This is a genomic window from Mycolicibacterium arcueilense, from assembly GCF_058536225.1.
Window position 1 is genome coordinate 1 of sequence record NZ_JBZTYL010000037.1, and the last position, 57,671, is coordinate 57,671.

49 protein-coding genes (1 of these 49 running past the window's edge) are annotated in these 57,671 nt (G+C 66.1%); 24 read left to right on the forward strand and 25 right to left on the reverse strand.

All coding sequences use genetic code 11. From position 1 onward, the window contains the following. Positions 1-94 precede the first annotated feature (94 nt). Positions 95-1,426: an acyltransferase family protein gene (locus tag AC4LGL_RS31630; RefSeq protein ID WP_491842211.1), complete on the reverse strand. Its 1,332-nt coding sequence runs from the start codon at positions 1,424-1,426 to the stop codon at positions 95-97. Between the two features lie 292 nt (positions 1,427-1,718). Between AC4LGL_RS31630 and AC4LGL_RS31635 the strand changes: the two genes are divergently transcribed. Beyond that, a complete protein-coding gene (locus AC4LGL_RS31635) occupies positions 1,719-3,149 on the forward strand; it encodes an RNA-guided endonuclease InsQ/TnpB family protein (RefSeq protein WP_491842212.1) in 1,431 nt (476 codons plus the stop codon). 57 nt (positions 3,150-3,206) lie between these two features. On the opposite strand, the gene AC4LGL_RS31640 is transcribed toward AC4LGL_RS31635, so the two are convergent. The 8 genes from AC4LGL_RS31640 to AC4LGL_RS31675 all read right to left on the reverse strand — a co-directional run bounded on the left by AC4LGL_RS31640 (position 3,207) and on the right by AC4LGL_RS31675 (position 11,123). Then, complete coding sequence (locus AC4LGL_RS31640) at positions 3,207-4,385, reverse strand: MFS transporter (protein WP_491842213.1); 1,179 nt, start codon at positions 4,383-4,385, stop codon at positions 3,207-3,209. A gap of 109 nt (positions 4,386-4,494) precedes the next feature. Next, entirely contained in the window at positions 4,495-6,126 is a 1,632-nt protein-coding gene (locus AC4LGL_RS31645) for a monocarboxylic acid transporter (RefSeq protein WP_491842214.1), read from the reverse strand. After that, complete coding sequence (locus tag AC4LGL_RS31650; RefSeq protein WP_491842215.1) at positions 6,123-6,467, reverse strand: DUF485 domain-containing protein; 345 nt, start codon at positions 6,465-6,467, stop codon at positions 6,123-6,125. The genes AC4LGL_RS31645 and AC4LGL_RS31650 overlap by 4 nt, the downstream gene beginning before the upstream one ends. A gap of 151 nt (positions 6,468-6,618) precedes the next feature. Further along, positions 6,619-8,349 carry a sodium/solute symporter gene (locus tag AC4LGL_RS31655; RefSeq protein WP_491842216.1) on the reverse strand — a complete coding sequence of 577 codons (1,731 nt, stop codon included), beginning with the start codon at positions 8,347-8,349 and terminating at the stop codon, positions 6,619-6,621. After that, complete coding sequence (locus AC4LGL_RS31660) at positions 8,346-8,657, reverse strand: hypothetical protein (RefSeq protein WP_491842473.1); 312 nt, start codon at positions 8,655-8,657, stop codon at positions 8,346-8,348. The genes AC4LGL_RS31655 and AC4LGL_RS31660 overlap by 4 nt, the downstream gene beginning before the upstream one ends. Before the next feature lie 97 nt (positions 8,658-8,754). Further along, a complete protein-coding gene (locus AC4LGL_RS31665; RefSeq protein WP_491842217.1) occupies positions 8,755-9,552 on the reverse strand; it encodes a LytR/AlgR family response regulator transcription factor in 798 nt (265 codons plus the stop codon). A gap of 19 nt (positions 9,553-9,571) precedes the next feature. Continuing rightward, positions 9,572-10,771 carry a sensor histidine kinase gene (locus tag AC4LGL_RS31670; RefSeq protein ID WP_491842218.1) on the reverse strand — a complete coding sequence of 400 codons (1,200 nt, stop codon included), beginning with the start codon at positions 10,769-10,771 and terminating at the stop codon, positions 9,572-9,574. 49 nt (positions 10,772-10,820) lie between these two features. After that, positions 10,821-11,123 carry a DUF732 domain-containing protein gene (locus AC4LGL_RS31675; protein WP_491842219.1) on the reverse strand — a complete coding sequence of 101 codons (303 nt, stop codon included), beginning with the start codon at positions 11,121-11,123 and terminating at the stop codon, positions 10,821-10,823. A gap of 91 nt (positions 11,124-11,214) precedes the next feature. Here AC4LGL_RS31675 and AC4LGL_RS31680 point away from each other — a divergent pair, with 91 nt between their 5' ends. After that, the gene (locus tag AC4LGL_RS31680; protein ID WP_491842220.1) at positions 11,215-11,799 is read left to right on the forward strand and encodes an HhH-GPD-type base excision DNA repair protein; all 585 of its coding nucleotides are present in this window, start codon (positions 11,215-11,217) and stop codon (positions 11,797-11,799) included. 102 nt (positions 11,800-11,901) lie between these two features. Further along, positions 11,902-12,051: a DUF1059 domain-containing protein gene (locus tag AC4LGL_RS31685; protein WP_003882209.1), complete on the forward strand. Its 150-nt coding sequence runs from the start codon at positions 11,902-11,904 to the stop codon at positions 12,049-12,051. A 100-nt stretch (positions 12,052-12,151) separates the two neighbouring features. Here the strand turns inward: AC4LGL_RS31685 and AC4LGL_RS31690 are convergent, their stop codons facing one another. Beyond that, complete coding sequence (locus tag AC4LGL_RS31690; protein WP_491842221.1) at positions 12,152-13,210, reverse strand: Rv1157c family protein; 1,059 nt, start codon at positions 13,208-13,210, stop codon at positions 12,152-12,154. Between the two features lie 54 nt (positions 13,211-13,264). Beyond that, positions 13,265-13,921 carry a hypothetical protein gene (locus AC4LGL_RS31695; RefSeq protein WP_491842222.1) on the reverse strand — a complete coding sequence of 219 codons (657 nt, stop codon included), beginning with the start codon at positions 13,919-13,921 and terminating at the stop codon, positions 13,265-13,267. Between the two features lie 328 nt (positions 13,922-14,249). On the opposite strand from AC4LGL_RS31695, the gene AC4LGL_RS31700 reads away from it, so the two are divergent. After that, entirely contained in the window at positions 14,250-15,479 is a 1,230-nt protein-coding gene (locus AC4LGL_RS31700; protein ID WP_491842223.1) for a mannosyltransferase, read from the forward strand. On the opposite strand, the gene AC4LGL_RS31705 is transcribed toward AC4LGL_RS31700, so the two are convergent. Next, a complete protein-coding gene (locus tag AC4LGL_RS31705; RefSeq protein WP_491842224.1) occupies positions 15,448-15,741 on the reverse strand; it encodes a 4a-hydroxytetrahydrobiopterin dehydratase in 294 nt (97 codons plus the stop codon). The genes AC4LGL_RS31700 and AC4LGL_RS31705 overlap by 32 nt on opposite strands. Before the next feature lie 25 nt (positions 15,742-15,766). Here AC4LGL_RS31705 and AC4LGL_RS31710 point away from each other — a divergent pair, with 25 nt between their 5' ends. The 6 genes from AC4LGL_RS31710 (at position 15,767) to narI (ending at position 24,274) form a co-directional block, all read left to right on the forward strand. Then, positions 15,767-16,165: a (deoxy)nucleoside triphosphate pyrophosphohydrolase gene (locus tag AC4LGL_RS31710; protein WP_491842225.1), complete on the forward strand. Its 399-nt coding sequence runs from the start codon at positions 15,767-15,769 to the stop codon at positions 16,163-16,165. A 178-nt stretch (positions 16,166-16,343) separates the two neighbouring features. Further along, positions 16,344-17,567, forward strand: a complete 1,224-nt coding sequence (locus AC4LGL_RS31715) for a nitrate/nitrite transporter (protein ID WP_491842226.1) — start codon at positions 16,344-16,346, stop codon at positions 17,565-17,567. Continuing rightward, entirely contained in the window at positions 17,564-21,250 is a 3,687-nt protein-coding gene (locus AC4LGL_RS31720) for a nitrate reductase subunit alpha (RefSeq protein WP_491842227.1), read from the forward strand. Before AC4LGL_RS31715 ends, AC4LGL_RS31720 begins: the two co-directional genes overlap by 4 nt. Next, positions 21,247-22,896 (forward strand): nitrate reductase subunit beta, encoded by a 1,650-nt coding sequence (gene narH, locus AC4LGL_RS31725; RefSeq protein ID WP_064882719.1) that lies wholly within the window; start codon positions 21,247-21,249, stop codon positions 22,894-22,896. The genes AC4LGL_RS31720 and narH overlap by 4 nt, the downstream gene beginning before the upstream one ends. Next, positions 22,896-23,546, forward strand: coding sequence for a nitrate reductase molybdenum cofactor assembly chaperone (gene narJ / locus AC4LGL_RS31730; RefSeq protein WP_491842228.1), 651 nt, complete (start codon positions 22,896-22,898; stop codon positions 23,544-23,546). Before narH ends, narJ begins: the two co-directional genes overlap by 1 nt. Then, the gene (gene narI, locus AC4LGL_RS31735) at positions 23,546-24,274 is read left to right on the forward strand and encodes a respiratory nitrate reductase subunit gamma (protein WP_491842229.1); all 729 of its coding nucleotides are present in this window, start codon (positions 23,546-23,548) and stop codon (positions 24,272-24,274) included. Before narJ ends, narI begins: the two co-directional genes overlap by 1 nt. Before the next feature lie 6 nt (positions 24,275-24,280). Here narI and AC4LGL_RS31740 read toward each other — a convergent pair whose 3' ends face one another. Together AC4LGL_RS31740 and AC4LGL_RS31745 are read right to left on the reverse strand one after the other, a co-directional pair. Continuing rightward, positions 24,281-24,757 (reverse strand): MarR family winged helix-turn-helix transcriptional regulator, encoded by a 477-nt coding sequence (locus AC4LGL_RS31740; RefSeq protein WP_491842230.1) that lies wholly within the window; start codon positions 24,755-24,757, stop codon positions 24,281-24,283. A gap of 35 nt (positions 24,758-24,792) precedes the next feature. Beyond that, the gene (locus tag AC4LGL_RS31745) at positions 24,793-25,836 is read right to left on the reverse strand and encodes a TIGR03617 family F420-dependent LLM class oxidoreductase (RefSeq protein ID WP_491842231.1); all 1,044 of its coding nucleotides are present in this window, start codon (positions 25,834-25,836) and stop codon (positions 24,793-24,795) included. Positions 25,837-25,949: 113 nt separating this feature from the next. Here AC4LGL_RS31745 and AC4LGL_RS31750 point away from each other — a divergent pair, with 113 nt between their 5' ends. From AC4LGL_RS31750 to AC4LGL_RS31765, 4 genes are all read left to right on the forward strand, one after another. Next, on the forward strand, positions 25,950-27,104 hold the full coding sequence (locus AC4LGL_RS31750) for a sulfotransferase (RefSeq protein WP_491842232.1): 1,155 nt from the start codon (positions 25,950-25,952) through the stop codon (positions 27,102-27,104). Beyond that, entirely contained in the window at positions 27,094-28,404 is a 1,311-nt protein-coding gene (locus tag AC4LGL_RS31755) for a hypothetical protein (RefSeq protein WP_491842233.1), read from the forward strand. Before AC4LGL_RS31750 ends, AC4LGL_RS31755 begins: the two co-directional genes overlap by 11 nt. Before the next feature lie 71 nt (positions 28,405-28,475). Further along, positions 28,476-29,861 carry a WS/DGAT/MGAT family O-acyltransferase gene (locus AC4LGL_RS31760; protein ID WP_491842234.1) on the forward strand — a complete coding sequence of 462 codons (1,386 nt, stop codon included), beginning with the start codon at positions 28,476-28,478 and terminating at the stop codon, positions 29,859-29,861. Positions 29,862-29,864: 3 nt separating this feature from the next. After that, the gene (locus AC4LGL_RS31765; RefSeq protein ID WP_064882726.1) at positions 29,865-30,302 is read left to right on the forward strand and encodes a pyridoxamine 5'-phosphate oxidase family protein; all 438 of its coding nucleotides are present in this window, start codon (positions 29,865-29,867) and stop codon (positions 30,300-30,302) included. Here the strand turns inward: AC4LGL_RS31765 and AC4LGL_RS31770 are convergent. Further along, positions 30,299-30,565 carry a hypothetical protein gene (locus AC4LGL_RS31770; RefSeq protein ID WP_055120552.1) on the reverse strand — a complete coding sequence of 89 codons (267 nt, stop codon included), beginning with the start codon at positions 30,563-30,565 and terminating at the stop codon, positions 30,299-30,301. The genes AC4LGL_RS31765 and AC4LGL_RS31770 overlap by 4 nt on opposite strands. 287 nt (positions 30,566-30,852) lie before the next feature. Between AC4LGL_RS31770 and typA the strand changes: the two genes are divergently transcribed. Further along, entirely contained in the window at positions 30,853-32,754 is a 1,902-nt protein-coding gene (gene typA, locus AC4LGL_RS31775) for a translational GTPase TypA (RefSeq protein ID WP_491842235.1), read from the forward strand. 159 nt (positions 32,755-32,913) lie between these two features. On the opposite strand, the gene AC4LGL_RS31780 is transcribed toward typA, so the two are convergent. Further along, positions 32,914-34,197 (reverse strand): hypothetical protein, encoded by a 1,284-nt coding sequence (locus AC4LGL_RS31780; RefSeq protein ID WP_491842236.1) that lies wholly within the window; start codon positions 34,195-34,197, stop codon positions 32,914-32,916. 612 nt (positions 34,198-34,809) lie between these two features. On the opposite strand from AC4LGL_RS31780, the gene AC4LGL_RS31785 reads away from it, so the two are divergent. Next, the gene (locus AC4LGL_RS31785) at positions 34,810-36,690 is read left to right on the forward strand and encodes an ABC transporter family substrate-binding protein (protein ID WP_491842474.1); all 1,881 of its coding nucleotides are present in this window, start codon (positions 34,810-34,812) and stop codon (positions 36,688-36,690) included. A 52-nt stretch (positions 36,691-36,742) separates the two neighbouring features. Here AC4LGL_RS31785 and AC4LGL_RS31790 read toward each other — a convergent pair whose 3' ends face one another. The 3 genes from AC4LGL_RS31790 to AC4LGL_RS31800 form a co-directional block, all read right to left on the reverse strand. After that, positions 36,743-37,987 (reverse strand): hypothetical protein, encoded by a 1,245-nt coding sequence (locus tag AC4LGL_RS31790; protein WP_135362034.1) that lies wholly within the window; start codon positions 37,985-37,987, stop codon positions 36,743-36,745. A 575-nt stretch (positions 37,988-38,562) separates the two neighbouring features. Next, a complete protein-coding gene (locus tag AC4LGL_RS31795) occupies positions 38,563-39,927 on the reverse strand; it encodes a hypothetical protein (RefSeq protein WP_135362035.1) in 1,365 nt (454 codons plus the stop codon). Between the two features lie 517 nt (positions 39,928-40,444). Continuing rightward, positions 40,445-41,680, reverse strand: a complete 1,236-nt coding sequence (locus AC4LGL_RS31800; RefSeq protein WP_055116525.1) for a chloride channel protein — start codon at positions 41,678-41,680, stop codon at positions 40,445-40,447. Between the two features lie 79 nt (positions 41,681-41,759). Here AC4LGL_RS31800 and mshB point away from each other — a divergent pair, with 79 nt between their 5' ends. Both mshB and AC4LGL_RS31810 read left to right on the forward strand, forming a co-directional pair. Then, positions 41,760-42,617: an N-acetyl-1-D-myo-inositol-2-amino-2-deoxy-alpha-D-glucopyranoside deacetylase gene (gene mshB, locus AC4LGL_RS31805; protein WP_491842237.1), complete on the forward strand. Its 858-nt coding sequence runs from the start codon at positions 41,760-41,762 to the stop codon at positions 42,615-42,617. A 110-nt stretch (positions 42,618-42,727) separates the two neighbouring features. After that, a complete protein-coding gene (locus AC4LGL_RS31810; protein ID WP_491842238.1) occupies positions 42,728-43,150 on the forward strand; it encodes a hypothetical protein in 423 nt (140 codons plus the stop codon). A gap of 1 nt (position 43,151) precedes the next feature. On the opposite strand, the gene AC4LGL_RS31815 is transcribed toward AC4LGL_RS31810, so the two are convergent. After that, entirely contained in the window at positions 43,152-44,501 is a 1,350-nt protein-coding gene (locus AC4LGL_RS31815) for a hypothetical protein (protein ID WP_135362037.1), read from the reverse strand. A 202-nt stretch (positions 44,502-44,703) separates the two neighbouring features. Here AC4LGL_RS31815 and AC4LGL_RS31820 point away from each other — a divergent pair, with 202 nt between their 5' ends. Next, positions 44,704-47,295, forward strand: coding sequence for a bifunctional FO biosynthesis protein CofGH (locus AC4LGL_RS31820; protein ID WP_418021812.1), 2,592 nt, complete (start codon positions 44,704-44,706; stop codon positions 47,293-47,295). Between the two features lie 324 nt (positions 47,296-47,619). Continuing rightward, the gene (locus AC4LGL_RS31825; protein ID WP_055120547.1) at positions 47,620-48,168 is read left to right on the forward strand and encodes a YceI family protein; all 549 of its coding nucleotides are present in this window, start codon (positions 47,620-47,622) and stop codon (positions 48,166-48,168) included. Positions 48,169-48,261: 93 nt separating this feature from the next. Here AC4LGL_RS31825 and ctaD read toward each other — a convergent pair whose 3' ends face one another. Next, the gene (gene ctaD, locus AC4LGL_RS31830) at positions 48,262-49,959 is read right to left on the reverse strand and encodes an aa3-type cytochrome oxidase subunit I (protein ID WP_491842239.1); all 1,698 of its coding nucleotides are present in this window, start codon (positions 49,957-49,959) and stop codon (positions 48,262-48,264) included. 47 nt (positions 49,960-50,006) lie between these two features. Here ctaD and fdxA (AC4LGL_RS31835) point away from each other — a divergent pair, with 47 nt between their 5' ends. Together fdxA (AC4LGL_RS31835) and AC4LGL_RS31840 are read left to right on the forward strand one after the other, a co-directional pair. Continuing rightward, the gene (gene fdxA / locus AC4LGL_RS31835) at positions 50,007-50,351 is read left to right on the forward strand and encodes a ferredoxin (protein ID WP_085105683.1); all 345 of its coding nucleotides are present in this window, start codon (positions 50,007-50,009) and stop codon (positions 50,349-50,351) included. Next, entirely contained in the window at positions 50,348-50,971 is a 624-nt protein-coding gene (locus tag AC4LGL_RS31840) for a helix-turn-helix transcriptional regulator (protein ID WP_491842240.1), read from the forward strand. Before fdxA (AC4LGL_RS31835) ends, AC4LGL_RS31840 begins: the two co-directional genes overlap by 4 nt. Positions 50,972-50,978: 7 nt before the next feature. Here AC4LGL_RS31840 and AC4LGL_RS31845 read toward each other — a convergent pair whose 3' ends face one another. The 4 genes from AC4LGL_RS31845 to AC4LGL_RS31860 form a co-directional block, all read right to left on the reverse strand. Next, positions 50,979-51,782 carry a slipin family protein gene (locus AC4LGL_RS31845; RefSeq protein WP_003882178.1) on the reverse strand — a complete coding sequence of 268 codons (804 nt, stop codon included), beginning with the start codon at positions 51,780-51,782 and terminating at the stop codon, positions 50,979-50,981. Beyond that, complete coding sequence (locus tag AC4LGL_RS31850) at positions 51,779-52,405, reverse strand: hypothetical protein (RefSeq protein WP_491842241.1); 627 nt, start codon at positions 52,403-52,405, stop codon at positions 51,779-51,781. The genes AC4LGL_RS31845 and AC4LGL_RS31850 overlap by 4 nt, the downstream gene beginning before the upstream one ends. Continuing rightward, positions 52,402-54,702, reverse strand: a complete 2,301-nt coding sequence (locus AC4LGL_RS31855) for a nitric-oxide reductase large subunit (RefSeq protein WP_491842242.1) — start codon at positions 54,700-54,702, stop codon at positions 52,402-52,404. Before AC4LGL_RS31855 ends, AC4LGL_RS31850 begins: the two co-directional genes overlap by 4 nt. 129 nt (positions 54,703-54,831) lie before the next feature. Then, positions 54,832-56,847: an FAD-dependent oxidoreductase gene (locus tag AC4LGL_RS31860; protein ID WP_491842243.1), complete on the reverse strand. Its 2,016-nt coding sequence runs from the start codon at positions 56,845-56,847 to the stop codon at positions 54,832-54,834. Positions 56,848-57,109: 262 nt separating this feature from the next. Here AC4LGL_RS31860 and fdxA (AC4LGL_RS31865) point away from each other — a divergent pair, with 262 nt between their 5' ends. After that, positions 57,110-57,433 carry a ferredoxin gene (gene fdxA, locus AC4LGL_RS31865; RefSeq protein WP_003882174.1) on the forward strand — a complete coding sequence of 108 codons (324 nt, stop codon included), beginning with the start codon at positions 57,110-57,112 and terminating at the stop codon, positions 57,431-57,433. Positions 57,434-57,462: 29 nt separating this feature from the next. Further along, positions 57,463-57,671: the beginning of a succinyldiaminopimelate transaminase gene (gene dapC / locus AC4LGL_RS31870; protein ID WP_491842244.1), read on the forward strand. Its footprint extends 892 nt past the window's final position; only the first 209 of its 1,101 coding nucleotides appear in the window; it begins with the start codon at positions 57,463-57,465; the stop codon falls past the right edge of the window.

Below are 57,671 nucleotides of genomic sequence, written 5' to 3' on the forward strand. Positions count from 1 at the left end.
AATCCCCTGCCACATCCAACGACATGCCAGGGGAATCATCAGCCGCACAGAAAATGCAACAGCCACTATCGAGCAGCAATCCGCCGCGTTGAAGTCAGTCGCGGGCCAGCGCCCGGGCCGCGACGAGGGCGGCCAGCATGACTGCCACGCAGTACACGCCCTGATCCTTCAGGCCCCAGGCGACCGAGGTCAGCGTCGCCGCACCGGCCAGGCACAGCAGCAGACCCACCGTGGCGCTGCGGATACCGGTGTCGGCCACCGCGCCACCGTCCCACAGTGGCAGCGGCGAGTTCTCCAGCGGTCGCAGCGCGACGAAGGCGACCGCCACCAGTCCGGCCATCACGGCCAACTGCAGCACCGACAGCGCGATGAAGCCGGGGGCGGACGGGTCGATGCGGTCGGCGCCGAGGTAGTCGAACACCAGGTGCAGGCCCAGCAGCAGCGGCATGTGCCACAGGTACAGCGTCATCGCGCCGGAGTTGCCGATCGCGGTCAGCCACCACACCCGCGGCCGCTGAGCCCACCGGTTGATGGCGGGGGCGGCGGCAATCGCGAACGCGCACATCATGATTGCGTGGCCGGCCAGCAGCAGCGACGGCGGCGTCATGTTCTTCAGGTGCTGGGTCTCGATGCCGACCAGGCTCAGCTCGTAGGGGCCGAAGTACAGCAGTGCCAGGTTCACACCGAGCATGCCGATCCCGATCTTCAGTGCGGCGCCGCTGGACAGCAGGTGGCGGCGGTAGGCCACACCGAACACGCCGGGGATCAACCACACCACGGTGTTGAGATAGCCCAGTGTGGCGTAGCCGGCTTGGTCCACGTTAATCCGGACAAAGTCGATGACGGCGATGAACGCGTACGTGCCGATCACCGCCGCCGCCATCTGTCCGGTGGTGTTGATACGGGCCAGCAGCGGTACGGCCGCCAACACCAGGACATAGGCGCCCAGGAACCACAGCAGCTGGATGGAGATCCCGGCGACGGGCTCGTAGACGTGCTCCGGAAGCACGAACCGCAGCACCGCCAGGGCCGCGGTCCAGAAAGCCAGGTAGTAGAACACCGGCCGGTACAGCCGGGTGCAGCGTCGCAACAGCCATCCGCCCCAGGACGAGCCGGGCTTCCAGGACTGCACGGAAGCGGCCACACCGGCGAAGAAGAACAACGGCATGATCTGGAACACCCAGGTCAGCGCCTGAAACACGACGGACGCGGTGAGCAGGTTGCTCCAGATGAACACGTCGTCGCGGATTGTGCTGGTCGCCATGATCGTGTGGCCGAACACCACACCGACCAGGGACACGATCCGGATGACGTCGATGGCGCGGTCCCGGTCGGGCGGGGTCTGCGCCTCGACCTCGGCGGGCGAGGGGAACAGCCCGGCTTTCGCGGGGGCTTTCTTGGCAGCTGTGTCAGCAGCAACGGTCATGGCTAGAACGCTATGGCCCCGCGGCTGCGTAGTCCCTAGGTAGAAATACGGGATTCTTCGCTGAATTAGCAGGGTGATTTGGTTGAGGTGGACGAAGCATTCGTGGTCGGCCACGGGTCGTTTCCTGGTGGAGGTCATTGCGGCGGCAGTGATAGGTCGAAACCGTTGGTTTGTTCGACCCCCAGCGTCGAGGCTGGACGATGAAGCCGTGGCCGGGTGTGGGCGCGGAGACCACGTCGACGTTGTTGCTGGCAAGCGCGCTTGTCGGTGGTGCGTGAGATGTTGATCAGCGATGGCGCGACACACCACATTCCGGTTCTGTCTCGATCCCACGGTCGAGCAGTACGAGGTGCTGGCCCGCCATGGCGGGGCGTCGCGGTTCGCGTTCAACCAATGTTTGCGAATGGTGAAAACTGCGCTCACACAACGTCGCACTGATCCGGCCTTAGAGGTGCCGTGGACCGGTTTTGATCTGATCAACGCGTTCAACTCGTGGAAGAAGACCGAGGCCGCCGGCCGGGTCCTTGCCGTCGATGCCCACGGCGACGCCGAGGTAGTGGTGACAGGTCTGTCCTGGCGGCGTGAGGTGTGTCAGCAGGTGTTCGAGGAAGCCGCCGTCGATCTGGGCAAGGGCCTCAAAGCCTGGTCAGACTTGCGTTCCGGAAAGCGCAAAGGCAGGCGAGTCGGATTCCCGCGGTTCAAGAAGAAATCCGGCGCTGCGGCCTCGTTTCGGCTGCGCAACCACCATCGCAAAGGCAGACCGGCGTCGATCCGTGTCGGTGACGACAATCGCCCCCGCTCGGTCACACTGCCCGGCATCGGGCAGGTCGCAGTGCGCGATGACACCCGCCACCTACGGCGGATGATCGCCAGGAACCGGGCGAGAATCCTGTTCGCCACCATCAGTCATCACGGCGGCCGATGGTGGTGCTCGCTGAATATCGAGGCCGCCGACTTGCACCCCGCCCACCAGCACCCGGCTCGCACCGACGATGCCGGCGGTTGGGTGGGTGTGGACCGTGGCCTATCGGCGTTCCTGGTCGCCGCCACCGTCGACGGCGCCGAAGTCGCCCGCATCAGCGATGCACCCAGGGCGCTGGCCGTGGGGCTCAAACAGCAGCGACGGCTGGCCAAATCGTTGTCGCGCAAGAAGAAAGGATCACACAACCGCATGGATGTCGCCGCTCGGTTGGGTCGGCATCATCACCGTGTCGCCAATGTGCGCCGCCATTTCCTGCACCAAGTGACGGGCGAGCTGGTCAAGACCCACGACCGGATCGTCATCGAGGACCTGAACGTGGCGGGAATGCTGGCCAATCACCGGCTGGCTCGGGCTATCTCGGATGCGGGCTGGTCGGAGTTCGCCCGCCTGCTCACCTACAAGCAGGTGTGGCGCGGCGGCCAACTCATCGAGGCCGACCGCTGGTATCCGTCAACCCGGCTGTGCCCGCAATGCCGCGCGGTCAACACCGAGATGACGCTGGCCGATCGGGTGTTCACCTGTGACTGCGGACATACCGCCGACAGAGACACCAACGCAGCGACGAATCTGGCCCGCTGGGCCCACGCCCACCACGATGAGCTTCATCGATCCCCGGACCCCCAAGCAGGAGGCCGGGCCACCAATGCCCGCCGACGGGACGGCTCTGGCCAACACCCCCGTGTTGGTGAAACCAGCCCGGATGACGCGGGAACCGACGTTCACACCGCACCAGCGGCCTGAACCGAAGACGCCCGAGAAGGGCGGTGCCGAACACTCATCCGAGTTGTTCGACATGCTTTAGGTAGAAGCACTCAACTTCGTCCTGGCCTCCGCGAACAGGATCGCGGTCAGACAGATCGCGGCCAGCACCGCGACGGTGATCGCGAAAGTGATGCCGGCGGTCCGCAGGCCCAGTGATTGAGCGGCCAGTCCCTCGCCGATCACCGGAAGCGAGATCGCGACATAGGCGACGACGAAGTACGTGGAGCTGACCTCGGCGCGACGCTGGGCCGGGGCGCGCTCGACGACCGCGGCCAGGCCCCGGCTGAAGCTCATGCCCTGGCCGATGCCGGATACCACCGCAGCGGCGATCAGACCGGGCAGCGAGGAAAAATACAGTGCTGCAGTCAGAATCATCATGCCGACGATCAGCAGTCCGCACCCGACCGCCACCGCCCGCTCGGCGCCCATTCGATTCGCTGCTACCTGGGTCAGGGCCGAGGCCGCGAAGATGGAGCAGGCGATCGCGCCCGCCACCGCGTGGTTGCTGATACCGATGACGTTCGACAGGAACGACGGCGCGACCGCGGTGAACAGTCCGGTCACCGCGAATCCGGCGAAGGCGGCCAGTGCGGCGATGACGAAGACGGTCCGCACCTCGGTGGGCACGGACAGTCGCTGCAACCCGATCCTGCCGACGCGCGCCGACGTCTCCGGCACAACGAACACCGCGATCCCGGCCAGGAGGGCGAGGCCGATGTGAATCAGGAACGGCAGGTGAAGGGGTTGCGGTGCGTACTGCACCAGTAGACCGGCCAGCAGCGGGCCGGCACCCAAGCCGCCGATGTTGGCCACCGTGGCCACCGCCGCGGCCCTGGATTTCCAGGCCTGCGGGGCGGCCTCGATGACGGCCGCCGTGGCGGTTCCGGTGAAGAGACCCGCCGACAGACCGGACAGCACCCGGCCGATCAGCAGCAGCGGCACCGAATCGGCGAACAGGAACACCACGGCACTGGCCAGGGCCGCCGCCACACCGGCGAGCAGCATCGGCCGCCGTCCCACGGCATCCGACCAGCGGCCGAACGCGAGCAGCGCGAACAGCACACCGCAGGCGTACGTGGCATAGATGACCGTCGTGGTCAGCACCGCGAAATGCATGCGGTCGGCGTAGAGCGCATACATCGGGGTGGGCAGCGTGGTGCCCACCATGATCGCGGCGAACGCGTAGGCGAGGAGAGGAAAGGAGAAGCGGCGCACGCTGAATGGTAGCCGTGCGATTCCAGTCGTTATTCCGCCGAAATGGCATTCCGGCAGCGTGCTACTCGCACTTTCGCTGCCGGAATGCCATTTCGGGGATTGGGTGGCGTTAGTGCGCGACCGCCTTCTCGGCGCCGACACCGGTCAGCGACCGGACTTCCATCTCGGCATTGAGCTCGGGGTCGCCGGTGTCGGGCGACGTGAGCGTGCCGATGATGCCGAGCGCGAATGCCAGCGGGATGGACACGATGCCCGGGTTGGCCAGCGGGAAGAAATCGAAGTCCGCGCCGGGGATCATGGCGGTCTTCGAACCTGATACGGCGGGGGAGAACACGATCAGCACGATGGTCGAGATCAGGCCGCCGTACATGCTCCACAGGGCACCGCGGGTGTTGAACCGCTTCCAGTACAGCGAGTACACGATCGTCGGCAGGTTGGCCGCGGCCGCCACGGCGAATGCCAGGGCGACCAGGAACGCCACGTTCTGGCCGTTGGCCAGGATGCCCAGCCCGATCGCGAACACACCCAGCACGACCGCGGTTCTACGCGAGACCCGCACCTGCTCGTCCTCGGTCACCTTGTGGGACTTGAGAACCGAGGCATAGATGTCGTGCGCGAACGACGCCGACGCCGTGATGGTCAGGCCGGCCACGACGGCGAGGATCGTCGCGAACGCCACCGCCGAGATGACCCCGAGCAGGATCACCCCGCCGAGTTCGAAGGCCAGTAGCGGGGCGGCGGAGTTCACGCCACCGGCCGCCCCGAGGATCCGGTCCGGGCCGACCAGTGCGGCCGCCCCGTAGCCGAGCACCAAGGTGAACAGGTAGAAGGCGCCGATCAGCGCGATCGCCCAGACCACCGACCGCCGAGCCTCTTTCGCGGTCGGCACGGTGTAGAAGCGCATCAGCACGTGCGGCAGTCCCGCCGTGCCGAGCACCAGCGCGAGCGCCAGCGAGATGAAGTTGATCTGCGAAGTGAGCGATCCGCCGTACTGCGCGCCCGGGGCCAGCACGTCGCGGCTGGACACGCCCTTGGTGGTGGCCCCGGAGATGGCAGACTGGGCCGAGCCGAGGATCTCGGAGAAGTTCAGCCCGAACTTGCTCAGCACCATCACGGTCATCAGGGCGGCGCCGGCGATCAGCAGAACCGCCTTGATGATCTGCACCCAGGTGGTGCCCTTCATGCCGCCGACCAGAACGTAGACGATCATCAGGATGCCGACGACGGCGATCACGATCGATTGTCCGGTCCGGCTGTTGACGTCGAGCAGCAGGGCGACCAGTCCGCCCGCCCCGGCCATCTGGGCCAGCAGGTAGAAGAGCGACACCGTCAGTGTGGAGATGGCCGCGGCCAGCCGCACCGGGCGCTGCTTGAGCCGGAAGCTCAGCACGTCGGCCATGGTGAATTTGCCGGTGTTGCGCAGTAATTCGGCCACCAGCAGCAGGGCGACCAGCCAGGCCACCAGGAAACCGATCGAGTAGAGGAAGCCGTCGTAGCCGTAGACGGCGATGGCGCCGGCGATGCCGAGGAAGCTGGCCGCCGACAGGTAGTCGCCGGCGATGGCGATGCCGTTCTGCGGGCCGGAGAAGCCGCGGCCGCCGGTGAAGAACTCGTCGGCGGTGGCGTTGCGCTTGCTGGCCTTGATCACGACGATCATCGTGACGACGACGAAGAGGCTGAAGATGCCGATGTTGGCGACCGGGTTGCCGACGGTCTCGGCGGCGAGCGTTGTGACTGTCATCGGGTGCCTTCCAGTTCTTCGCGGATGGCGGTGGCCCGCGGGTCGAGCTCCTTGTTGGCGAAGCGGACGTACAGCCCGGTGATGAGGAACGTGGTGAGGAACTGGCCCAGCCCGATCAGCAGGCCGACGTTGACGTTGCCGAACACCCGGATGGCCATGAAGTCGTGGGCGAACGCGCCGAGAGCGACGTAGAGGCCATACCAGACCAGGAAGAACGCGGTCATCGGAAAGACGAAGCGGCGCAGGCGGGTACGCAGCTCCTGGAACTCAGGACTGGCCTGCATGGCGAGGAACTGTTCCCCGGTGGGGGCAGCCCTCTCGGGAAGGTCGGTTTCGGTCACCCGAGGACTCCTGACAATTGGCTGTGAGAGCGGATAGCGCCTGAACCTAATTGAGAGCTGGGTCACATGGGTGGGGTATCGGGGGCGATACGCCGAATTCGGTCATCGCTGCGCCGAGCGGTCGGTCGTCGGGGCTGAGCGGCAGGCGGGATCAACCCGCGGGGACGCGCTCGACGCCGAGGCCGAGGCGCTCCGGCACATGCATACGCGCGAAGATCTGCGCGACGCCGGGAGTGGGCCGGGTGAGCAGGCTGACGACGATCATGGTGAGGAACGCGATCGGCACGCTGACCGCGGCTGGGTAGCCCACCATCACCGCGGGCCATCCGCCGAGTACGTCGTCATCGATACCACCACTGATCGCCACGAGCACCGCGCCGCCGCACACACACCCGCCCACCACGAGCCCGCACGCCGCGCCGATCGCCGTCAGGCCGCGCCACCAGATGCCGAGCACCAGCAACGGACAGAGGGTGGACGCTGCGACCGCGAAGGCCAGGCCGACGCTGCGCGACAACTCGAGTCCGGACACCATCAGCGACAACGGGATCGGGATCAGCCCACCGATTACCGCGGCGATCCGGAAGTCGCGCACCCGGCCGCGCAGCACATCGGTGGCCAGGGCGCCGGCGACGCTGATCAGCAGGCCCGAGGAGGTGGCCAGGAATGCCGCGATGGCACCCGCGGCCACCAGGGCGGCCAGCAGTTGGCCGCCGATACCGCCGACGGCCGCACCCGGGGCCAAAAGTACTGCAGCATCGGCAGTTCCGGTGATGAGCAGCTGCGGGACGTACAGCCGGGAAAACACGCCGAGCAGGATCGGGAAGAAGTAGAACACCGACAGCAAGGCCACCACCGCCAGCGCGGTACGGCGGGCGGCCCGCCCGTCGGGGTTGGTGTAGAAGCGGACCAGCACATGCGGCAGTCCCATCGTGCCCAAGAACGTGGCGACGATGATGGACAACACCTGATAGAGCGGATGTCCGCCGCCCAGACCCCCGCCCGAGGCGATCCACTCACCGCCGGTGCCCGGCGTGCCGGCCACCACGGGCGTCGCCGCGCCGGCGGCGAGCGTGAGCGTGGTGCCCGCGCCGAGAGTATGTTGCCCGGGCGCGGTGATCCTCGCGGAGTCGACATGACGGCCGTCCAGATCGCCGGACACGGTGATGCCGGCAGGTTCGATCACCTGGACCACCACTGCGGTCTCGATCTGCACGGTGGTCTGCTGTTGCACAGTGGGCGGCAGCGGGCCGCCCAATTCGCCGCGGTCGCCGATGAACAGCCCGAGTAGTGCCAGGGCGGGGACTGCGATGGCGGTGAGCTTGAGCCAGTATTGAAAGGCCTGCACGAACGTGATCGACCGCATGCCCCCGGCCACCACATTGGTGATGACGATCGCGGCGACCAGCAGCGGACCGATCCAGACCGGAACGCCCAGAAGTGTTTTCAGGGCGAGCCCGGCCCCCTGATACTGCGGGGCCAGATAGAACAGGCAGATCACCACGACAACGAGCATGGCCACCTTGCGCAGGCGGGCCGAGCCGAGCCGGAACTCGGCGAAGTCGGGGACGGTGTAGGCCCCCGAACGTCGCAGCGGAGCGGCCACGAACAACAGCACACCCAGATAACCCGCGGTGAAACCGACCGGGTACCACAGTGCGTCGGCACCGTACTTCGCGATCAACCCGGCCACCCCGAGAAATGAGGCAGCGGAGAGATATTCGCCGGAGATCGCGGCGGCATTCCACTGCGGGCCGACGCTGCGTGAGGCCACCAGGAAGTCGGAGGTGGTGCGCGACAACCGGACTCCGTACGCGCCGATGGCGATGGTGGCGACCACGGAGGCCAGCAGGGCGGCGGCGGTCAGCGGTGCCCCGGTCATGGTTCGCTGTCGACGACCCGGACGAAATCCCGTTCGCCCTGTTCGGCCAGACGCACATAGAGTCGTCCGACCCCGTACAGCAGCGGGTAGAGCAGTCCGGCCAGGATCAGCCAGTTGAGCCGGATGCCGAGTACGGTGAGCGCGGCGAACTCCGGTACGGCGGAATTGAGTAGTACCAGTGCCACCACGACCGTGACCACTACGGCGGCGAGCCGCAAGGCGAGCCCCAATTGGGTGCGCACCAGGCCACGCACGAGTGCGTCGCCCACCTGGGTCTGCTCGGCCACCTCGATGCGGGTGCGCACCATGCGGGTACCGCGGCGGTGGGCCAGCACGACGCGTTGGCGTCCGGCGGCGGGCCGCCCATTGGGTCCGGCGGCGGGCCGTCCAGAGGACCCAGGTCGCTCACTCATCGCTGCCCGCCGGTTTGAGGGAGCGCATCGGATCGCGGACCAGTCGGTCCCGCAGTTCGCGGGCCTGGCGCCGGCTCACCGGAAGCTCCACGGCGGGGGAGGTTCCGTTGGCGCGTAACCGCACCAGCACCGCGCCTTCGGCCGTACGCAGCCCGGTGACCTGTCGCAGTGACACCAGGTACGACCGGTGGATGCGCTGGAACCCGTGGTCGCGCCAGCGGGTTTCCAAGGTGCTCAACGGGATCCGCACCAGGTGGGCGCCGGTGGCCGAGTGCAGCCTCGCGTAGTCACCTTCGGCCTCGACCCAGCCGATGCTGTCGCGGGGCACCAGGTGGGTGATCCCGCCCAGTTCGGCGGGAACCACGTTCCAGTCCCGGTCCTCGGGCTGTGCCGGTTCAGTGGCCGCGGCCCTCGGCGCGGCGGACGCGACCCGGCGCACGGCTTCGTCCAGGCGGTTCTGCCGGATCGGTTTGAGCAGATAGTCGACGGCGCCGACATCGAAGGCCGCCACCGCCTTGTCCTCGTGGGCGGTCACGAACACCACGGCGGGCCGGTTCGCGTAATTGGCCAGCACCCCGGCCAATTCGATGCCCGACAGGCCGGGCATGTTGATGTCGAGGAACACCGCGTCGAAAGCCTGCTGGTTGAGTTCGCGTAGTGCCGAGGTGGCGTCGGACGCGGTATGCACCTCACCGACGTCGGGGTGCCGGCCCAGGAGGTAGGCCAACTCGTCGAGGGCGGGTGCCTCGTCGTCGACGGCGAGTACGGTCAGCTTGGTGCTCGGCGTCATGATTCGCTCGCGAGTTCGCTCATGCGAACGCACCTCCGCCGGCTCGGACCCCTGAACGGAACTTCGGCACGCGCATCACCACTTTGGTGCCAGCGCCGACCGCTGTCTCGACCACAAGACCGTAATCGTTGCCGAATGCCGCTCGCAGCCGATGGTCCACATTCGTCAGCCCGACATGTGCGGACTCCCCGGTACGGTCGGCCAGTGCGTCGCCGGGGCCGGCGCGCAGCGTGTCGGGATCGATGCCGGCACCGTCGTCCTCCACGGTGATCACGCATTCAGTGCCCGCGTCGCGGGCGATGATCTCCACCGATCCGCCGCCCTGGCCCGCCAGCCCGTGCCGCACAGCGTTTTCCACCAGCGGCTGCAGCGCCAGGAACGGCACGACGACGTTGAGTACCTCGGGGGCCACCTGAAGCCGCACCCGCAGGCTGGTGCCGAACCGGGCCCGTTCCAGCGTCAGGTAGCGGTCGATGTTGCGCAGCTCGTCGGCGAGCGTGGTGTACTGCCCGGCCGCACGGAACGAGTAGCGGGTGAAATCCGCGAATTCCAGGATCAGTTCGCGCGCCCGGTCCGGGTCGGTGCGGACGAACGAGGCAATGGTGTTGAGCGCGTTGTAGATGAAGTGCGGGCTGATCTGGGCCCGCAGCGCCAGTACCTCGGCCCGGTCCAGCCGGGCGCGTGACGCGTCGAGTTCGGCCAGCTCGAGCTGGCTGGCGGCGTAGCGCGCCACCTCGCCGACTGCGCCGAGCATGCCCGGGCCTGGGCTGGCGGGCGCCAGCACCACGAGGGCGCCGAGGACTTCGCCGCCCTCGGTCAGCAGCGGCTGCGCCACGACAGCCGTCGACCGCGCGGTGTGCAGGACCCGACGACCCGCACTGATCGACTCGCGGGCGGTGTCGGCACAGACGTCGACGGTGCCGGACTGCCAGATCGACTCGTCGTCGTGGTCGCGGGCCAGCAGTGCTGCGTCGTCGTCGAACAGGGCCAGCCCCGCAGTGCCGGTCAGCTCGCGTAGATACGGCGCCGCGGTCTGGGCGGATTCGGTATCCAGGCCTTGACGTAACGCGCGGGCCGCCTGCGCCGCGGTGTGCAGTGCGGCATGCACGGCGCGTTCGGTGGGGGTGGCCACCACCCGTCGGGTGCGCACCACGACGACGGCGGCGACCGCCGCCAGGATCAGCGCCAGGGCCAGCGCGACTGCCACTTCGCCGGACATCGTGCGGCCAACCTTAGATGGCTGTGCGGCGAAACCGCAGCTAGCTCACTTACTGAACGGGGCAGGTGTACTTTCGGGCCACGTCCATCACCCGCTCCTGCGCTCCGATGCCGATAACCCCTTGTGCGGACATTTCCAAACCGATGTATCCCATCAGGCCGCCGTGACACGCCTGATGAGCAACGCGCCATGCGGTGTCGGGATTCAGGTGATAGCCGTTGCGTTCCAGGCCCTGCATGTAGTTGTCGAACTCCGGTGTGCCCTGATCGGGGATCGCGTTGGCCGTGGCGGCCAAGGCAAGCGCGGTAATCACCGCTGCAAAGAAGGGTGCAACGACGCGTCTCATGTCCATCTCCTATGGGCACATCACCGGTTAACGCGTACACATTCGCACACTCCACCGACACGGACGTCAAAAACGTGGCTAGTCCTAGACTGGCGACGTGGGAAAACTGCAGCTAGTCCAAGACCCGGAGGCAGACGCCCTGCTGGAGTCCAACCCGTTCGCGCTCTTGGTCGGGATGTTGTTGGATCAGCAGATTCCGATGGAGACGGCATTCGCCGGACCCAAGAAGATCGCCGACCGCCTCGGTGGCGTCGACGCCCGCGAGATCGCCGACTACAACCCGGACGAGTTCATCGCACTGGTGTCGCAAACCCCTGCCATTCACCGGTTTCCGGGGTCGATGGGCAAGCGGGTACAGGACCTCGCGCGGGCCATCGTCGACGAGTACGACGGCGACGTGACCGCACTGTGGACCGGCGGCGACCCCGACGGCAAAGAGGTGTTGCGGCGGCTCAAGCAGCTGCCCGGGTTCGGTGACCAGAAAGCCCGGATCTTCTTGGCGCTGTTGGGTAAGCAGTACGGCGTGACGCCGAAGGGCTGGCGTGAGGCGGCGGGGGATTACGGCACGGCCGGCAGCTTCATGTCGGTGGCCGACGTGGTCGACCCCGGGTCGCTGCAGAAGGTCCGCACCTACAAGAAGCAGATGAAGGCCGCCGCGAAGGAAGCCAAGGCCAAGAGCTGATGTCTGCGTCGAGCGTGCGCTGAGATCGCGTTTCGCGGCGAAATCGCGATCTGGGTGCACACTCGGGGTTGAAAGCTCGACTACCTATGCAATGGTGAACATATGGCGAAGACACATCTGAACTGCCCGTGTGGAGAAGCGATCAGCGGGACCGATGAGGACGACCTGGTCGAGAAGGCTCAGGCGCATCTGGCTCAGCAGCACCCAGGGCGTGAGTACGACCGCGAAATGATCCTCTTCATGGCCTACTGAGGCCTCCAGACTCAACCGAACACAGCCCCATACAAAATTCCCGGTCGCCAGCCATGAGGCAAGCGACCGGGAATTTCGTTTCCCCATTCATATGGTGTGGTCAGGGCACCACCGTGGATCCGATGGTGGGCATGAACTGGCACTGCTTCTCAGTGGTGGTGACCTGGCCGAAGACCGTCGTCATGATGCTGCCCGATCCGGTGTCGGCGATCGCGGTCAGCGTGGTCGGTCCTTCGGGGTTGATGTCCGAGCGCGGCTGCAGCGTCACGCTGCCGGACTTGCCGGTCGTCAGGTTCACCCACGTGGCGTTCAGCGGCAGCTTCTGCTCGGCGGCCGGGCCCGGGGTACCGATCGCGGTGAACACGTAGGCGGTCTGACCGGCCTTCGGGCCGGGCAGCGGGATCGTGGCCGGGCCGGCCACCGAGATCGCCGTTGCCAGAACGTTTCCGCCGTCCTTGAGGCAGCCATTGCTGATCGACGGGTACATGAAGTCCTGCGTCGTCGGCGTGTCGGGCCCGAAGCCCGGGGCGGGAGCCGGGGCGCCCGCCGGGGCGGCTTCAGGCGCGGGTGCGGGTGCCGGTGCAGGCGCCGCGTCAGGTGCGGGCGCGGGAATGGTGGCCGCGACCGGGACTGCCCCCGGAGCCGGCGCGGGTGCGGGCGCAGCTTCAGGAGCCGGTGCCGCTGCCTGTGCCGCCGGGGCAGCGGGTGCCGGAGCGGGAGCGGGCGCGGCCTCGGGCGCTGGAGCGGGTGCCGGTGCGGGCAGCGCCTCAGGGGCCGGCCCGGCCGCGTGGGCCGGGTCGACACCCATCGGCAGGTGAGCGTCGCCGCCGGCACCCAGAGCAGGAACATGCTCGGGTGCGGCGACGGGCTGGGCCGCGAAATGGTTGACCGCCGTGGCGACATTGCGGGATTCAGCCGACTCCGACTTGTTGGCAGCGAACGCCTGCGCGGCCGCCATCAACAGTTGCACGGCGCCCCCGGGATCGGCTGCGGCCTGCTGGATGATCGGACTGAGATTCTCCATCGCCGGCAGACCGGGTGCCTGTACCGCGTCGATCGGCAGCGGTGCCGGATCGGCGTTCGCTACGGCGCTGCTGAACAGCAACAGGGTGGTGGACCCGATCGCGGCGGCGGTGCCGAACATCGTTTTCAGAGACATACGCGGTGACATGGCTTTCCCAATCGTTTTCGGGCGGTCAGACCAGTTCGGAGATCAGGGCAGGCCGGCGGTCAGCAGCGGAGCCAGTGCCGCGACCTCCGGGTTGAAAGCAGCCGGAGCGGCGGCGGCCGGAGCCGCAACCGCCGGAGCTGCCGCCGCTGCCGGGGCCAACGGGGATGCCGCGGCAGGCAGGGCCGTCTGAGCGGCAACCGGAGCCAGCGAGGCCAGATCACCCGGGATGTTCACCTTTTGAGGCAGGGGGATCGGCATCCCGGGCACCTGCGGGATGGTCAGTTCGGCCGAGGGGATCAGGGATGCCGGGCCGGAGACCGGAGCAGTCGCAGCCGGAACTGCCGGCGTCGCGGCCGGTGCGGTGGGCAAGCCCGGCATCAGCGATCCCAGGGGTGCATTGGCGGCGGCCGGTGAGACGGCCGTAGGTGCCTGCGGCAGCGTCACCGAGGCGGTGGCCCCCGGAGCCGGAGCCGGTGCCGCGGCAGGGGTACCGGTCAGGGCCTGGCTCACCCCCTGCAGCAGTTGCGGCGCGGCGGCCGGCACGCCGGCGAGTTGGTTGACGATCGGCAGGTTCGGCGCCGGGACCGGGGCCGGGGCCACTGGTTCGGCGTTCGCTGAGGCGCTCAGGGCCAACGCGACCGGGACTGCGCCGGCGGCCGCGATCATGCTGGTGGAAAGTGCTTTCCAGGTGAAGATCATGGTTCTCCCAATCGGTTGCTTGCACGTCTGAAGGGAAAACTATCGAGTTACTGATGGGACTCAAGTGACACGTGTGGCGGTTATTCAACCGTTACTGCTCCGACCGAATTCGTTATCTCGCAGTGCCTTGAGCGTGACGCGTCGGGAGCGGGAACCTCCCCCTCGGGGATTGTCACGCTGGAGTGGCGCCCGCCGCCGGGAGCCACTCCAGCGTGACAATCGGGGCCAGGCCGCGGGCCGTCCGTCACTCCAGCGTGACTCTCGGCGGCGAGAGCCACGCTGGCATGACAAACCGCCGACGAGACGAACCGGACGGGTCGCTAAAGTCGTGTCCGTTAACACCGAACCGGCCACCCACGTCTCAGCAACCGCGCGGCTCTACCGTCTGGCGCCTGTGTTGCTGGTCCTCAGCATTGCGGCGCGCCTGGCCTGGACGTATCTCGTTCCCAACGGCGCGAACTTCGTCGACCTGCACGTCTATGTCGGTGGCGCCGCCACGCTCGACGGTCACGCGGGCGCGCTCTATGACTACGTCTACGCGGACCAGACCCCGGATTTCCCACTGCCTTTCACCTATCCGCCGTTCGCCGCGGTGGTGTTCTATCCGCTGCACCTGCTGCCCTTCGGGCTGGTGGCGTTCTGTTGGCAGGTCGGCATCATCGCCGCGCTGTACGGCGTGGTGCGGATCAGTCAGCTGTTGCTCGGCGGCCCGGCGCCCCGGCGTGTCGCGATGTTGTGGACGGCAGTCGGCATCTGGACCGAGCCCCTGCGCAGCACGTTCGACTATGGGCAGGTCAATGTCGTCCTGGTGCTGGCGGTGCTCTACGCCGTCTACAGCAACCGATGGTGGCTGTCGGGGCTGCTGGTCGGCCTGGCCGCGGGGGTGAAACTCACGCCTGCGGTCTCGGGGCTCTATTTCCTCGGTGCCCGCCGGTGGGGCGCTGCGGTGTTCTCGGCCGTGGTGTTCTTCGGCACGGTGGCGTTCTCAGTGCTGGTGATCGGCGATGAGGCGCGCCGGTACTTCACCGAACTTCTCGGTGACGCGAGTCGGATCGGGCCCATCGGAACGTCGTTCAACCAGTCCTGGCGGGGCGGGATCTCCCGGATCCTCGGCCATGACGCGGGATACGGCCCGGCCGTTCTGCTCGGCATCGCCGTCACCGCGGTCCTTGCCGTGCTGGCCTGGCGGGCCATCGGCGGCAGCGCCGACCGGCTGGGCGCGATCGTGATCGTGAGCCTGTTCGGGTTGCTGCTTTCGCCGATTTCGTGGACGCACCACTGGGTCTGGCTGATTCCGTTGATGATCTGGTTGCTGCATGGGCCGCTGGCGAACCGGCTTGGCGCGCGGGTGCTGGGCTGGGGTTGGCTGGCGCTCACCCTGGTCGGCGTGCCATGGTTGCTCAGCTTCGCCCAGCCGACGATCTGGGAGATCGGCCGGCCCTGGTATCTGGCCTGGGCCGGGCTCGTCTACATCGTCGCGACGTTGGCGACGCTGGCCTGGATCGCGACGACTGCGCCCAGCGCGCCTAGCCCGGCTGGTCGGCCAGAATCCGGTTGATCTCCGTTGCCATCTGGATGTCCTTCTCGGTGATCCCGCCGGCGGAATGCGTCACCAACGCGAATGTGACGGTGCGCCAGCGGATGTCGATATCGGGATGATGGTCTTTTTCCTCGGCGAATTCGGCGACGCGGCGCACCGCGTCGATGCCGTCGAGGAACGTCGGGAATTTGGTGGACCTGCGCAGGGCGCCCGCCGCGCGTTCCCAGCCCGGCAGATCGGGCAGCGCGGCGTCGACCTGATCGTTCGATAACACGGCCATACCCGACGGTATACCGTCGGGCGCGATGGATGAGCAGATCGTCGTGGCCGGTGCCCTGTTCTCCGAGGCCGGGCTGTTGGTCGCCCAACGGCAACGGCCGCCGGAGCTAGCGGGATTGTGGGAACTGCCCGGTGGCAAGGTGGCGGCCGGCGAGAGCGACGCCGACGCGCTCGCGCGCGAATTGCGTGAGGAACTGGGCGTCGAGGTGAGTGTCGGTGCCCGCCTCGGAGTGGATGTCGCCCTCACAGCGGGCATGACCCTGCGCGCCTATCGGGCGACGCTGACTGCGGGCAGCCCACAACCGCACGATCACCGGGCGTTGCGCTGGGTCACCGCCGACGAACTCGACGAGCTGCCATGGGTACCCGCCGATCGGGCCTGGCTTGCGGATCTGACCGCAGCGCTCGCCGCCGAGAAGACGTGAAAATACCTGAAACTGCCATATTTCGGGTACTTCAGCGTCTGCTCGCGCAATAAGGCGTCACCGCGCAACGGGATTTATTTCGGCATACCGATGTTGCGGATTACATTTCCATGAAACCACCCGCAACGTTTCCGGGAAAATGACGCGACCGTGCCGAACATGATGTTTTGCTGTTCGGGTGACCACGGCAAGTACGCCGTACCTGGGCCAAGGGCAGGGCATGAATCTTGTGCTGGCCACCTGGGTCTCGGCCATCAATTTCTGGGCCTGGAACATGATCGGCCCACTCTCCACTACTTACGCCGGCGACATGAAGCTCAGTGCCACGCAGGCTTCGATGCTTGTCGCCACGCCGATACTGGTCGGATCGCTCGGCCGCATAGCGGTCGGCGCACTGACCGACAGGTACGGCGGTCGCACCATGTTCCTCGCGGTGACGCTGGCCTCGATCGTGCCGGTGTTGGCGGTCGGGGCGGCGGGTGAGGCCCGGTCTTATCCGATGTTGTTGGTGTGCGGATTCTTCCTGGGAATCGCGGGCACCATATTCGCGGTCGGAATCCCGTTCGCCAACAATTGGTACGAGCCGTCCCGGCGCGGATATGCCACCGGCGTCTTCGGCATGGGGATGGTCGGCACAGCGCTGTCGGCATTCTTCACGCCGCGATTTGTCCGGTGGTTCGGACTGTTCCCGACGCATCTCATCATCGCGGCGGCCCTGGCACTGACGGCGGTGTTGTGCATTGTGGTGATGCGCAATTCACCGGCATTCCAGCCGAACACCGACCCGGTGCTGCCGAAGCTCAAGTCGGCGCTGAAACTTCCGGTGACGTGGGAGATGTCGTTCCTGTACGCGGTGGTCTTCGGTGGGTTCGTCGCATTCAGCAACTACCTGCCCACCTACATCAAGAACGTGTACGAGTTCTCCTCTGTCGAAGCAGGTTCCCGCACAGCGGGCTTCGCGCTGGCCGCGGTGCTGGCCCGGCCGATCGGCGGTGCGCTTTCGGATCGAATACCACCGAAGTACGTCGTGCTCACGTCCTTCGCCGGAACCGCGGTACTCGCCTTCATCGCGATGTTCCAGCCGCCCCCGGACGTGTGGTCGGCGGCGACCTTCATTACCCTGGCGATCTTCCTGGGCATCGGTACCGGCGGCGTGTTCGCCTGGGTGGCGCGGCGATCACCCGCCAAGGAAGTGGGCTCGGTGACCGGGATCGTCGCCGCTGCAGGCGGTTTGGGCGGCTACTTCCCACCGTTGGTGATGGGCGCGACGTACGACGCGGTGGATCACGACTACTCCGTCGGGCTTGTGTTGTTGGTGGCGACGGCGTTGGTGGCGTTCGGCTACACCGCTCTCCGACTGCACGCCCACGAACCTCAGCAGGCCAAGGAGGCCCATCGATGAGCAAGCCCCACGTCGGCGGATCGATCGAGGAATTGCTCGAGCGCAGTGGGAGGTTTTTCACCGCCGGTGAGTTCTCCGATGACCTGCGGACGGTCACACGCCAGGGGGGACGTCAGGGCGACGTGTTCTACCGCGACCGGTGGAGCCACGACAAGGTGGTGCGCTCCACCCACGGGGTCAACTGCACCGGTTCCTGCTCCTGGAAGATTTATGTCAAGGACGGGATCATCACCTGGGAAACCCAGGAGACCGACTACCCGTCGGTGGGGGCGGACCGACCCGAGTACGAGCCACGCGGATGCCCGCGCGGTGCGGCGTTCTCCTGGTACACCTACTCGCCGACGCGGGTGCGGTACCCGTACGCACGTGGCGTACTGGTGGAGATGTATCGGGAAGCCAAGGCGCGCCTGAAGGATCCGGTGCTGGCCTGGGCCGACATTCAGGGCGATCCGGAACGCCGCAAGCGGTATCACCGGGCGCGCGGTAAAGGCGGCCTGGTCCGGGTCAGCTGGACCGAGGCCACCGAGATGATCGCCGCCGCGCATGTGCACACGATCAAGACCTACGGGCCGGACCGGGTGGCGGGTTTCTCGCCGATCCCGGCGATGTCGATGGTGTCGTTCGCGGCCGGGTCCCGGTTCGTGGAGCTCATCGGCGGGGTGATGACGTCGTTCTACGACTGGTACGCCGATCTGCCGGTGGCCTCCCCGCAGGTGTTCGGCGATCAGACCGATGTGCCGGAGTCGGGCGATTGGTGGGACGCGTCGTATCTGATGATGTGGGGCTCGAACGTCCCGGTGACACGTACGCCCGATGCGCACTGGATGGCCGAGGTCCGCTACCGCGGAACCAAAGTGGTGACGGTCAGCCCGGATTACGCCGACAACACCAAGTTCGCCGACGAGTGGATGCCATGCGCGGCGGGCACCGACGGGGCGCTGGCAATGGCGATGGGCCACGTCATCCTCGACGAATGCTTTGTGCAGAACCGGATTCCCTATTTCGTCGACTACGTCCGCAAGTTCACCGATCTGCCGTTCCTGGTCAAGCTCGAAGAGCGCGACGGTGTGCTTGTTCCCGGGAAGAACCTCACCGCAGCAGATCTCGGCGGCCCGACCGCGGAGCAGGAGAACGCGGCGTTCAAGCCGGTGCTGCTCGACGGTGCGAGCAACAGTGTCGCGGTCCCGCAGGGCTCGCTCGGGTTCCGGTACGGCGCCGATGGTGTCGGCAAGTGGAATCTCGATCTGGAGGACCTGGTTCCCGCGCTGACGGTGTCGGGGGACATCTTCGAGACCGCCGAGATCACGTTGCCGCGTTTCGACACCGTCGACGGCAGCGGCGCGACCATGCAGCGCGGGGTGCCGGTCCGACGGGTCGGTGAGCACCTGGTGTGCACGGTGTTCGACCTTATGCTGGCCCAGTACGGCGTGCATCGGCCCGGACTGCCCGGTGAATGGCCCACCGGATACGACGACGCCACCCAGCCGTACACCCCGGCCTGGCAGGAGCAGATCACCGGGGTATCGGCGGGTCAGGCCATCCGGGTGGCCCGCGAATTCGCCCGCAATGCCGAGGAATCCGGCGGCCGGTCGATGATCATCATGGGCGCCGGCATCTGCCAGTGGTTCCACGGCGATGCCACCTACCGGGCCGTGCTGGCGCTGTTGCTGCTCACCGGTTCGATGGGCCGTAACGGCGGCGGCTGGGCGCACTACGTGGGTCAGGAGAAATGCCGCCCGGTGACCGGATGGGCCGCGATGGCGATGGGCACCGACTGGTCGCGCCCACCGCGGCAGATGGCGGGCACGTCGTACTGGTATGCCCATACCGACCAGTGGCGCTACGACGGCTACCGTGCCGACGCCCTGTCCAGCCCGGTCGGGCGGGGAAGGTTCCGCGACAAGCACACCATGGACGTACTGAGTTCGGCGGTGGCCATGGGATGGACACCGTTCTTCCCGCAGTTCGACCGCTCGAGTCTGGACGTGGTCGACGAGGCGAAAGCAGCCGGCCGAGAGGTGCCGGAATATGTCGCCGAGCAGTTGGGAAGTGGCGAGCTGAAACTCTCGGTCACCGACCCGGACAATCCGGTGAACTGGCCGCGGGTGCTCAATGTCTGGCGGGCCAACCTGCTGGGCTCGTCCAGCAAGGGCAACGAGTACTTCCTGCGGCACCTGCTGGGCACGACCTCGAACGTGCAGGCCGAGCCCACCGGAGAGGACCTGCGGCCCAAGGACGTCGCCTGGACCGAGGATGTCCCGGAGGGAAAGCTCGACCTGCTGATGTCGATCGACTTCCGCATGACGTCGACGACACTGCTCTCCGATGTGGTGCTGCCCGCGGCGACCTGGTACGAGAAGTCCGACCTGTCCAGCACCGATATGCACCCCTATATCCATGCCTTCAGTCCGGCGGTCGACCCGCCGTGGGAAACCCGGTCGGATTTCGAGGCTTTCGGTGCGATCGCCCGGACCTTCAGCGCGCTCGCCGCCCGGCACCTCGGCACCCGTACCGACGTGGTGATGGGCACACTGCAGCACGACACCCCGGGTGCGATGGCGTATCCGGGTGGCACCGAACACGATTGGCGGGTCTCCGGTGAGACGCCGGTGCCGGGCAAGACGATGGGTCCGCTGGTCGTCGTCGAGCGCGACTACACGGCGATCGCCGAGAAGTGGGCGACACTGGGCCCGCTGGTCGAGAGCCTGGGCCTGACCACCAAGGGCGTCACCACGCATCCCGACCAGGAGGTGGCCGAACTCGCCGCCAAGTTCGGCGTGATGGATTCGGGTGCCGGCCAGGGCCGTCCGGCGATCACCACGGCCGAGCGGATGTCCGATGTGATCCTTGCGCTGTCGGGCACGTCCAACGGCCGGCTCGCGGTGGAAGGCTTCCGGGAACTCGAACGACGTACCGGTCGCAAGCTCATTCACCTGGCCATCGGCAACGAGGAACGTCGGATCACCTACGCCGACACCCAGGCCAGACCGGTCCCGGTGATCACCAGCCCTGAGTGGTCGGGCAGTGAGACCGGCGGCAGGCGCTACGCGCCGTTCACGGTGAACATCGAGGAGCTCAAGCCCTTCCACACCCTCACCGGCCGAATGCATTTCTATGTCGACCACGACTGGTTGGAGGAACTCGGCGAACAGTTGCCGATCTACCGGCCACCGTTGGACATGGCGCGGCTGTTCGGTGAATCGAAGCTGGGCCGCGACGGCATCGGGCTCACTGTGCGGTACCTGACCCCGCACTCCAAGTGGTCGATCCACTCGGAATACCAGGACAACCTGTTCATGCTGTCGCTGTCGCGTGGCGGCCCCACCATGTGGATGAGCCCGTTGGACGCCGCGAAGATCGAAGTGAAGGACAACGATTGGATCGAGGCGGTGAACCGCAACGGGGTGCTGGTCTGCCGCGCCGTGGTCAGCCACCGCATGCCCGAAGGGGTGGTGTACGTCTACCACGCCCAGGAACGGACTATCGACGTACCGCTGAGCGAAACCACCGGAACCCGCGGCGGTATCCACAACTCACTGACCCGGCTGCTGGTCAAGCCCAGCCATCTTGCCGGCGGGTACGCCCAGCACTCGTTCGCCTGGAACTATCTCGGCCCCACTGGAAATCAGCGTGACGAAGTGACGGTGGTCCGCCGCCGCTCGCAGGAGGTGAAGTACCAGTGAAGGTCATGGCCCAGATGGCGATGGTGATGAACCTCGACAAGTGCATCGGGTGTCAAACGTGTTCGGTGACGTGCAAACAGGCCTGGACCAACCGGGCCGGCACCGAGTACGTCTGGTTCAACAACGTCGAAACCCGCCCCGGGCAGGGCTATCCGCGCACCTATCAGGATCAGGAGAAGTGGCGCGGGGGGTGGAAGCTGGACCGGCGCGGCCGGCTGCGGCTGCGTGACGGCGGTCGGCTGGCCAAGCTGGCCAGGATCTTCGCGAACCCGAAGTTGCCCTCGATCGACGACTACTACGAGCCGTGGACCTACGACTACGAGAACCTGACCTCGGCGCCGCTGGGTGAACACATCCCGACCGCGCCACCGCGCAGCCTGATCACCGGCAAGCCGATGAAGGTGTCGTGGTCGGCGAACTGGGACGACGACCTGGCCGGGTCGCCGGAGATCGTGCCAGGGGATCCGGTCCTCAAACAGGTCAGCGAGCAGATCAAGCTCGAACTTGAGCAGACCTTCATGTTCTATCTGCCCCGGATCTGCGAGCACTGCCTGAACCCGGCCTGTGTGGCGTCCTGCCCGTCGGGCGCGATGTACAAGCGTTCCGAGGACGGCATCGTGCTGGTCGATCAGGACCGTTGCCGCGGCTGGCGCATGTGTGTGTCCGGATGTCCTTACAAGAAGGTGTATTTCAACCACAAGACCGGCAAGGCCGAGAAGTGCACGCTGTGCTACCCGCGGATCGAGGTCGGGTTGCCCACGGTGTGCTCCGAGACCTGCGTGGGCCGGTTGCGCTACCTCGGTCTGGTGCTCTACGACGTCGACAGGGTGCTCGAAGCGGCGTCGGTGCCCGACGACAAGGACCTCTACGAAGCGCAGCGGCAGATCCTGCTCGACCCGACCGATCCCGAGGTGATCGCCGGCGCGCGTGCCGAAGGCATCTCCGACGAGTGGATCGAAGCCGCTCAACGCTCCCCGGTGTACAAGCTCATCCACACCTATGGTGTTGCGCTGCCGCTGCATCCGGAATTCCGGACGGTTCCGATGGTGTGGTACATCCCGCCGCTGTCGCCGGTGGTCGACGCGGTCAGCCGCGACGGGCACGACGGCGAGGATGTCGGCAACCTGTTCGGGGCCCTGGAGGCGCTACGCATCCCGATCGAGTATCTGGCCGGGTTGTTCACCGCGGGAGACACCGCGGTCGTCGAGGGAGTGCTGCGCCGTCTGGCGGCGATGCGCTCCTACATGCGTGACATCAACCTCGGGCGCGACACCCAGCCGCACATCCCGGCCGCGGTGGGGATGACCGAGGAACAGATGTACGAGATGTACCGGCTACTGGCGCTCGCGAAATACGAGGAGCGTTACGTCATTCCGACCGCGTACAGCACCGAGGGCATACCTGGGACGGAGGAGCCCGGTTGCTCACTGTCCTTCGAAGGCGGGCCCGGAATGTACGAGTCGGGTCCTTTCGGCGAGGCCAGCGGTGGGCCGGTACCGGTGGCGGTGGAGACGTTCCACGCGTTGCAACACCGGCAGACCAGCGACGGCATGGCCGCCAACGCCGACCGTCCCTCGCGCGTCAATCTGCTCAACTGGGACGGCAGGGGAGTGCCGTCCGGGATGTTCCCAGGTGGTGATCGGTGATGAAGCGTCGCAACCGAACCCGCGACAACGCGATGCAGGACCGGCTGGTGTGGCAGGCGGCGTCGCTGATGCTGGCCTACCCGGACGACGGGCATACCGACCGGCTGCAGGCAGCGGCACGCCTGCTGGACCACGTCACCGGTGACGCCAGGGCGCTGCTCGGCGAAACCGTTGTCGGGTTGAGCCTGCGCCCCACCATGGAGCTGCAGCAGGAGTACGTCGACACCTTCGACCTGCAGAAGCGGTGCACCATGCTGCTGACGTACTGGACGTCCGGCGATACCCGTAACCGGGGAGCCGACATGGTCGAATTCACCCAGACCTACCGGGCCGCGGGCGTCGAGATCCCGAAAGGCGAGGCGCCCGACCATCTTCCGGTGGTGCTGGAATTCGCGGCCACTGTCGACCCGGAGGCGGGGCGACGGCTGCTCGCCAAGTACCGGGTACCGATCGGTGTGGTTGCGCGCGCGTTGGCCGACGCAGGATCACCGTACTCACCGGTTGTCGCAGCAGTGGCCGGAACCCTGCCGTCGCTGGCGTCGGTCGATGACGTGTCGCGTCTGATGATGTCGGGACCGCCGGCGGAATCGGTGGGACTGCAGCCATTTCAGCTGACCGTTCCGCCCCGCCGGGTACAGGAGGTGCGCTGATGTCGGGCTGGGAGATCTTCTGGGATGTGGTGCCGTATGTGACCTTGGCGATGGTGGCCGTGGGCACCTGGTGGCGGTACCGCTATGACAAGTTCGGCTGGACCACCCGCTCGTCCCAGCTCTATGAGTCACGGTTGTTGCGCATCGCCAGCCCGATGTTCCACTTCGGAATGCTGGTGGTGTTCATCGGACACGTCATCGGCCTGTTCATCCCCGAATCGTGGATGGACCTGGTGATGAGTGACCACATCTATCACCTGCAGGCGGTGATCCTCGGCGGGATCGCGGGCATCGCGGCCCTGGTCGGTATCGCACTGCTGATCTACCGCCGCCGCGCCACCGGCCCGGTGTTCATGGCCACCACCGTCAACGACAAGACGATGTATGTGGTCCTGGTGGCCGCGATGGTGGCCGGGTTCGCCTGTACGGCGATCGGGGCGACGCCCGAGGGCGCCGAGCACGACTACCGCGAGACCGTGTCGCCGTGGTTCCGCTCGATCTGGATCTTCCAGCCCCGCGGCGATCTGATGGTCCAGGCGCCGGTGTACTTCCACATCCACGTGATGATCGCGCTCGTGCTGTTCTGCCTGTGGCCGTTCACCCGGCTGGTTCACGTCTTCAGCGCGCCGATCGGCTACCTGTTCCGGCCCTACGTCGTGTACCGCAGCCGCGACGTCGCCAAGGAGAGTGAACTGGTCGGGTCCCGGCCACAGCGTCGGGGTTGGTGAGCGGCCTCAGTATTCGACGATGGGTGTTTGTTTCGTATCGTCGAGAAATCTCGCCAGCAGGCGATCGAGTTCTTGCAGGTCGGCCGCGCTCCAGTCCGACAATGCGCGTGCCAGGTGCTCCCGTCGCAGGTCCTGCAGTGCGGTGGCGGCCTTCTTTCCGGCGTCGGTGACGGTGACGATGGAGATGCGCCCGTCGTCGAGATCGGCGTGCCGGGTGATGAGTCCCGCTTTGACGAGAGCCTGCACGCGGCGGGTGGTCATGCCGACGTCCATGTGGGCCATCTTCGCGAGCCGGCCGGTGGGCTGTGGGCCCTCGTCGATCAGGACGCGCAACAGAGCGTAGGACGGCTGCGACAGTTCGGCATCGGCATCGGCAGTGGTGGCTTGTCGCTTGAACGCCGACCTGCTGAGATTCAGCCGGACTATGCGCGCCAGCGTGGCACTGATGGAGTCCACCGAGTCCATCTTGCGCTTCGCCGGCACGTCAGCTCCGATCGGTATGTCTGGGCTTGCTCTCGTCAATCTGTACCAAGGCTACCCAGGTCGCGAGCGGCCCGGATGTCGCTGACGCAGGTCGCGAGGCCGTCGTCGTCACCGGCACCAACGGGTGGGAGGACGACGCCGTCGGCAAGGCCCGCATACTTCGCCCGCAGCAGCGCGGGAAGTTCGTCGTATCGCCCGACGGTCACGAGTTCGTCGAGCACGTCGTCGTTCAGCACGGACGAAAGGTCCTCCCATCGCTGCTGTTTCGTGAGAACCCGGAGGTCGTCTGCGAGCTCGGTCCATCCACGTCGTCTGAGTGCGGTCGCGTAGGAAGGAGTCGAGAGCAGGAAGGCCAGCATGCGACGTTGACGTTCGCGTTCCTGGCTGACGATGTGATCCGTCGGGCCGGTGGCGATCGCAGTCGAGGCGATGATGTGGGGATCTTCGTCGCGCCCCGACGACTGGGCGCCCCGGGCCAGGGCAGGCCGCACCACGTCGCGCAGGAACTGGGGGTCTGAGTTCGTGGAGTGGGTGACGACGCCGTAGGCGCTGCATCCGGCGAGCTCGCACATTCCGGCGTTGACCGCGCCGAGCCAGATCCTGGGCGGGTCAATGTCTTTCGGGCCTGGATTGAAGTAGGGCTGCAGGCGGGTGATCCGGTAGGTATCGCCTTCGTGGTTGACGGGTTCCCCGCTCCGGAAGGCGGCGAAGATGGCGTTCAGGGTCGCGATGTAGTCGGCCATCCGTGCGCGGGGTTCGCTCCAGGGCATGCCGAATCGACCTTCGATGTTCTGCTTGACCTGGGTGCCCAGTCCCAACTCGAAACGGCCCTCGGACAAGACCGCCAGATCCCACGCGGTGTAGGCCATGAGCATGGGGCTGCGGACGAACGCCAGGGTCACCGCGGTTCGGATGATCAGCCTCTCGGTGCGTTCGACGGCCAGCAACGCCGCCGCCAGCGAGTCATGGATCGTCTCGGCGATGTGCAAGCCGTCGAAGCCGAGGTGCTCGATTCGCTCGGCGTAGGCGGCGACCTGTGCCAGTGGCATGTCCGGCGCCATTGCAGCGAAAACCTTCATGGCAAGACACCGTAATTCCGTGTAGTTGACTATGTCAAATGATTGACTTAGTCAACTAATTCGGTTTACGTTGCAGTCGGCCCGTTCCCAATCACTTTGTCCAAGGAGAGCCGATGGCCGGGATGCGTTTCTACTTCGACTGGTCCAACTACTTCACGATGGCGCGGTTGCTGCGCAGCGATCCGACGCAGCGCAACCACCGTGCCCGGTATCTACGGTTCGTGCTGGGTGTCCCGGTGATCGCCGGTATTCACGCGCTGTGTTTCGCGCTCGATCCCTTGCTGTTCCCGACGCTGCGCCGCACCGAAGTGTGCAAACCCACGTTCTGTATCGGGCACGCGCGCAGCGGCACCACCTACCTGCACCGCTTGATGGCCGAAGATCCGCAGTTCAGCTATGCCCTCATGTACGAGCTGTTCTTTCCGTCGCTGCTGCAGAAGAAGCTGCTGCGCCTGATGTTCCGGATCGACGGGGCGACGGGCGGAGGTCTGCGGCGCCGGCTCGACGAGGTTGAAGAACGAGCCTTCGCTCCCACTGACGACATCCACAAGACAGGATTCTTTGTTCCCGAGGAGGACGACGCACTGCTCACGTGGTCGCTGAGCTCCGGCTTCTGGATCGTGGCATTTCCCTACATGGGGGAGCTGGACTTCTATCACGTCGACCGCTGGCCAGTGCGGAAGCGGCGGCGGATGATGGCCTTCTACAAGGAATGTGTGCGGCGCCAGCTCGCGCTCAACGGCGGAGGCACACACCTGAGCAAGAACCCCACGTTCTGTGGCCGGGTGGAAACGCTGATCGAGACCTTTCCGGACGCGAGAATCGTTGTGCCGATGCGTAACCCGTACGAGACGATACCGAGCCTACTCAAGCTGATGAAAACCGAGTGGTCGCTACGGGGCCGCGACGAGCAACTGGTCCTGAACTCGCTGCGGGTCCTGGCCGACCAGTCGGTGGACACCTATACGCATCCGCTCGAGGTGCTCAGCCGGCATCCCGAGATCTATTCCAGCGTGGTCGATTATCGCGAGCTGGTCGGATCGCCGGCGAGCACGATGAGACGAATCTATGACGATCTCGGGCTCGACATAGGGCCGAAGGCGAAGCGCGCTTTCGCCGCAGCCGAGGCCCGCGGCGGCCATGAGACCGCGCATCGCTACAGCCTGGCCGAGTTCGGTCTCGATCCGCGCGAGATCCAGATCCGGCTGGCCGACCTGTTCGACCAATACCAGTGGGATATCGAGGGAAAGGAAGCACATGTCAACTGAATCAGGGCAACTCGTGCTGGAAGCGGCATGGACGGACATGATCGCAGCGCTCAACCGGGCGCGCGAAGCGGTCGTTTCCGCGGACCTGCATGCCCCTGAGGTGACCGCGCTAGGAATCGCCGAAGGTCATCGATACCTGATGGGTTTCGCGTTCAGTGCGATCGAGCGGGCGTTCTGCGAGGATCCCGACTTCCCGTACTTCCGGCGCGCGATCCAACCGATCGACAAGGCCACCATCGACAACGCGGACGCCCTGTACCTGTCGGCGCACATCGACGGCGCCCGCAGCTACCGGATACGGGGCCGGCTGGCCGATCGTGCGAAGCCGCCGCAGTACATGATCTTCGAGGCTCACACGGTGTATGCCGGCGATACCGGCAGCCTTGCTGAACTGGGCCCGGGCGGCCGGGTTGTGACCGGAATCCTCGATGCATCGGATCTGCTCGTCGACGACGACGACGACGGTTTCGAGATTCTCCTGGCTCCACAGCGGCCCGACGGTCATACGGGCAACTTCCTGTGCACCGCAGCCGCGGACGGGCCCAGTGCTCGATACGTCATCGCCCGCATGCTCTTTCACGACTGGGAGAACGAGGCGTCGCCGGACCTTCACATCGCCCAGATCGGGAAAGAAGGATTACCTTCGGGGCCCATCAACCCCGAAACGGCCGCGGCGAATCTGCGCCGGGTCGGCGAGCTCGTCGAGAACCAGATGAGGTTCTGGAACGAGTTCTACGACGTCGTGCTCGAGTCCAACGGAGACAAGAACGGTGACGGCGTCACCTTCATGCCCCGCAACGCACTCAATACGCCGATGGCCGCCAATCTCGCGACCGGCGGCGGGCAGAGCACCAACGTGTACTCGGGTGGTGTCTACGACCTGGCCGAGGGGGAGGCGCTGCTCGTCGAGGTCACTGTGCCGACAGCTCCGGCCTATATGGGTTTCCACCTGTCGAATCTCTGGGGCGAATCGCTCGATTACGCCAACCACGTCAGCAGCCTCAACGGGTTTCAGTCCGAACCCGATCCGGACGGAACGCTGCGATACGTGATCGCCGGCTCCGACCCACAGGTGCCGAACTGGCTCGACACCTGTGGGCACCAGAACGGTTTTCTGACGTTCCGGTGGACCTACTCGGAGCCGACGTCGGAGTTGCCGGTTACCACGGTCACGGCGATGTCGCTGGCGGACGTGGCGGCACACCTGCCCGACACCACACGGAGGGTCGCGGAAGCTGAGCGCAGAGATCAGGTGCGTATTCGCCAGGAGCACGTGCAGCGGCGCTACCGCCAGTACTGATCCCGCCCGGATCGGATACTAGGGACCTTTGACCCTCCCTGAGCAGGGCAGTCGGGCGGAGGATCAACGGCATGGAGCAGTTGACCGCACTGGACGCGGGGTTCCTGGAAGCAGAGGACTCCGACCGGCACGCAAGCCTGGCAATCGGGGCGATCGCCGTGCTGGACGGACCGATTCCCGGCGCCGATACCGTCGTTGCCTCGCTTGCCGAGCGGGCCATGACCGCACCTCGCCTGCATCAGCTGCTGCACACCCAGCCCCTCGACCTCGGGGCACCGCGATGGGTCGAAGACACCAACTTCGACGCGGCCCACCACATCCGGTATGCGGCGCTGCCACAACCCGGCGACGATGCGGCGCTGTACCGGTGGGCCGCCGACATCATGGAACGTCGCCTGGACCGGGACCGGCCGCTGTGGGAGTGCTGGGTCGTCGACGGCCTGGCCGGCAACAGGTGGGCGATCCTGTTGAAGGTCCACCACTGCATCGCCGACGGAATCGCGGCCACCCGGCTGCTCAGTCGGCTGTGCGACGACGGCGACCTGACCGGTCCCGCGGTAAAGCAACAGACCGCCGGGGGGACAGCGGTTTTCAATCCCGCCGAGTGGATCGGTAAGGCGTGGCGCATTTCGACTGGGCTGCCCGTGGCGGCGATGCAGGCCGTCCAGGGTGCGCTCGGCATCGTCACCGGCCTACTGCATCCGGCGGCCGCCACCTCGTTGACCGGCCCCGTGACCAGCATGCGTCGCTACGCCGCCGGTGAGGTGTCGATGGACGACGTCGACACGGTATGCCGGGAATTCGGGGTGACCGTCAATGATGTTGCCTTGGCGGCGATCACCGACAGCTTCCGCAACACCCTCATCCGTCGCGGCGAGAACCCCAGCCGGGATGCGCTCCGTACCTTGGTGCCGGTCTCGGTGCGCCCCGCGGATGCGGACGATCGGACCGGCAATCGCGTGTCGGTGATGTTGCCGTACCTCCCGGTCGACAAGGCCGATCCGCTACATCAGTTGCGCGCCGTGCATTCGCGGCTGTCCCGGGCCAAAGCCAGCGGGCAGTGCGAAGCGGGAAACATCCTGGTGTCGGCGGCCAACGCGATTCCGTTCCCGCTCACCGCGTGGACGGTACGGGCACTGACCCGGTTGCCGCAGCGCGGCGTCGTCACCGTGGCCACGAACGTGCCGGGCCCACGGAAACGGTTGCGTGTCATGGGTTGCGACATCGTCCGGTTGCTTCCGATTCCGCCGCTGGCGTTGCAGCTACGAACCGGTGTGGCCATCATGAGCTACGCCGACCGCCTGGTCTTCGGAGTGATCGGCGATTACGACGCGGCACCCGATGTGTCGGAATTGGCCCGTGGCATCGAACGCGCGGTCGCCCGTCTGGTCGATATCGGCATTGGCCACTGGCGGGCCACCCCCGTGGGTACTCTGCAACTCGTACAGGGAGGTTGACCGATGAAGGGATCCGAACTCGGCGTTCTCACCCGCAGGCAGTGCCTGGATCTGCTGGAGGGGGTACGCGTCGGCAGGTTGGTGTTCACCGAGGACGCCCTGCCGGCAGTGCAGCCCGTCAATTTCCGGGTGTGGCATGACGATGTGGTGATCCGGGTGGCCGGTGGGCCCAAACTGATCGCCGCGACCGATCGTCAGGTGGTGGCGTTCGAGGCCGACGAACTCGACCCCGACCTACGCACCGGCTGGAGCGTGACGATCGTCGGGCATGCCGAGCACATCACCGACGTGGACGAGCAGGTGCAGGTCGCCGGGACGTTCGTGCAGCCGTGGGCTGAGGGGCGGCGCGATCATTTCGTGCGGATCCGGTCGGAGAAGGTCACCGGGCGTCAGCTCCGGAACCATGCGATGCCGCACTACGGTGCGGCGGGCGGCGGTTAGTACCGAAGCCGGTCGTCGACGACCCGCACGGCGTGGCCCGGATGCTGCGTCGCGTACAGCGGGTGCATCAGCATCGGGTGACGGCAGTGCGCGCAGGAGGCCTGCGGCTGGTTCGCCGACGCGAAGGTCAGATGGTGGCATTCGCTGCAGCGGACCATGTAGCAGGCGCCGATCCAGTTGGCCATACCCACGTAGATCGCGACCGTGGTTCCCGCAGCGAGCACCATGATCAATGCGACTGTGAGCGCTTCATAAACCGTCATCACCGGCACCTCCAAGCTCGCCTATCGCAACGTGACGGATACCTGAAACGGTACTCGCGAAACCTAGGACTTCCTGGCCCGTTTGAAGACCTTGTCCAGTTCTTTACCGTGCAATCCGTTGTGTTCGGCCTTGCGGACTTTGTGCAGAACCAGCGGGCAGCGTTTGCAGCGCGGCTTGCTTTTGCAGCACTTTTTCTTGGGCTTCAGGCCGGCAATTTTTGCGGACTTCAACGTGACGGGGCTCTCTCGTTTTCGTGATCGACCGGCCAGCCTGCGAGAATGTCGGTGTGGATTCACGCCCGAGCTTTCGCAATGTCGCCATCGTCGCCCACGTCGACCACGGCAAGACGACCCTAGTCGACGCGATGCTGCGACAGTCCGGTGCCTTGACGCACCGTGGCGACGACGCAGTCGAGCGCCTGATGGACTCCGGTGACCTTGAGAAGGAAAAGGGCATCACCATCCTGGCCAAGAACACCGCGGTGCACCGGCACCACGCGGACGGCACCATGACGGTGATCAACGTCATCGACACCCCTGGTCACGCCGATTTCGGTGGCGAGGTGGAACGTGGCCTGTCCATGGTCGACGGTGTGGTCCTGCTGGTGGACGCCTCGGAGGGGCCGTTGCCGCAGACGCGGTTCGTGCTGCGCAAGGCGCTGGCCGCGCACCTGCCGGTGATCCTGGTGGTCAACAAGACCGACCGGCCCGACGCCCGCATCGCCGAGGTCGTCGAGGAAAGTCACGACCTGCTGCTCGACGTCGCCTCCGACCTCGACGACGAGGCCCAGACGGCCGCCGAGAAGGCACTGGACCTGCCCACCCTGTATGCCTCGGGCCGAGCCGGCATCGCCTCGACGACGCAGCCCGCCAACGGTGAGAACCCTGACGGCGAGAACCTCGACCCGCTGTTCGACGTGCTGATGGAGCACATCCCGGCACCCTCGGGTGACCCGGAGGCGCCGCTGCAGGCCCTGGTCACCAACCTCGACGCCTCGGCCTTCCTGGGCCGTCTCGCCCTCATCCGCATCTACAACGGCCGCCTCAAGAAGGGCCAGCAGGTCGCGTGGATGCGCGAGGTCGACGGCTCGCCTGTGATCACCAACGCCAAGATCACCGAGTTGCTGGCCACCGAGGGCGTCGACCGTAACCCGACGGAGGAAGCGGCGGCTGGGGATATCGTGGCGGTCGCCGGGATTCCCGAGATCATGATCGGCGACACCCTGGCCGATCCCGACAACTCGCACGCGCTGCCGCGCATCACCGTCGACGAGCCCGCCATCTCGGTCACGATCGGCACCAACACCTCGCCGCTGGCCGGCCGGGTGTCGGGGCACAAGCTGACGGCCCGCATGGTGAAGAACCGTCTCGACGCCGAACTCGTCGGCAACGTGTCGATCCGCATCGTCGACATCGGCCGCCCCGACGCCTGGGAGGTGCAGGGCCGCGGTGAGCTGGCGCTGGCCATCCTCGTCGAGCAGATGCGACGCGAGGGCTTCGAGCTGACCGTCGGCAAGCCGCAGGTGGTCACCAAGAACATCGACGGCAAGCTGCACGAGCCGTTCGAAGAGCTGACCATCGACTGTCCCGAGGAGTTCGTCGGTTCCATCACCCAGCTGATGGCCAACCGCAAGGGCCGGATGGAACAGATGACCAACCATGCCGCCGGTTGGGTGCGCATGGACTTCGTGGTGCCCAGCCGCGGACTGATCGGCTTCCGTACCGACTTCCTGACCGAGACGCGTGGCACCGGTATCGCCAACGCGGTGTTCGAGGGCTACCGGCCGTGGGCCGGGGAGATCCGGGCCCGCCACACCGGCTCGCTGGTGAGCGACCGGTCCGGCTCGATCACCCCGTTCGCGATGATCCAGCTGGCGGACCGAGGGCAGTTCTTCGTCGAGCCGGGTGAGGACACCTACGAGGGCCAGGTCGTCGGGATCAACCCGCGCGCCGAGGATCTCGACATCAACATCACCCGCGAGAAGAAGCTGACGAACATGCGGTCGTCGACGGCCGACGTCATGGAAACCCTGGCCCGGCCCCTGGACCTGGGCCTGGAGCAGGCCATGGAGTTCTGCGCCGAGGACGAGTGCGTCGAGGTGACCCCCGAGGTCGTCCGGGTGCGCAAGGTCGAGCTGACCGCCTCGCTGCGGGCACGTGCCAAGGCCCGGGCCAAGGCGCGCGGATAGCTCTCGCATTCGGTCGTCGAATGGCCAGTTATAGCACCGCTTTTCGGGCGTAACGTGCGATAACTGGCCATTCACGGTGGGGGCCGCGGGGGTGCGGATCAGGACAGTGATGCGCCAGTAGCGATATCCCCCGCGATATCGCTACTGGCGCACCAGTTCTCAGGCGGCGTCGCTCTTAGAGTCGGTCTTCTTGCCTGCACCGTCATCAGCGGTGGAGGAACCGGTGGTGTTGCCGGTGGCGGTGGCTTTGCCTGGGGTCGGGCTGTCGGCGCCACCCTTCAAGCCGAACTTCTCCTTGAGCTGATTGACGGTGGTTTTCAGATCGGTGGTTTCGGGCTTGGGCGGTGTCGACGTGTCCGAGCCTCCGGACACCTTGGCTCCGGTCTGGTGCGTGCTGAAGTTGAGGCTCTCGCGAAGCTGAGTCCGTGCCTTCACGAGAGGCGTCGTCTTCTCGACCCTGGGCTTCTTGACCTCCAGTGTCTCCGTCGTGGCTTTCTCCGGCGCCGGCGGGGCCGTTTCGACGTCGAGGCTGACCAACGTCTTCGGAGCGGGAGGTTCGCTCACCTTGCTGGTGACCAATGTGGTTTGCGGATTGTTCGGATTCTCACTCGGGTCCACGCCGAGCGCCTCGCGGACGACTTCACGGACGGAGTTCGTCGCCTTCCACAACACGTCGTTCCGGAAGTCCTGAATACCGTCGGCCCGGTTGGGCAACAGCGCCTTCAGTCCGATGGGGATGGCCTGCTGGGTCGGACCGGTGCCCATGAAGGAGTCGGCCACCCAAAGTGGTGCGCTGATGTAACTGTCGAGCATGTGGTAAACGGCGACGTTGGGCTCCATGCCGCCGGCGATGTCGATGATCGCCTTGATCGGTCCGAACGGGGCGAGCGCGAGGCCTTCCACCAGTCGATAGCCGGAGTCGAGGGCGCCCGCAGCGAAACCGGCGAGCGGGGTGAGCACGTCGAGGGGAGTGCTGGTGTCCTCGACCCCGAGGAGGTCGGCGATCGATGATCGGAAACTGTCGGTCGCTGCCCACAGCACGTTGTTGCGGAAGGCCTGGATATCGTCGGCGTGGTCGGGGAACAGCGCCGCCAGGCCCTTGCCGGTGAGTGACGTCTGGTTGATTCCGAGGGCGGGGTCGATGACCCACAGCGGTGCATCGATGACTTGGCGGATCGAGTTGTAGAAGGCCTGGGGGTCGCCGTCGGCGATGGCCAGGGCGGCGGCGATGGCGGCCACCGGTAGCCCAGCGATGCCTTGGACGAAACGCACCCCGGATTCGGTGAAACCCTCGAGTGCCGCAATCGGATCCGGTGCCGCCATGAGGTTGACATCCGCAACGTGCGCGGCTCGAAGTGCTTCCGGCGCCTGTGCGCCGACCGGTCCGATGGCCGGGCCGATGGCGATCGCGCCTGCCGCGAGTAGCGCTGTGGCTCCTGTCATCGATTGCTTCACACCGACGTGCATAGTGGCTCCCCCTGATTTGGTTGCTCTGGTCCGAAACTGACGTGATCGACGATAACGTCGACTTAGCGATTTCTCAGGTGAATTTGAGATTTTGCACACACAAATACCGTCCGAGCCTTCAAATTTTGTGGCAAGTTGTGTCATGCAAGTGAAAATCGCGGTCCCGTGTGTGTTGGGTTTAGCTGAAGAGTGGGACTGGGCCGGAAACGTCGTCCAGGCGTGACGGGCCAGTCATCTTGATGTCGGCGGTGTCCCGCCAAATGTCCTCGAAAGATCTGCATTTCAACCACTCTGATCGGGTTGCGGAGGCATCGCCGCCAGGCGAAGTGGTGTGACCGTCCTTCGTGCCGGGTTTGCGGCGCCGCACCAATTGCCGGCTTGTGCCTGCCTGCAATGTTGGGCAGCAATCAGATTTGATCTTGGGGTAGGTGCCGCGATCGGCCAGTTTTTGGCGCCCTATTGCGCTCTTTCGCGCGAATTTTCGCCCGGAGTTCACATATTCGATGCATGCCGGACACCATTTGCGGGCCAAGGGGTTGGGGCGGACTGTCGGTGCGGGGACAAGTGCGCTGCCGGGCGGTCGATACGCTGAGTGGCGTGCCGACACCCCTCCGCTGCGCCCAATTGACGATCGGGGCGCTCATATCGGTGCCGGCGCTCCTGTTCAGCGGTTGCACTGTGAGCCCGCCGCCGGCTCCGCAGAGCACCGAGACGACCGAGACGACACCGCCGCCCCCGATGAAGGCGACACAGATCATCATGGCCATCGATTCGATCGGCCCGGGGTTCAACCCGCACCTGTTGTCGGACCAGTCGCCGGTGAACGCCGCGGTCGCCTCGATGGTGCTGCCGAGTTCCTTCCGGCCGGTACCCGACCCGAAGTCTCCGACGGGCTCGCACTGGGAGCTCGATCCGACTCTGCTCGAATCGGCCGAGGTGACCAACCAGAACCCGTTCACGGTCACCTACAAGATCCGTCCGGAAGCGCAATGGACCGACAACGCCCCCATCGCCGCCGATGACTACTGGTACCTCTGGCGCCAAATGGTCAGCCAACCGGGAGTCGTCGACCCGGCCGGCTATGACCTGATCACCGGTGTCCAATCGGTGGAGGGCGGCAAGCAGGCGGTGGTCACCTTCTCCCAGCCCTATCCGGCGTGGCGGGAGCTGTTCAACGACATCCTTCCGGCCCACATCGTCAAGGACATTCCCGGCGGCTTCGGCGCCGGTCTGGCCCGCGCGATGCCGGTGACCGGCGGGCAGTTCCGCGTGGAAAGCATTGACCCGCAACGTGACGAGATCCTGCTCGCCCGCAACGACAGGTACTGGAGCGCGCCGGCCAAGCCTGACCTGGTGTTGTTCCGACGTGGTGGAGCACCGGCCGCCCTCGCCGATTCCATCCGCAACGGCGACACCCAGGTGGCCCAGGTGCACGGTGGCGCAGCCACTTTCGCGCAACTGAGCGCGATCCCCGATGTTCGCACCGCGAGGATCGTGACTCCGCGGGTGATGCAGCTGACGCTTCGCGGAGGGCAGCCCACCTTGGCCGAAGCCCAGGTGCGCAAGGCGATCCTGGGTCTGATCGATGTCGACCTGCTGGCCTCGGTCGGCGCGGGCGACGACAACACGGTGACGTTGGCGCAGGCGCAGGTGCGCTCACCATCGGATCCCGGCTACGTACCGACAGCCCCTCCGGCGATGTCGCGGGAGGCTGCGCTTGATCTGTTGCGCGGCGCGGGTTACCAGATCGAGCCCGCGGCCGAGCCGCCCGCTCCGGGCGCGCCGCCGGCCCCGGACAACGGGAGGCAGCGCATCACCAAGGACGGCGCCGCGCTGACGCTGGTGCTCGGTGTTGCGTCCAACGATCCGACGTCGGTCGCCGTCGCCAACACCGCGGCCGATCAGCTTCGCAACGTGGGAATCGACGCCTCGGTGCTGGCCCTCGACCCGGTGGCGCTGTACGGAGATGCGCTGACCAACAACCGGATCGACGCCGTCGTCGGCTGGCATCAGGCCGGAGGAGACCTGGCCACCAGCCTCGCATCGCGCTACGGCTGCCGGGCGTTGGAGGCGACCGCCGTCTCGACCGCGGTACCCGGGGTCACTCCCTCGTCGTCGCCGAAGCCCACCACCACGGTCGCACCCCCGGCGCCGAGCACCACACCGACACCCACCCAGCCTATTCCGGCTCCGGAGTCAGGTGATCTGGTGCAGGCGCCCAGCAACATCACCGGGATCTGTGATCACAGCATTCAGCCGAAAATTGATGCGGCACTGGATGGTTCGCAGAATATTGCCGAGGTGATCCAGGCTGTCGAGCCGCGTCTGTGGAACATGTCGACAGTTCTCCCGATCCTTCAGGACACGACGATCGTTGCCGCAGGACCGAGTGTGCAGAACGTCAGTCTGACCGGTGCCGTACCCGTCGGCATCGTCGGTGACGCGGGCAGCTGGACCAAGGGGCGGTAGCAGATCGTGCAGTGGGCCCCCTCACGCGAGGAGGCCCACTGACTGGGGTGCATCAGGATGCGTCGCCCGACCCTGACGATGACGAGCCTCCGCCGGAGCTCGCCGCGCGGTGCTTGCCTGCCTCGGCTCTCTTGCCGCTCAGCCCCTCGGTGGCCTTCTTCAGTCCGTCGGTCACACTCTTGACGGACCCCTGAAGGCCCTCACGGACCTGCTTGGCCGAGGTGGACCGGTTGGTCGACAGGGTCTTGCCGGGTTCGGCCTTGAGACTGTCCTTCACCACCGGGGTGGAGACACTGGACGGCGATTTCGTCGCAGCGGAATCACCGGCAGCAGTTTCGCTTTCAGCGGGTGCGACCACAACCGGAGCAGCCTCGACCGGAGCAGCGGCAGGTGCCGGTGACACAACGGCGGCCTTCGGGCTGACATCCAGCGTCACGACCTTCGCCGCGGATGTGAGGGTTGCGTCGGCGGCCGTGCGCGCGGCGTCAGCGGCTGGTGGTGTGATCGCCGCGGCGATCAGCTCGCGGGCCTGTCGCAGGGTGCTCAGCAGGCCGAGGCTTGGACCGAACACGCCGCCGCCGAGCGCGTCGCCGTTGAGGAACGCATCGGCGACGACGGCAGGACCGCCGAGCATCGCGTTGAGGACTCCCAGCGCATCGCCCGCCGTGGCAGAGTCAACGATGTCCTGGCCAACGTTTCCCGCCACCGTGACTGTCCGGTAGGCGACGTTGAGCAGGCCGAGGGCGGGCAGTGCCACAATCGCCGGGTTGCTCAGCACGTTGGCCAGGTTCTGCACCGGCTGCCTGATGGCATTGATGGCAGGTTCGAGCAACGGAAGCGCCGCACCGGCCACCGGGGTGAGGAATGCGCTCCAGAGGTTGGACACCGCGCCGTTGATGTTGCCTGCGAGGAGATCGGTGAGAGAGGCCTGCAGCAGCGACGGGATGCTCCACGGGTTCGACGGGTCCAGCGCATTGCCCAGTGCGGTGGCAGAGCCCTGCAAGGCTGTGAAGAGCGAACCCGCGGTGGTGAGCTGATTCGTGATCACCTGCAGCAGGATGGGTGCGGGATCGGTCACCTCCGTGCCGATCAGGGCCGACACATTGGCGATCGTGTTCGCGAACAGGTCCGCATAGGCCTGGATTGGATCGGTTGCTGCAGACAGGCTCACCGCGGCCGACGAAACTGTCGGAACCGCGATGTCGGGCATCGGCGGAGCGACCGGACTGATCGCGATGGCACTGGCTCCGAACAACGCGACGCCAGCGGCGAGATAGGGACGAGCTGCGACTTGCATTGCTTCTCCTCTAGATGGATCCAATCCCCGACGAGGCTGAAGCTACCTGAGAGTAACTTTACAAATTCGTAATTTTGAAAAGTTGCCGCCGAAGGGCCCGCGGCGGCTAATGGGGTCGTGAGCAAGGTGAACTAGCTGCTAGATAGCAGTGATTAGGCGATCTTGAGAATATCGCGGATCCCCCGCCTGTCGACGGCGCCGATAGCTGGCGCCAAAGGCCGTTGAATATAACGAGTTCGCTGTTCCCGTCGATCAGCGGAGAAAGTCATGTGAAACCGAACGCGAACCGGCCGATCTTGATGTTTGCGAAATCAACGGTTCCATGCGCAGTGGGCGGCAGTCTCCCGGGGCTCTCGAGCGGGACCGGCGGCGGGCTTCCCGCTGCGCTGCAGACGGCACCAGCGGGTTCGCCAGTTCGGTGTCGGGGCAATGAAAAGTCGGTGGCCGTCATTTTGCGCGACGTGGGTCCGCAGCGGCCCGACGGAGTACACAGCTGAGTGGAGGCTGAGAACTTCCGAAGAAGCGGAAGGCCCTCTCCATCGGTCGATGGAGAGGGCCTGGCGCTGGTGCTGGGGCTACTTGTCGGAGCCCTTGTCGGAGCCGCTGGTCGACTCGGACTTCTTCTGAGCGCCCTTTTGGGTGCCGGGCTTGTCCTTCTTCAGTCCGTCGGTCAGCTTCTTGACGGCGGACTTCACCTGGGTGCGGACGGCCTTGGCAGAGGTCGCCTTTTCCTGTCCCTTGTCGGCCTTCGGCGATGCCTTCGTCGACAGCTTGGTGGCGGCCTTGGTGGTGTCGTCACTGTCGCTCGCGTCCGTACCGGCGCCGGCGGAGTCTGCGGCGTCGGCCTTCGGTGCAGCCACACCATCGGCGGCGTCCGAGGCAGCGTCAGGGCCGGCACCGTCGACGACGGCAGAGGCATTGCCCGCGTTGGCAACTGGGGTTGATGCCGTCTCTTCCTTCAGCGTCGAGACCTCGATCGTCACGGGTGCCGGTGCAGCCAGGGCCTTGGCGGTGGGGAGCTCGATCGGCGGGTCGAACGGCTTGGGCTTGAGCTGCTTGAAGGCGTTGGCGAAGGTGTCCTCGATATAGTTGCCCATCGAGATCGTCGCATCGGTTTGGAAGACCACACTCTCGGCGAAATCGGCGATGCCGTGTTGGAGCGCATTGATCACCTTGACCGGATCGCCGGTGGTGACGGCGTTCACCACGTCCTGAGCTCCGACGAGGGCCTGCTTCAGAATGGCTCGCGGCTGACCGTCCAGGTCGTACCCGACGCCGACGGTCGCGGCGGCCAGTCCGATCACGACTCCGATAGCGGCCTCCGATGCGGCGTCGATGAGCGGCTGCGGAATGTTGAGTACATGCCCGACCGCGTTGATCTCGGGGGACACCGCGAAGATCAAGATGTTGATGATGGGCTGCATCCCGTCCAACACCAAACCGTCGAGCGCACCACCGGGATCACCGGCGGCGATCTTCGCCATCGCGGCCTCGAGTCCGGCGGGCAGGCCGGCGCCCAAGTCGCTCAAGGCTTGACTGAGAGCGGTCCCGGCCGCAGACGTGGTTTCACCGAGTGCTGCGAGGTTGGGGCCGAAATTCTGGGCCGCGATGACAGCGTCGGCCAGTACCTTGGCGATCTGCCACGCCGGGGGAGTGGACAGCGCCACCTGGTAACCGGCGACCGCGTTCTCGACGAGCTGCTTCGCGATCGGTGCCGGGTTGGTGGTCTGGCGCTCGATGATGTTGCTGATCATCGTCTGCGTGGCGGCGAACGCGGGCTCGAAAACCGTCAGCGGGTTGTCCACGGCGGCGGTCAGGGCGACCGGCATGTGTACCGGCGAGGCGGCCGGTACGGACGGGGCCATCGGGCTGACCGCGATGGCGCTGGCACCCACGAGTGCCACGCCGGCGGCCAGGTATGACCGGGAAGCGAGCTGCATTGAATCTCCTTACGGGAGCGTAACTAACGTCGGCGCAGAAGTTACCCCAAAGTAAGTTGGGTTGTCTGCAAATTTTCTTAAGTAATTTTCAGCTCGCAGGAACCCGTGTGGGCCTCCGCAAATGAACGTCGGGTATCTGAAATATTGCTGGTAGTCGGGATTTCCCGTGGTCGCGTCAACCCATTGCGAAACCCATCGTAGCGTTATTGGGCATGGCAGTGGCCCGCTGCAGCAAATAATTGGCAGGTCATGTCACTAGATTGCCAGCGAAGGCTTGATCGACAAGCCCGGCCAGGTTACCCAGCGGTAATGTCGCCGCGGCGGCAGCTGGAAAGTTAGCGCGCACACAGTGGACATTGCGGTGTGATCTGTAAAACACGGCCACCATGGTTGCGACGCCGCCCACTAATGGGACCAGCGGTCTCGGTATTCGCACCGTGCTTGCGTTGGCAACTATGTGGCAGGCTCGGTCAGTTTCAAAATCTACGGATTTCGTTGCCGAGTTTGCCTGGTCTAATCAGTCGACCATTACCTCGCGGCGTCTCTCGGCAAGCGATTGCAGCCCGTGGGCCGCGAGCGCGGCGGCGAGAAACGGCAGCAGTACCCAGTACGGCGGACGGGCCAACTCCCACACGAAAAGTGCCGCCCAGATAGGGGCCCGCTGCGTCACCGCAAGCACGCCGGCAGCACAAGTCAACGACACCGCAGCGATGCTCACGGTGTGTTCGGTCCAGGTATTGATCGACAGGGCGATCACGGACCCGAGGGCCGCGCCGGTCGCGAGCGACGGTGTCAGCATGCCGCCCACCGCCCCGGCACGCAGAAAGATCGCCGTCAGGAGCGGCTTCAGCAGCAGGATCGCCGCGGCCGAGCCCACCGTGAGGGCGCTGTTCAGGCTGACCGTGAGAATGCTCTTGCCGTTGCCTGGCAGCTCCGGCAACCACACCGAACCCAGGCCCACCAACAGTCCTGCCAGGGCAACGCCCGGAATGATCAGCCACGACGTGACCGGTACGGCAGGCCGCGCCATGGCCATCATCCGGTTGAACGCCGCCCCCACCACGAACACCAGCGGCGCCATCACCAAGGCGAAGGCGGTGAGTAGATAAGACAATTCGGGCTTCGGCCAATCGAGCGGAGCCCGCACATGCGTCACCGGCGATGCGACTGCCACGGCGAGCGCCGAGGTGATCAACGCGGCGCCGACGGCTCGCGGGTGCCACGTGTGCATCATGATCCGGACCGCGAACAAGGCGCCACCGACCGGGACGCTGTACACCGCGCCGAGTCCGGCCCCTGCGGCGCAGGCGAGCAGAATCTCGCGGTCGTGGGGTGTCAGTGCCCACCGGGACGTTCCGACGTCACCGAGCACCGCAGCCATCTGACGCGGCGCGCCCTCACGTCCCAGGGATGCGCCCGCGCCGACGACCAGAACCTGCAGCCCGGCATCAAGTGTCATCGCTACCCGGGGGATGGGTCGGTGATCGGCGATGGTCGAGGCCAGTCCGGGCACCTCGTAGTGCCGGCGCAGAATCCACCAGCCGAAACCCGCCAGCGCGCCACCGATCATCGGTCCGACCGTGCGTCGCACCGGGCTGCTGTCGGTGACACCGTCGAGCAGCGAGCCGAAGGTGAAGTCGTAGGTGAGGTGTTCGACGAAGTGCAGAAGAACCGTCGTCGCCATCCCCGCGAGGCCCGCCAACAACCCGATCACGACGATGCTGCAGCCGAACTCGAGCTCGCGCCGGGTCACCTGAGTGAATGTAGGCGCGGAGGTGGGGCAGTGCTCGACTTTCTGCGCCGCCCACGGCGCGTCGCTATCGTCAGTCACGATGCCCAGCGAAACGCCCCGCCTGTTGTTCGTTCACGCCCATCCGGACGACGAAACCCTCACCACCGGTGCCACGATCGCGCACTACGCAGCGCGCGGTGCCGACGTCCGGGTGGTCACGTGCACCCTCGGAGAGGAGGGGGAGGTCATCGGCGACCGCTATGCCCGGTTGGCCGTCGACCAAGCCGATCAACTCGGCGGATACCGCATCAGCGAGCTGACCGAGGCCCTGAGCGCGCTCGGCATCGGAGCACCGCATTTCCTGGGTGGCCCCGGCCGATGGCGGGACTCGGGCATGGAGGGTTCACCGGCGCGCAAGCAACAGCGCTTCATCGACGCCGATTTCGACGAGGCCGTGGGTGAACTGGTGCGCATCGTCGAGGAGCTGCGACCGCACGTCGTCGTCACCTACGACCCCGACGGCGGATATGGGCACCCCGACCACAAACAAGCCCACCGCGTCACCACCGCGGCCGTCGCGGCCGCCGGATGGGCCGTGCCCAAGTTCTATTGGACTGTCATGGCGAGCAGCGCAATGCGGACCGGTCTCCAGAGCCTGCGGGACGTGCCGACGGAGTGGATCCGGATCGACGTCGGGGATGTTCCCTTCGGGTACGCCGACGACCGGGTCGACGCCGTCATCGACGCCACCGCCCAGTTGCCCGCCAAGGTCGCCGCGATGCGCGCGCACGCCACCCAGGTCACCGTCGCGGCCGACGGCGGCGCCTTCGCGCTGTCCAACAACCTCGCCCTGCCACTGCTCGGGGAGGAGCACTACGTGCTCGTTTCGGGCGACGCGGGAGAGCGCGATGCACGCGGGTGGGAAACCGACCTGCTGACCGGACTGAATCTGCAATAGCCGAAACCGGACGAGGTAAGCTCGCCACTCAGAAGCGTCGAAGGGACATTCATGGACCCCGATCTGGATCCGAATCTGCAGCACTGGCAGGACCGTTTTGACAACTACGAGTGGGTAGTGGGCTCGATGGTCGGTCTGCTCGACAGCATTCCCACCTGACCTCGCTCTCCGACCTTGTGCTGGGCCGTATCGTCCTGGCACTGCTCGCGGTTGACGGCATCATCTCCGCCGTCGTAGGCGCACTTCTGCTGCCTACATATATTGGACCGATCCCGTTCCCGGTGAGCGCGCTGGCGGCCGGAGCGGTCAACACCGCGCTCGTATGGGCAGCCATGTACTGGACCGACTCCATGCGGTTGGCGGCGCTACCGCTGTGGACCTGGCTGGCCGCCGTCGTCGCGATGACCTTCGGCGGACCCGGTGGCGACATCATCTTCGCCGGCCCAGGACTGATGGCCTACGGCTCGCTGATATTCATCGCCGCCGGTGCGCTACCACCGGTGGCGATGCTGCGACGGCGTCACCGCCACTGACCTACTTCTTGTTGTCCTTCTTCGACTTGCTGCTGTCGCCGGAGTTCTTGGACTGCTTGGGTTTCGCGTCCTTGGGCGTAGCCGTCTTGTCCGTCTTCGGCTTGGTCTTCGGCGCCAGGTTCTTCGCGGCCGTCTTCACCGCGTCACGTGCATCGTCGCCGGCCTTCGTCGCGTCCGTTGTGGCCTTGTCGACCGCTGCGCGGACGCCTTGTCGCACCGAACGGGCCGCCGGCTTGTCGGCCGAGACCTGGTCGGTGACGGTCTTGACGGCTTCTTCTGTGTCAGCGTCGGTGACAGCCGGGGCGGCAACGGTGTTCCGCAGCGACTGACGGGCCGAGCGCGGGACCACACCGATCTCGTCGGTGACCTGCTTGAACTGCTGGCCGACGTTGCCCGCAACATCCTTGACGGTCTCGTTCAGGCCGGTCGCGAGGTTCTCTGAAGCGTTCTCGATGTTGTCGATGGTGCCTTCGACGGCCTGGTCGACCGAGCTTCCGGCAACGTCTGTGACCGGCGTCTTTTCGGTCGCCGCCGCTTGCTCTTTGAGCCGGTCGGTGAGGGTCGCGAGACCGGTCCCCTCGGTCAGTGACTTGACTGCCGTGGCGAAGTCGTCGCGGGCCTTGGTGATCGCATCGGTGAGGTGGGTGAGCGGGTTCTGGACGGCGCCTTCGAGGGCTGCTGTCGGTGCGGCGAGCGTGCTGGCCAGGAACGGTCCCTGCAGCGGCGGACGCGGCGGCAGGGGGATCGGCGGCAGCGGGATGAACGTGCCGACGACGTCGATGCCGAGCCACGCGACAGCCAGGACGGCATCCACGCCGAAGTCGGCGAGATTCTGGATGATCCCGCCGTCACCTCGCAACCAGTCGGTGAAGTTGAAGACGCCGCTGGCGACGAGGGACTGGCCGAAATTGTAGGCGTCCATCAGCAGGCCACCGGCCCATCCGCCGACCCACGGGATCCATCCGAGTGCATATGCGCCGACTTCGAATCCCCACTGCACCCAGGGCTCGACCGTCACGTAGACCTGGTCGATCGTGTTGGCCAAGTTGGGTGCGATCGCGATCGCGGTCGGCGCCGCGGTGACATTGCCGGTCGCCGTGGCGGCTGGGGCCGCGCCGAAGGCTGGAGCCGAGCCTGTCTGACCCGAGAGATTCGGCGCCACCGCGGCGGTCATCCGGCTCGCCGCGGCGAGTAGATCGACCATCGCCTGCGTCAGCTGCGGCTGAGTCGATGTCGGGTGTGCAGGGACTGCAATGTCTGCCGGGGCAGCCTGTACCGGGGTGAGCGCGATAGCGGTGGCGGTGGCTGCGGCGGCTCCCGCTACGAGATACGAACGAACATTTGTGGACATCACGACTCCCTCGGTATCCCCTTCCCGACGGGAACAACTTACGCGGTCGGCAACCTGTTCGTCGCACCTTTAAGTTGTGTGTCCAGTAAGGGCCCCGCAGTGCAGTGACTTGCACGGTCTACTGTGGCCGGTATGCCGGGCGCATTGGTTTCAGAATGTGAGACGCGTGGATGATCGTGCACAACGACGGGGTTACACGGAAGTGGCTCTGAACCCCCAGCACGGCGCCGATCTGCCTACCCCGGCCGTCCCACCGAAGCCCGCTGCGCCCAGTGCGCCGCCCGCTTCGGCAGCTCTACGCCGCGTGTTACGCCGGGCCCGTGACGGCGTGACCCTCAATGTCGACGAGGCCGCGGTCGCCATGACCGCTCGCGGCGAGGATCTGGCCGATCTGTGTGCCAGCGCCGCCCGGGTACGCGATGCAGGCCTGGAATCGGCGGGCCGGCGTGGAGCCAAGGGCCGGCTTCCGGTCAGCTATTCGCGCAAGGTCTTCATCCCCGTCACGCATCTGTGCCGCGACACCTGCCATTACTGCACCTTCGTGACCGTGCCCGGCAAGCTGCGCGCTCAGGGCATGGGCATGTACATGGAGCCCGACGAGATTCTCGATGTGGCCCGCCGGGGCGCCGAGTTGGGCTGCAAGGAGGCATTGTTCACCTTGGGCGACCGTCCCGAGGAACGCTGGGACGAGGCCCGGCAGTGGCTCGACGAGCGCGGCTACGACTCCACGCTGGACTACGTGCGGGCCATGGCGATCCGCGTGCTCGAGGAGACCGGTCTGCTGCCGCACCTGAATCCGGGCGTGATGAGCTGGTCCGAGCTGTCTCGGCTGAAGCCCGTCGCTCCGTCGATGGGCATGATGCTGGAGACCACCTCCCGGCGCCTGTTCGAGGTCAAGGGCGAGGCGCATTACGGCAGTCCCGACAAGGATCCGGCGGTGCGGCTGCGCACCCTGGACGACGCCGGCCGGCTGTCCATCCCGTTCACCACCGGCCTGCTGGTCGGGATCGGCGAGACCCTGACCGAACGTGCCGAGACGATGCACGCAATCCGTAAGTCCCACAAGGAGTTCGGGCACGTTCAGGAAGTGATCGTGCAGAACTTCCGGGCCAAGGACCACACCGCCATGGCGTCGACGCCCGATGCCGGGATCGACGACTTCATCGCGACGATCGCGGTGACCCGCCTGGTGCTGGGGCCGAAGATGCGTATCCAGGCACCGCCGAATCTGGTGTCGCGCGACGAATGCCTGGCTCTCGTCGGCGCCGGCGTCGACGACTGGGGCGGCGTGTCGCCGCTGACCCCCGATCACGTCAACCCCGAACGGCCCTGGCCGGCATTGGACGATCTGGCCGACGTCACCGGCGAGGCCGGCTATGACCTGGTGCAGCGACTCACCGCCCAACCGCAGTACGTGCAGGCCGGTGCGGCCTGGATCGATCCGCGGGTGCGTGGGCACGTCGATGCGCTGGCCGATCCCGACACCGGGTTCGCCCTCGACGTCAACCCGGTCGGGCGGCCGTGGCAGGAACCCGACGAAGCATCGGAGTCGTTGGGCCGGACCGATCTGCACTCCGCGATCGACTCCGAGGGCAGGCTCACCGAGACCCGGAGCGACCTCGACAGCGCATTCGGCGACTGGGAGTCGATCCGCGCCAAGGTGCATGAGCTGGCTGCCCGCGCTCCCGAACGCGTCGACACCGACGTACTGGCCGCACTGCGGTCCGCTGAACGCGATCCGGGCGGCTGCAGCGACGACGAGTACCTCGCCCTGGCCACCGCGGACGGTCCGGCGCTGGAAGCGGTTGCCGCCCTAGCGGATTCGCTGCGTCGCGATGTCGTCGGCGACGACGTCACCTACGTCGTCAACCGCAACATCAACTTCACGAACATCTGCTACACCGGCTGCCGGTTCTGCGCCTTCGCGCAGCGTAAGGGCGACGCGGACGCCTACTCGCTGTCCACTGCCGAGGTGGCCGACCGGGCCTGGGAGGCGCACGTCGCCGGTGCCACCGAAGTCTGCATGCAGGGCGGTATCGACCCCGAGCTTCCCGTCACCGGTTACGCCGACCTGGTGCGGGCGGTCAAGGCCCGCGTGCCCTCGATGCACGTGCACGCGTTCTCGCCCATGGAGATCGCCAACGGCGTCACCCGCAGCGGGTTGTCCGTGCGGGAATGGCTGACGTCGCTGCGTGAGGCCGGGCTGGGCTCGATCCCCGGTACGGCCGCCGAGATCCTCGACGACGAGGTGCGTTGGGTGCTCACCAAGGGCAAGCTGCCGGCCTCGGAGTGGATCAACGTGGTGACGACCGCGCACGAGGTGGGGCTGCGCTCGTCGTCGACGATGATGTACGGCCACGTCGACACACCCAAGCACTGGGTGGGCCACCTCAACGTGCTCCGCGGCATCCAGGACCAGACCGGCGGCTTCACCGAGTTCGTGCCGCTGCCGTTCGTGCACCAGTCCTCGCCGCTGTACCTGGCCGGCGGTTCCCGTCCCGGGCCGACACACCGCGACAACCGGGCGGTGCACGCGCTGGCCCGGATCATGCTGCACGGCCGGATCCCGTCGATTCAGACGTCGTGGGTCAAACTCGGGGTCGAGCGCACCCAGGTGATGCTGCGCGGCGGTGCCAACGATCTCGGCGGCACGTTGATGGAGGAGACCATCTCCCGGATGGCCGGCTCCGAGAACGGATCGGCCAAAACGGTGGCCGAACTCGTCGCCATCGCTGAGGGCATCGGCCGCCCGGCCCGTCAACGCACCACGGATTACTCGCCGCTGGCGGCCTGACCGGCGGCCTACGCAGCACCGCGAGCGTGCGCGTCTGCCGGTGGACTCGCCGCTGAACGTCAGCGTTTTGCGCATGCTCGCGCGGGCGTCACCGGGCATCGGCGCAGGTGACGCGTACTTCCGATAGCCCGCAGTCGGCCCCTCATGCCTGTTTGAGCGTGCCCGAACTGCGGGGATCTTGCGGCGCGCCGGGCAGCAGACACGCACCCTCGGCCAGAAAAAGGCGGAAAAAGTCTCCGAAACCGGGAAATTATTCGGACTGCGGTCCGGTTATGTCTCGTGAAGGTGCCGGATCGACCGGGCCGCACAACCCAAGGAGACACCATGACCGTCGCAGTAGCCACCGACCTGACCGCAGGCACCTGGGCCATCGATCCCGTGCACTCGTCGATCAACTTTTCCGTCCGCCACCTCATGGTGAGCAAGGTCCGAGGCAGCTTTGAGACGTTCAGTGGTGCGATCACCGTCGCCGAGGACGGCACGCCGTCGGTCAGCGCCACCATCGACGTCAACTCCATCGACACCCGCAACGAGCAGCGCGACGCGCACGTGCGGTCCGCAGACTTCTTCGACGCCGACAACCACCCGACCGCCACGTTCGTCTCCACCGGCGTGCGCCCCGACGGTGACGACTACATCGTCGACGGCGACTTCACCCTCAAGGGCGTGACCAAGCCGGTTTCCCTGAAGCTCGAGTACAACGGCGTCAACCCCGGCATGGGCCAGGGTCCGGTCGCCGGTTTCGAGGCTTCGGTCGTGTTGAACCGCAAGGACTTCGGCATCGACATCGACATGCCGCTGGAGACCGGCGGCACCGTCGTCGGCGACAAGGTCACCATCACCCTCGAAATCGAGGCCCTCAAGCAGGCGTGACCCGCTGCTCGACCCACCGCTTTGTCACACTGGAGTGGCTCTCGGACACGAGGGCCACTCCAGCGTGACATTGGGCGGGTCGGCGAGCCCGGTTCAGTGCCGGCCCACATGCGACTCGGCCCTCATCCGTTCGACCATGTGCGGATAGTGCAGTTCGAAAGCCGGCCGTTCGGAACGGATCCGGGGCAATTCGGTGAAGTTGTGCCGCGGTGGCGGACAACTGGTGGCCCACTCCAGTGAGTTGCCGTAGCCCCACGGGTCGTCGACGACGACAGGTTCGCCGTAGCGCCAGCTCTTGAAGACGTTCCAGACGAACGGCAACATCGATACGCCCAGGATGAAGGCGCCGATGCTGGAAACCACATTGAGCGTGGTGAAGCCGTCCGATGGCAGGTAGTCGGCGTAGCGGCGCGGCATGCCCTCGTTACCCAGCCAGTGCTGCACCAGGAATGTGGTGTGAAAACCGATGAACGTCAACCAGAAATGGATCTTGCCCAGGCGCTCGTCGAGCAACCGGCCGGTCATCTTCGGGAACCAGTAGTACACCCCGCCGAACGAGGCGAACACGATGGTGCCGAACAGCACGTAGTGGAAGTGTGCGATCAGGAAATAGGTGTCGGTGACGTGGAAGTCGATCGGCGGGCTGGCGAGCATGACGCCGGACAGTCCACCGAGCAGGAACGTGACCATGAAGCCCACGGAGAACAGCATGGGTGTTTCAAAGGTCAACTGTCCCTTCCACATTGTGCCGATCCAGTTGAAGAACTTGATACCTGTCGGCACGGCGATGAAGTACGACATGAGGGAAAAGAACGGCAGCAGAACGGCTCCGGTTGCGAACATGTGGTGGGCCCAGACCGCCATCGACAGGGCGCCGATGCTGATCGTCGCGTAGACCAGTGTGGTGTAGCCGAACAGCGGCTTGCGGGAGAACACCGGGATGATCTCGGTGACGATGCCGAAGAACGGCAGCGCCACCACGTAGACCTCGGGATGGCCGAAGAACCAGAACAGGTGCTGCCACAGGATGGCTCCGCCGTTGGCGGGGTCGTAGATGTGGGCGCCCAGGTGGCGGTCGGCGGCCAGGCCGAACAATGCGGCGGTCAGCAGCGGAAACACCATCAGCACCAGAATGCTGGTGACGAGGATGTTCCAGGTGAAGATCGGCATCCGGAACATCACCATTCCGGGCGCGCGCATACACACCACGGTGGTGATCATGTTGACGGCGCCGAGGATGGTGCCGAGACCGGCCACTGCCAGGCCCAGGATCCACAGGTCGCCGCCGGCGCCGGGGGAGTGGATGGCGTTGCTCAATGGGGCGTAGCCGGTCCAGCCGAAGTCTGCTGCGCCGCCGGGAGTGATGAACCCCGCGAGGGCGATGAGCGCGCCGAACACGAACAGCCAGAACGAGAGTGCGTTGAGCCGTGGGAACGCCACGTCGGGCGCGCCGATCTGCAGGGGCAGCACGAGGTTGGCGAATCCGAACACGATCGGGGTGGCGTAGAAGAGCAGCATCACAGTGCCGTGCATGGTGAACAACTGGTTGTACTGCTCGGTGGACAGGAACTGCAGCCCGGGTTCGGCGAGTTCGGTGCGGATGAACAACGCCATCAATCCGCCGGTGAAGAAGAATACGTAGCAGGCGACCATGTACATGATTCCGATCAGCTTGTGATCGGTGGTCGTGATGAGCTTGTAGACCAGGTTTCCGCGTGGCCCCAGGCGCGACGGGAATGGCCGCGTGCTGACGAGGTCGGTGCCGATTGACGAGGTTGTGTGTGCCGTCATCGCGTTGCTCCAGTTTTTACAAACAAACCTTGTATAAACTATGGGCCATGACATACGTGATCGGCAAGCCATGTGTCGATGTGATGGATCGCGCGTGCGTCGAGGAGTGCCCCGTCGACTGCATCTACGAGGGCGCCCGTGCGCTCTACATCCATCCCGACGAGTGCGTGGACTGTGGCGCCTGCGAACCCGTCTGCCCGGTCGAGGCCATCTATTACGAGGACGACCTGCCCGACGAGTTCGAGGCTTACAAAGACGACAACGACGCGTTCTTCTCCGAGACGCTGCCGGGACGGGACGAACCGTTGGGTTCGCCCGGCGGGGCAGCCAAACTGGGGCCGGTGGCCGCCGACGCGCCGCTGGTGGCGAGCCTGCCGCCGCAACAGCCATGAACGCGCCGCGTGGAAGACGCCGCGATGTGCTGATGCTGCTGCGCGACAGCGATGCGCCGATGAGCATCGCGGCCATTGCGGAAAAACTCGATGTGCATGTCAACACCGTGCGATTCCACCTCGACGCGCTGCTCGAGCAGGACCAGGTCCGCCGGGTCACCGGCGCGCGCGACAAGCCCGGGCGACCGCCACAGCTGTTCGCCGCGGTCCGCGGCATGGACCCTGGCGGTCCGCGACACTACCGGTTGCTTGCCGAGGCATTGGCGGAGTCGGTGGCCTCGGAGGCAGTACCGGGGGCAGGCACCGATGAGGCCGGACGCAAGATGGGCGCCCGGTTGGCCGCCGCCCGATCCGATGCCGCCGATGGAACAGCTGTGGAGAAGTTGGTCGACCTGCTCGGCGACCTCGGCTTTGCCCCAGAAGCCGACGCCGACGGCGCCGAAATCTCCTTGCGGCACTGCCCATTTCTGGAAATCGCACGGGTGCGTCCCGAGGTGATCTGCCCGATCCACCTGGGCCTGATGCAGGGAGCGATGACGGCCTGGGACGCGCCGGTCACGGTCGACGGCCTGCGCCCGTTCGTGGAATCCGACCGGTGCGTTGCGCAACTGAGCGGCTGATCAGCGGCTAGTCCCGGTGTCGGGCCAGACCATTGGCCAGCGCCTCACCGAGACTGGCGGGGTTCTTCAAGAACGGCGTGATGATGTCGACCGGCAGCGGGAACACCACCGTCGAATTCTGGTCCGCGCCAAGCTCAAGCAGTGTCTGTAGGTACCTGAGCTGTAGCGAGGCCGGGTTCTTCGACAGCGTTTCGGCGGCCTGACGCAACTCGTCGGAGGCCTGCAGTTCGCCGCGGGCGTTGATCACCTTGGCGCGGCGCTCGCGTTCGGCCTCGGCCTCACGGGCCATCGCCCGCTGCATCGATTCGGGGATCTCCACATCCTTGATCTCGACCACGCGCACCTCGACACCCCAGCGGGCACTCTGGGTTTCGATGATGCCGCGCAGGTCGACGTTGAGATCCTCGCGGTGCGCCAGCAGCGTGTCCAGATCTGCCCGGCCCAGCAGCGACCGCAGCGTGGTCTGCGCGATCTGTGACGTGGCCACTGCGTAGTTCTCCACGGCCATGATCGCTTTCAGCGGATCGGTGACCTGGAACATCACCACGGCGTTCACCCGGGCCGGCACATTGTCGCGGGTGATCACTTCCTGCGGCGGGATGGTCAGCGTGACCACCCGCTGATCGACGCGCACCATCCGATCGGCCAGTGGCAGCAGGACCACCAGCCCCGGCCCGTACAGCGGGCGGGCGCGGCCCATCCGGAACACCACACCCCGCTCGTACTCGCGCAGCACCTTCAGCGAGAAGTACGCGAACGCCACCAACACGATCAACCCCGCCGCGGCGAGCAAGAACCACAATCCGGTCACTGGGTCTCCTTCCTGTCGGCCCAGCCGCCGCCCCACTTCGTGGTGAACCGGTCGACGCTGACGGCCGTGATGTCCTGTTCGCCCGTGCGGTGCGGGAGGTGGTCGGGGGCGTTGGCCGGGCTGGCCCAAAGGTGGCGGGCCAGTGGCACACCGGCGGCCACGATGACCGTCGCCGTCACCGCCAGGACGATCACGTCACCGGCGCCGTGCTGCCCGATCGCCATCGCTACCACCATGACCAGTGCCAATCCGGCTACCGCGCAGGCGATCCCGCGGTGAAACTGTCCGGCCTCCGAGTACGGCCACGGATCTACCTCCCGACTGATCTCGCGGCCGTGATCAGAGCTGGTGCAGGTGGACTTCACCGGGCAGCTGTTGCAGACCGACGGCTTCGCTCGATACCTCATCACCCGGTTGGCCGGGTCGAAGGACGTGGGCCACAACCACTGGTCCTGAGGGCACATCCAGGCGTCGTGATCGGCGTGGTAGGTGAATTGCCCAGTGCGCCAACGGGCCGCGCGCATCGAGGCGCGCCGCGCCATCATGTCGAATCCCCAGGCCACCGCAACCAGTGCCAGGGCGTACCCCGCCATCAGCCACACCGCGGTGCTCGGAGGGTTCATCGCGCCTCCGGCACGGGCGTCGGGCTGACCTCGGTGTACAGCGGGTTCTCGGGCATCTCGTCGGTGGTCGGACCGGACTTGAAGTGCCGCACCGCCTGCAGGGCGATCCAGACGAACGGGACCACTCCACCGATGATGAAGATCAGATCACCGGGCAACCGGAGCCACTCCAGCACCGCGTTACCGGGCTGGGTGATGTATCCCAGCGAGCGCGCCTCGAAGTAGCCCTCGTTGACCGAGTGGTACAGCTGCAGCACACCCAACGGCAACAGGCTGGCGAACACCATCCAGGCCAGGCCGATGTTGAGGCACCAGAACGACACTCGCGCCCACTTCTCCGGCCACTTGTCCGCCGGAATCACATACCGGAAGGCGAACATGGCCAGCCCGACGGCCAGCATGCCGTAGACGCCCATCATCGCGGCGTGAGCGTGATTGGCGGTCAGCGCGGTTCCGATCTGGTAATAGGACACGATCGGCAGGTTGATCAGGAAGCCGAAGATGCCGGCGCCCACGAAGTTCCAGAAGCCGACCGCCACGAGGAACATCACTGCCCATCGGTGCGGGAACGGTTTGGCATCTCCGGTGGTCTGTCTGGACCCCAATTGAAGGAAGGCCCAGGCCTCCACGGTGAGGAACGTCAACGGGATCACCTCGGCTGCGGAGAAGAAGGCGCCAAGGGCCATGTGTTCCACCGGAGTTCCGGAGAAGTACAGGTGATGCATGGTGCCGATGACGCCGCCGGCCGAATACAGGATCACGTCGAGGAAGATCACCCCGAGCGCGATGCGCTGGCTGACCACCCCGAGCATGACGAAGATGTAGGCCACCATCACCGTGGTGAACAGTTCGAGGAAGTCCTCGACCCACAGGTGCACCACCCAGAAGCGCCAGAAGTCGGCCACTGTCAGGTGCGTTTCGCTGCCTGCGAGCAGGCCCACCGCGTAGAACATCGGAATCGCCAGGCCCGAGAAGAAGAACACCCACGGCATGTTCAACTTGGACTCGGTTTTGAGCCGGGCCCTCATGCCGCGCCAGATGATCGCAATCCACAGGAACATGCCGACGATCAACAGGATCTGCCACAGCCGCGGGAGATCGAGGTACTCCCACTGCTGCGAGAACAGCGAACCTGACGGGACGATCCCGTAGATCGACAGCGCCTCGGTGATCAGCGAGCCGACGACGACGATCACCACTGCGCCGAGCAAGCCGTAGGACAGCCAGTGCTGCCGTCGCGGCTCACGCCGGGAGATGAACGGGGTCAAGAAGATTCCACCTGCCAGGAACGCCGCAGCGGTCCACAGCAGGGCCAGTTGCAGATGCCAGGTGCGGGCCAGGTTGTAGGGCAGGATGGCAGCCAGGTCGAGCCCGAAGAAGTTCGACAGGTCGGCCCGGTAGTGCTGTACGGCGCCGCCGAGCAGGGCCTGGGCCAAGAACAGCAGCGACACGATGGCGAAGAACCAGATGGTCGAGCGCTGTGCACGTGTCAGCGGAACTTCGCCAGGCTGGCGAAACGACAGCATCGGGGCTTCGGCGCTGTGCCAACCGATCTTCTGACTCCAGCGCCCGTAGACGGCGAACATGATGCCGGTCCCGCCGAGCAGCATGATCAACGAGAGCGTCGACCAGACGATGAGCTGCGCGGTGGGGCCGTTGTCGACGCGGGGTTCGCTGGGCCAGTTGTTGGTGTAGCTGTAGTTGTGGCCGGGCCGGTCAGCGGCCGACGCCCATGCGGTCCAGGCGAAGAAGGCGGTCAGGTCGTGAATCTCGGCGGGGTCGGTGATGAGCCGGGGGAGCAGCCCGTGTTTGGTGGAGTCCTCCCCGAAGAATTCCGCATAGTGCTCGGTGATCCGGTTGAAGGCCTCGGCCTGCCGGTCGGTGAACACCAGGGTGCGGGTCTCCGGGTTGAAGCGGTTGGTGCGGAACTCGGTGACGACGGCGTCGTGGGTGTCGGCCATACCCCCGTCCCGCAGCTGGGCGGCCACATCATCAGTTGCCCGGCGGAGGTAATCAGCGGTGTAATCGGGGCCCAGATAGGCACCGTGACCGACGATCGACCCATACTCCTGCAGGCCGCGCGACTGGAAGAGCTCCTGACCGCGGGTGATTTCGTCGCCGGTGAACACCACCTGCCCGGATTCGGTGACCACCTTGTCGGGCATCGGCATCGATGCCGTGTAGGTGCGGTAGGCCAGCAGGCCCATGACGAAGAAGCCGAAGATCATCACCAGGGCGACGCCCTGGACCCAGCCCTTGCCGATCAGCGGTTGGCTGGTGGACTCCTTGACGGCCATGCGCTTGCTCCCCCCACCACATGGGTGCGGGCGGCATCTGAACCCGCACGTGCGGAATCTTCGACGGGGTCAAAAATACCGACGGGGCAGCACCATTGCGGGCTTTTCGGAAAGTTTGCGCAGCGCAGCCTAGAGCGCGGCGGCCAGTTCGGTGCCCTGTTTGATTGCTCGTTTCGCATCGAGTTCGGCTGCCACAGCAGCGCCTCCGATGATGTGGGGTTCGATGCCTATGCGCCGCAGGTCCTCTTCGAGATCACGCACCGATTCCTGTCCGGCGCAGATCACCACGTTGTCGACCGGAAGCACGCGTCGGTCCCGGTGTTCGGAACCGAAGCTGATGTGCAGACCCTCATCGTCGATGAGCTCGTAGTTCACTCCGGAAAGCTGATGCACCCCTTTGGCTTTCAGCGACGCTCGGTGCACCCAGCCGCTGGTCTTGCCGAGATTGCGGCCCTGTGGTCCCTTGGTGCGCTGGAGGAGGTACACCTCGCGCACGGCGGGCGCGGGCAGGGGAGTGGTCAGCGCGCCGCGGGCTTCCTGCGGGTCGGCCACACCCCACTCGGCCTTCCACTCCTTGAGGTTCAGGGTCGGCGACTGATCAGTAGTGAGGAATTCGCTGACGTCAAAGCCGATTCCACCGGCGCCGATCACCGCTACCGACTTGCCTACCGGCGCACCGGTGATGGCCTGGGCGTAAGTGAGCACCTTCGGATGATCGATCCCGGGAATGGCGGGAAGGCGCGGAGTGACCCCGCTCGCGAGCACCACATCGTCGAAGCCGGCCAGGTCGTCGGCTCCGGCCCGAACTCCCAGCCGCACGTCGACTTCGAGCTTGCCGAGCATCGTCGTGTAGTACCGGATGGTCTCGTTGAACTCTTCCTTGCCGGGAATCCTTCTGGCCAGGTCGAATTGGCCGCCGATGACCGGCCCCGCCTCGAACAGCGTGACCCGGTGACCGCGCTCGGCGGCGTTGACCGCGGCCGACAACCCGGCCGGGCCGGCGCCCACGACGGCCACCGAACGGGCCCGACGCGTCGGGCTGAGCACCAGTGTCGTCTCCCGCCCGGCCCTCGGGTTGAGCAGACACGAAACCTTCTTGTGCACAAAGGCATGGTCGAGGCAGGCCTGATTGCACGCGATGCAGGTGTTGATCTCGTCGGCCCGCTCCTCGGCGGCCTTGAGCACCCAGTCCGGATCGCTGAGCAGGGGCCGCGCCATCGAGATCAACTGGACGTGCGTGTCCGCCAGGATCTGCTCGGCGCTCTGCGGCATGTTGATCCGGTTGGACGCCACCACCGGGATGGAGACGTGCTCGGCCACCGCACTGCTGATGTCGGCGAAGGCGCTGTTGGGCACCGAGGTGACGATCGTGGGTACCCGCGCCTCGTGCCAGCCGAAGCCCGAGTTCAGGATCGTCGCGCCGGCTGCCTCGACTTCGGTTGCCAGCGCGACGATTTCCTCCCACGTCTGTCCGTCCTCGACGTAGTCGGCCATCGAGAGGCGGTAGCAGATGATGAAGTCGGAACCGACGGCCTCGCGCACCCGTCGCACGATCTCGACCGGGAAGCGGCGACGTTTCTCCGGGGTGCCGCCCCACGCATCGGTGCGCTTGTTGGTGCGCGGTGCCAGGAACTGGTTGAGCAAATAGCCCTCGCTGCCCATGATCTCGACACCGTCATAACCCGCCTCGCGGGCGAGCAACGCACAGCGGACGAAATCGTCGATGGTGCCTTGGATATCACGGAGTCGTCTCGGCTTAAACGGGTTGATGGGGGCCTTGATCGACGATGCGCTCACCGAAAGTGGGTGGTACGCATAGCGTCCGGCGTGCAGGATCTGCAGCAGGATCTTGCCGTCGGCGTCGTGCACGGCGCCGGTGATCCGGCGGTGCCGTCGCGCTTCGGTGGAGGAGACCAGTTGTGAGGCGAACGGCAGCAGCCAGCCGGTCTTGTTGGGGGCGTAGCCGCCGGTGATGATCAGCCCGACGCCGCCGCGGGCCCGCTCGGCGAAGTAGTCGGCGAGTTTCGCGGTGTCGCCGGCACGGTCCTCGAGGCCGGTGTGCATCGAGCCCATCACGACCCGGTTGCGCAGAGTGGTGAAGCCGAGGTCCAACGGCGACAAGAGATGCGGATAGGTCAACCCCATGTCCGCAGGGTAGGTGGGACCGACGGTCCTATGCAACTAATTGACTGGTTTGGGTTGGGTAAAAGGAATCGGTCGGGCGGCTAGGCGAGCTGTATCTGCGACGGCTAGTATCAGTTACCACGCGCCACCCATAACTGGGTGACGCGTGAAGTTAGGACACACTGAGACGCGCGTCCAAGTATCGGCAACGCATACTGTGACGTCGAACTCAACAGAGTCCCGACCACCGAGCCCAGCAGCCCACTGGACAGGAGAGACATCAGTGACGTACGTCATTGCCGAACCCTGCGTCGACGTCAAAGACAAGGCATGTATCGAAGAGTGCCCGGTCGATTGCATCTACGAGGGTGCCCGCATGCTGTACATCCACCCCGACGAGTGTGTGGATTGCGGCGCGTGCGAACCGGTCTGCCCGGTCGAGGCCATCTACTACGAAGACGATGTGCCGGACCAGTGGAGCAGCTACGCGCAGGCCAACGCTGACTTCTTCTCCGAACTGGGTTCGCCCGGCGGCGCGTCCAAGGTCGGCCAGACCGACAACGATCCGCAGGTCATCAAGGACCTGCCGGCCAAGGCCGAGGACTGAGCACGGTCGAATCCGGCTTCGAGACTGACGTGGTGCGACAGCGTCGTTCGGCGGCACTTCCAGAGTTTCCGTGGGACACCCTGGCCGACGTCACTGCTCTGGCCCGCTCGCACCCCGACGGAATCGTCGACCTTTCGGTAGGTACTCCGGTAGATCCGGTGGCACCGGTGATCCGGGAGGCACTGGCCGCCGCCAGCTCGGCTCCCGGCTATCCGACGACGGCCGGGACCCCGGCACT

Excerpts from the sequence above, each read along its gene's own strand:
- AC4LGL_RS31675 (WP_491842219.1), bottom strand. The coding sequence starts at position 11,123 with ATGGACATGAGACGCGTCGTTGCACCCTTCTTTGCAGCGGTGATTACC.
- AC4LGL_RS31815 (WP_135362037.1), bottom strand. The coding sequence starts at position 44,501 with ATGTCCACAAATGTTCGTTCGTATCTCGTAGCGGGAGCCGCCGCAGCC.
- AC4LGL_RS31710 (WP_491842225.1), top strand. The coding sequence starts at position 15,767 with ATGGATGAGCAGATCGTCGTGGCCGGTGCCCTGTTCTCCGAGGCCGGG.
- mshB (WP_491842237.1), top strand. The coding sequence starts at position 41,760 with ATGCCCAGCGAAACGCCCCGCCTGTTGTTCGTTCACGCCCATCCGGAC.
- AC4LGL_RS31780 (WP_491842236.1), bottom strand. The coding sequence starts at position 34,197 with ATGACAGGAGCCACAGCGCTACTCGCGGCAGGCGCGATCGCCATCGGC.
- AC4LGL_RS31695 (WP_491842222.1), bottom strand. The coding sequence starts at position 13,921 with ATGATCTTCACCTGGAAAGCACTTTCCACCAGCATGATCGCGGCCGCC.
- narI (WP_491842229.1), top strand. The coding sequence starts at position 23,546 with ATGTCGGGCTGGGAGATCTTCTGGGATGTGGTGCCGTATGTGACCTTG.
- narJ (WP_491842228.1), top strand. The coding sequence starts at position 22,896 with ATGAAGCGTCGCAACCGAACCCGCGACAACGCGATGCAGGACCGGCTG.
- AC4LGL_RS31855 (WP_491842242.1), bottom strand. The coding sequence starts at position 54,702 with ATGGCCGTCAAGGAGTCCACCAGCCAACCGCTGATCGGCAAGGGCTGG.
- AC4LGL_RS31790 (WP_135362034.1), bottom strand. The coding sequence starts at position 37,987 with ATGCAAGTCGCAGCTCGTCCCTATCTCGCCGCTGGCGTCGCGTTGTTC.
- AC4LGL_RS31720 (WP_491842227.1), top strand. The coding sequence starts at position 17,564 with ATGAGCAAGCCCCACGTCGGCGGATCGATCGAGGAATTGCTCGAGCGC.
- AC4LGL_RS31850 (WP_491842241.1), bottom strand. The coding sequence starts at position 52,405 with ATGAACCCTCCGAGCACCGCGGTGTGGCTGATGGCGGGGTACGCCCTG.
- AC4LGL_RS31655 (WP_491842216.1), bottom strand. The coding sequence starts at position 8,349 with ATGACCGGGGCACCGCTGACCGCCGCCGCCCTGCTGGCCTCCGTGGTC.
- AC4LGL_RS31860 (WP_491842243.1), bottom strand. The coding sequence starts at position 56,847 with ATGGGGTTGACCTATCCGCATCTCTTGTCGCCGTTGGACCTCGGCTTC.
- AC4LGL_RS31795 (WP_135362035.1), bottom strand. The coding sequence starts at position 39,927 with ATGCAGCTCGCTTCCCGGTCATACCTGGCCGCCGGCGTGGCACTCGTG.
- AC4LGL_RS31705 (WP_491842224.1), bottom strand. The coding sequence starts at position 15,741 with ATGGCCGTGTTATCGAACGATCAGGTCGACGCCGCGCTGCCCGATCTG.
- AC4LGL_RS31645 (WP_491842214.1), bottom strand. The coding sequence starts at position 6,126 with ATGACAGTCACAACGCTCGCCGCCGAGACCGTCGGCAACCCGGTCGCC.
- AC4LGL_RS31685 (WP_003882209.1), top strand. The coding sequence starts at position 11,902 with ATGGCGAAGACACATCTGAACTGCCCGTGTGGAGAAGCGATCAGCGGG.
- AC4LGL_RS31760 (WP_491842234.1), top strand. The coding sequence starts at position 28,476 with ATGGAGCAGTTGACCGCACTGGACGCGGGGTTCCTGGAAGCAGAGGAC.
- AC4LGL_RS31635 (WP_491842212.1), top strand. The coding sequence starts at position 1,719 with ATGGCGCGACACACCACATTCCGGTTCTGTCTCGATCCCACGGTCGAG.
- AC4LGL_RS31750 (WP_491842232.1), top strand. The coding sequence starts at position 25,950 with ATGGCCGGGATGCGTTTCTACTTCGACTGGTCCAACTACTTCACGATG.
- AC4LGL_RS31755 (WP_491842233.1), top strand. The coding sequence starts at position 27,094 with ATGTCAACTGAATCAGGGCAACTCGTGCTGGAAGCGGCATGGACGGAC.
- fdxA (WP_085105683.1), top strand. The coding sequence starts at position 50,007 with ATGACATACGTGATCGGCAAGCCATGTGTCGATGTGATGGATCGCGCG.
- AC4LGL_RS31765 (WP_064882726.1), top strand. The coding sequence starts at position 29,865 with ATGAAGGGATCCGAACTCGGCGTTCTCACCCGCAGGCAGTGCCTGGAT.
- AC4LGL_RS31660 (WP_491842473.1), bottom strand. The coding sequence starts at position 8,657 with ATGGTGCGCACCCGCATCGAGGTGGCCGAGCAGACCCAGGTGGGCGAC.
- AC4LGL_RS31670 (WP_491842218.1), bottom strand. The coding sequence starts at position 10,771 with ATGTCCGGCGAAGTGGCAGTCGCGCTGGCCCTGGCGCTGATCCTGGCG.
- AC4LGL_RS31745 (WP_491842231.1), bottom strand. The coding sequence starts at position 25,836 with ATGAAGGTTTTCGCTGCAATGGCGCCGGACATGCCACTGGCACAGGTC.
- AC4LGL_RS31825 (WP_055120547.1), top strand. The coding sequence starts at position 47,620 with ATGACCGTCGCAGTAGCCACCGACCTGACCGCAGGCACCTGGGCCATC.
- AC4LGL_RS31665 (WP_491842217.1), bottom strand. The coding sequence starts at position 9,552 with ATGACGCCGAGCACCAAGCTGACCGTACTCGCCGTCGACGACGAGGCA.
- AC4LGL_RS31840 (WP_491842240.1), top strand. The coding sequence starts at position 50,348 with ATGAACGCGCCGCGTGGAAGACGCCGCGATGTGCTGATGCTGCTGCGC.
- AC4LGL_RS31770 (WP_055120552.1), bottom strand. The coding sequence starts at position 30,565 with ATGACGGTTTATGAAGCGCTCACAGTCGCATTGATCATGGTGCTCGCT.
- AC4LGL_RS31690 (WP_491842221.1), bottom strand. The coding sequence starts at position 13,210 with ATGTCTCTGAAAACGATGTTCGGCACCGCCGCCGCGATCGGGTCCACC.
- ctaD (WP_491842239.1), bottom strand. The coding sequence starts at position 49,959 with ATGACGGCACACACAACCTCGTCAATCGGCACCGACCTCGTCAGCACG.
- AC4LGL_RS31630 (WP_491842211.1), bottom strand. The coding sequence starts at position 1,426 with ATGACCGTTGCTGCTGACACAGCTGCCAAGAAAGCCCCCGCGAAAGCC.